At 40.6% G+C, this 57,671-nt stretch carries 59 protein-coding genes (1 of these 59 running past the window's edge); 38 read left to right on the top strand and 21 right to left on the bottom strand.

All coding sequences use genetic code 11. The annotated features are described in order from the left end of the window. A protein-coding gene (locus JWG41_RS00325) for a sulfurtransferase (protein ID WP_205267981.1) crosses the window boundary here: on the bottom strand, window positions 1–502 show its start. It extends 1,055 nt beyond the left edge of the window; the window shows 502 of its 1,557 coding nt (coding positions 1–502); its start codon is at window positions 500–502; the stop codon falls past the left edge of the window. Window positions 503–879: 377 nt separating this feature from the next. Here JWG41_RS00325 and acpP point away from each other — a divergent pair, with 377 nt between their 5' ends. From acpP to JWG41_RS00295, 6 genes are read left to right on the top strand one after another with little or no spacing between them, the layout of a single operon-like run. Next, entirely contained in the window at window positions 880–1,113 is a 234-nt protein-coding gene (gene acpP, locus JWG41_RS00320) for an acyl carrier protein (protein WP_002974954.1), read from the top strand. 52 nt (window positions 1,114–1,165) lie between these two features. Further along, a complete protein-coding gene (gene rnc, locus JWG41_RS00315; RefSeq protein ID WP_205267980.1) occupies window positions 1,166–1,894 on the top strand; it encodes a ribonuclease III in 729 nt (242 codons plus the stop codon). Further along, complete coding sequence (locus JWG41_RS00310; protein WP_205267979.1) at window positions 1,891–2,355, top strand: NUDIX domain-containing protein; 465 nt, start codon at window positions 1,891–1,893, stop codon at window positions 2,353–2,355. Before rnc ends, JWG41_RS00310 begins: the two co-directional genes overlap by 4 nt. Then, window positions 2,352–3,443, top strand: coding sequence for a 3-dehydroquinate synthase (aroB, locus tag JWG41_RS00305; protein ID WP_205267978.1), 1,092 nt, complete (start codon window positions 2,352–2,354; stop codon window positions 3,441–3,443). The genes JWG41_RS00310 and aroB overlap by 4 nt, the downstream gene beginning before the upstream one ends. Window position 3,444: 1 nt before the next feature. Next, window positions 3,445–4,341, top strand: coding sequence for a mechanosensitive ion channel family protein (locus JWG41_RS00300; protein WP_205267977.1), 897 nt, complete (start codon window positions 3,445–3,447; stop codon window positions 4,339–4,341). Continuing rightward, a complete protein-coding gene (locus JWG41_RS00295; RefSeq protein ID WP_205267976.1) occupies window positions 4,316–5,056 on the top strand; it encodes a toxin-antitoxin system YwqK family antitoxin in 741 nt (246 codons plus the stop codon). Before JWG41_RS00300 ends, JWG41_RS00295 begins: the two co-directional genes overlap by 26 nt. Before the next feature lie 27 nt (window positions 5,057–5,083). Here JWG41_RS00295 and JWG41_RS00290 read toward each other — a convergent pair whose 3' ends face one another. After that, entirely contained in the window at window positions 5,084–6,103 is a 1,020-nt protein-coding gene (locus JWG41_RS00290) for an LIC_10230 family protein (protein ID WP_205267989.1), read from the bottom strand. 5 nt (window positions 6,104–6,108) lie between these two features. Then, window positions 6,109–7,095 (bottom strand): hypothetical protein, encoded by a 987-nt coding sequence (locus JWG41_RS00285; protein WP_205267975.1) that lies wholly within the window; start codon window positions 7,093–7,095, stop codon window positions 6,109–6,111. A 60-nt stretch (window positions 7,096–7,155) separates the two neighbouring features. Between JWG41_RS00285 and JWG41_RS00280 the strand changes: the two genes are divergently transcribed. From JWG41_RS00280 to JWG41_RS00230, 11 genes are all read left to right on the top strand, one after another. Next, complete coding sequence (locus tag JWG41_RS00280) at window positions 7,156–8,508, top strand: ABC transporter permease (protein ID WP_205267974.1); 1,353 nt, start codon at window positions 7,156–7,158, stop codon at window positions 8,506–8,508. Further along, window positions 8,501–9,196 (top strand): ABC transporter ATP-binding protein, encoded by a 696-nt coding sequence (locus tag JWG41_RS00275; protein WP_205267973.1) that lies wholly within the window; start codon window positions 8,501–8,503, stop codon window positions 9,194–9,196. The genes JWG41_RS00280 and JWG41_RS00275 overlap by 8 nt, the downstream gene beginning before the upstream one ends. Before the next feature lies 1 nt (window position 9,197). Continuing rightward, the gene (locus JWG41_RS00270) at window positions 9,198–9,977 is read left to right on the top strand and encodes an ATP--guanido phosphotransferase (protein ID WP_205267972.1); all 780 of its coding nucleotides are present in this window, start codon (window positions 9,198–9,200) and stop codon (window positions 9,975–9,977) included. Window positions 9,978–10,037: 60 nt separating this feature from the next. Beyond that, the gene (locus JWG41_RS00265; protein ID WP_205267971.1) at window positions 10,038–12,590 is read left to right on the top strand and encodes an ATP-dependent Clp protease ATP-binding subunit; all 2,553 of its coding nucleotides are present in this window, start codon (window positions 10,038–10,040) and stop codon (window positions 12,588–12,590) included. Window positions 12,591–12,616: 26 nt separating this feature from the next. After that, the gene (locus tag JWG41_RS00260) at window positions 12,617–13,051 is read left to right on the top strand and encodes a hypothetical protein (RefSeq protein ID WP_205267970.1); all 435 of its coding nucleotides are present in this window, start codon (window positions 12,617–12,619) and stop codon (window positions 13,049–13,051) included. Continuing rightward, on the top strand, window positions 13,048–13,827 hold the full coding sequence (locus JWG41_RS00255; protein ID WP_205267969.1) for a tetratricopeptide repeat protein: 780 nt from the start codon (window positions 13,048–13,050) through the stop codon (window positions 13,825–13,827). Before JWG41_RS00260 ends, JWG41_RS00255 begins: the two co-directional genes overlap by 4 nt. Next, on the top strand, window positions 13,824–15,113 hold the full coding sequence (gene mtaB, locus JWG41_RS00250) for a tRNA (N(6)-L-threonylcarbamoyladenosine(37)-C(2))-methylthiotransferase MtaB (RefSeq protein ID WP_205267968.1): 1,290 nt from the start codon (window positions 13,824–13,826) through the stop codon (window positions 15,111–15,113). The genes JWG41_RS00255 and mtaB overlap by 4 nt, the downstream gene beginning before the upstream one ends. Window positions 15,114–15,168: 55 nt before the next feature. Next, window positions 15,169–15,939: an efflux RND transporter periplasmic adaptor subunit gene (locus JWG41_RS00245; RefSeq protein WP_205267967.1), complete on the top strand. Its 771-nt coding sequence runs from the start codon at window positions 15,169–15,171 to the stop codon at window positions 15,937–15,939. 1 nt (window position 15,940) lies between these two features. After that, window positions 15,941–17,194: an ABC transporter permease gene (locus JWG41_RS00240; protein WP_205267966.1), complete on the top strand. Its 1,254-nt coding sequence runs from the start codon at window positions 15,941–15,943 to the stop codon at window positions 17,192–17,194. Beyond that, window positions 17,195–17,863 (top strand): ABC transporter ATP-binding protein, encoded by a 669-nt coding sequence (locus JWG41_RS00235; RefSeq protein ID WP_205267965.1) that lies wholly within the window; start codon window positions 17,195–17,197, stop codon window positions 17,861–17,863. A 95-nt stretch (window positions 17,864–17,958) separates the two neighbouring features. Continuing rightward, window positions 17,959–19,131 carry a trans-sulfuration enzyme family protein gene (locus JWG41_RS00230; RefSeq protein ID WP_205267964.1) on the top strand — a complete coding sequence of 391 codons (1,173 nt, stop codon included), beginning with the start codon at window positions 17,959–17,961 and terminating at the stop codon, window positions 19,129–19,131. Here the strand turns inward: JWG41_RS00230 and JWG41_RS00225 are convergent. The 8 genes from JWG41_RS00225 to JWG41_RS00190 all read right to left on the bottom strand — a co-directional run bounded on the left by JWG41_RS00225 (window position 19,091) and on the right by JWG41_RS00190 (window position 27,178). Next, window positions 19,091–20,305 (bottom strand): multiheme c-type cytochrome, encoded by a 1,215-nt coding sequence (locus JWG41_RS00225; protein ID WP_232373586.1) that lies wholly within the window; start codon window positions 20,303–20,305, stop codon window positions 19,091–19,093. The two genes, JWG41_RS00230 and JWG41_RS00225, sit on opposite strands and share 41 nt — an antisense overlap. A 27-nt stretch (window positions 20,306–20,332) precedes the next feature. Then, complete coding sequence (locus JWG41_RS00220; protein ID WP_205267963.1) at window positions 20,333–21,781, bottom strand: rhodanese-like domain-containing protein; 1,449 nt, start codon at window positions 21,779–21,781, stop codon at window positions 20,333–20,335. Between the two features lie 10 nt (window positions 21,782–21,791). Continuing rightward, entirely contained in the window at window positions 21,792–22,748 is a 957-nt protein-coding gene (locus tag JWG41_RS00215) for a hypothetical protein (protein WP_205267962.1), read from the bottom strand. A 3-nt stretch (window positions 22,749–22,751) separates the two neighbouring features. After that, complete coding sequence (locus JWG41_RS00210; protein ID WP_205267961.1) at window positions 22,752–23,111, bottom strand: hypothetical protein; 360 nt, start codon at window positions 23,109–23,111, stop codon at window positions 22,752–22,754. Between the two features lie 86 nt (window positions 23,112–23,197). Then, window positions 23,198–24,550: a rhodanese gene (locus JWG41_RS00205; protein WP_205267960.1), complete on the bottom strand. Its 1,353-nt coding sequence runs from the start codon at window positions 24,548–24,550 to the stop codon at window positions 23,198–23,200. A gap of 225 nt (window positions 24,551–24,775) precedes the next feature. Beyond that, window positions 24,776–25,387: a helix-turn-helix domain-containing protein gene (locus JWG41_RS00200; protein ID WP_205267959.1), complete on the bottom strand. Its 612-nt coding sequence runs from the start codon at window positions 25,385–25,387 to the stop codon at window positions 24,776–24,778. After that, window positions 25,371–26,687: a hypothetical protein gene (locus tag JWG41_RS00195; RefSeq protein WP_205267958.1), complete on the bottom strand. Its 1,317-nt coding sequence runs from the start codon at window positions 26,685–26,687 to the stop codon at window positions 25,371–25,373. Before JWG41_RS00195 ends, JWG41_RS00200 begins: the two co-directional genes overlap by 17 nt. Window positions 26,688–26,701: 14 nt before the next feature. After that, window positions 26,702–27,178, bottom strand: coding sequence for a DUF4395 domain-containing protein (locus tag JWG41_RS00190; RefSeq protein WP_205267957.1), 477 nt, complete (start codon window positions 27,176–27,178; stop codon window positions 26,702–26,704). Window positions 27,179–27,317: 139 nt separating this feature from the next. Between JWG41_RS00190 and JWG41_RS00185 the strand changes: the two genes are divergently transcribed. The 5 genes from JWG41_RS00185 to JWG41_RS00165 all read left to right on the top strand — a co-directional run bounded on the left by JWG41_RS00185 (window position 27,318) and on the right by JWG41_RS00165 (window position 32,080). Further along, window positions 27,318–28,241 (top strand): sulfurtransferase, encoded by a 924-nt coding sequence (locus JWG41_RS00185; protein WP_205267956.1) that lies wholly within the window; start codon window positions 27,318–27,320, stop codon window positions 28,239–28,241. Then, entirely contained in the window at window positions 28,199–29,554 is a 1,356-nt protein-coding gene (locus JWG41_RS00180; protein ID WP_205267955.1) for a multiheme c-type cytochrome, read from the top strand. Before JWG41_RS00185 ends, JWG41_RS00180 begins: the two co-directional genes overlap by 43 nt. Further along, entirely contained in the window at window positions 29,547–30,263 is a 717-nt protein-coding gene (locus JWG41_RS00175) for a glycosyltransferase family 2 protein (RefSeq protein ID WP_205267954.1), read from the top strand. The genes JWG41_RS00180 and JWG41_RS00175 overlap by 8 nt, the downstream gene beginning before the upstream one ends. Window positions 30,264–30,339: 76 nt before the next feature. Then, window positions 30,340–31,530 (top strand): MptA/MptB family glycosyltransferase, encoded by a 1,191-nt coding sequence (locus tag JWG41_RS00170; protein WP_232373584.1) that lies wholly within the window; start codon window positions 30,340–30,342, stop codon window positions 31,528–31,530. Continuing rightward, window positions 31,490–32,080 carry a TIGR04282 family arsenosugar biosynthesis glycosyltransferase gene (locus JWG41_RS00165; RefSeq protein WP_205267952.1) on the top strand — a complete coding sequence of 197 codons (591 nt, stop codon included), beginning with the start codon at window positions 31,490–31,492 and terminating at the stop codon, window positions 32,078–32,080. The genes JWG41_RS00170 and JWG41_RS00165 overlap by 41 nt, the downstream gene beginning before the upstream one ends. 1 nt (window position 32,081) lies before the next feature. Here the strand turns inward: JWG41_RS00165 and JWG41_RS00160 are convergent, their stop codons facing one another. Next, window positions 32,082–32,558 (bottom strand): OmpA family protein, encoded by a 477-nt coding sequence (locus JWG41_RS00160; RefSeq protein ID WP_205267951.1) that lies wholly within the window; start codon window positions 32,556–32,558, stop codon window positions 32,082–32,084. A 102-nt stretch (window positions 32,559–32,660) separates the two neighbouring features. Between JWG41_RS00160 and lpxD the strand changes: the two genes are divergently transcribed. After that, window positions 32,661–33,680 carry a UDP-3-O-(3-hydroxymyristoyl)glucosamine N-acyltransferase gene (lpxD, locus tag JWG41_RS00155; RefSeq protein WP_205267950.1) on the top strand — a complete coding sequence of 340 codons (1,020 nt, stop codon included), beginning with the start codon at window positions 32,661–32,663 and terminating at the stop codon, window positions 33,678–33,680. Here the strand turns inward: lpxD and JWG41_RS00150 are convergent. Genes JWG41_RS00150 through JWG41_RS00135 form a run of 4 tightly spaced genes read right to left on the bottom strand, consistent with a single transcriptional unit; the run spans window position 33,677 to window position 35,544 of the window. Then, on the bottom strand, window positions 33,677–34,096 hold the full coding sequence (locus JWG41_RS00150) for an SRPBCC family protein (RefSeq protein ID WP_205267949.1): 420 nt from the start codon (window positions 34,094–34,096) through the stop codon (window positions 33,677–33,679). The two genes, lpxD and JWG41_RS00150, sit on opposite strands and share 4 nt — an antisense overlap. Beyond that, window positions 34,097–34,444 carry an arsenate reductase family protein gene (locus JWG41_RS00145; RefSeq protein ID WP_205267948.1) on the bottom strand — a complete coding sequence of 116 codons (348 nt, stop codon included), beginning with the start codon at window positions 34,442–34,444 and terminating at the stop codon, window positions 34,097–34,099. Next, a complete protein-coding gene (locus JWG41_RS00140) occupies window positions 34,441–34,680 on the bottom strand; it encodes a hypothetical protein (protein WP_205267947.1) in 240 nt (79 codons plus the stop codon). Before JWG41_RS00140 ends, JWG41_RS00145 begins: the two co-directional genes overlap by 4 nt. A 39-nt stretch (window positions 34,681–34,719) precedes the next feature. After that, complete coding sequence (locus tag JWG41_RS00135; RefSeq protein WP_205267946.1) at window positions 34,720–35,544, bottom strand: LIC_11366 family protein; 825 nt, start codon at window positions 35,542–35,544, stop codon at window positions 34,720–34,722. Window positions 35,545–35,579: 35 nt separating this feature from the next. Here JWG41_RS00135 and asd point away from each other — a divergent pair, with 35 nt between their 5' ends. The 14 genes from asd to JWG41_RS00065 all read left to right on the top strand — a co-directional run bounded on the left by asd (window position 35,580) and on the right by JWG41_RS00065 (window position 51,527). Continuing rightward, window positions 35,580–37,826 (top strand): archaetidylserine decarboxylase, encoded by a 2,247-nt coding sequence (gene asd / locus JWG41_RS00130; protein WP_205267945.1) that lies wholly within the window; start codon window positions 35,580–35,582, stop codon window positions 37,824–37,826. Window positions 37,827–37,828: 2 nt separating this feature from the next. After that, window positions 37,829–38,152, top strand: a complete 324-nt coding sequence (locus JWG41_RS00125) for a DUF971 domain-containing protein (RefSeq protein WP_205267944.1) — start codon at window positions 37,829–37,831, stop codon at window positions 38,150–38,152. A gap of 95 nt (window positions 38,153–38,247) precedes the next feature. Continuing rightward, window positions 38,248–39,318 carry a flagellar motor switch protein FliN gene (gene fliN / locus JWG41_RS00120; RefSeq protein WP_205267943.1) on the top strand — a complete coding sequence of 357 codons (1,071 nt, stop codon included), beginning with the start codon at window positions 38,248–38,250 and terminating at the stop codon, window positions 39,316–39,318. 41 nt (window positions 39,319–39,359) lie between these two features. Beyond that, window positions 39,360–40,112 (top strand): FliO/MopB family protein, encoded by a 753-nt coding sequence (locus JWG41_RS00115; RefSeq protein WP_205267942.1) that lies wholly within the window; start codon window positions 39,360–39,362, stop codon window positions 40,110–40,112. Then, window positions 40,109–40,918: a flagellar type III secretion system pore protein FliP gene (gene fliP / locus JWG41_RS00110; RefSeq protein WP_205267941.1), complete on the top strand. Its 810-nt coding sequence runs from the start codon at window positions 40,109–40,111 to the stop codon at window positions 40,916–40,918. Before JWG41_RS00115 ends, fliP begins: the two co-directional genes overlap by 4 nt. Further along, window positions 40,915–41,178 (top strand): flagellar biosynthesis protein FliQ, encoded by a 264-nt coding sequence (fliQ, locus tag JWG41_RS00105; protein WP_002974890.1) that lies wholly within the window; start codon window positions 40,915–40,917, stop codon window positions 41,176–41,178. The genes fliP and fliQ overlap by 4 nt, the downstream gene beginning before the upstream one ends. Before the next feature lies 1 nt (window position 41,179). After that, window positions 41,180–41,962 carry a flagellar biosynthetic protein FliR gene (gene fliR / locus JWG41_RS00100; protein ID WP_205267940.1) on the top strand — a complete coding sequence of 261 codons (783 nt, stop codon included), beginning with the start codon at window positions 41,180–41,182 and terminating at the stop codon, window positions 41,960–41,962. Next, window positions 41,959–43,260, top strand: coding sequence for an EscU/YscU/HrcU family type III secretion system export apparatus switch protein (locus tag JWG41_RS00095; protein WP_205267939.1), 1,302 nt, complete (start codon window positions 41,959–41,961; stop codon window positions 43,258–43,260). The genes fliR and JWG41_RS00095 overlap by 4 nt, the downstream gene beginning before the upstream one ends. Before the next feature lie 4 nt (window positions 43,261–43,264). Then, a complete protein-coding gene (locus JWG41_RS00090) occupies window positions 43,265–45,379 on the top strand; it encodes a flagellar biosynthesis protein FlhA (RefSeq protein ID WP_205267938.1) in 2,115 nt (704 codons plus the stop codon). Window positions 45,380–45,389: 10 nt separating this feature from the next. Next, window positions 45,390–46,364 (top strand): tRNA dihydrouridine(20/20a) synthase DusA, encoded by a 975-nt coding sequence (gene dusA, locus JWG41_RS00085; protein WP_205267937.1) that lies wholly within the window; start codon window positions 45,390–45,392, stop codon window positions 46,362–46,364. A 331-nt stretch (window positions 46,365–46,695) separates the two neighbouring features. After that, a complete protein-coding gene (locus tag JWG41_RS00080; RefSeq protein WP_205267936.1) occupies window positions 46,696–48,393 on the top strand; it encodes a DNA repair helicase XPB in 1,698 nt (565 codons plus the stop codon). A gap of 8 nt (window positions 48,394–48,401) precedes the next feature. Continuing rightward, entirely contained in the window at window positions 48,402–49,619 is a 1,218-nt protein-coding gene (locus JWG41_RS00075) for a pyridoxal phosphate-dependent aminotransferase (protein WP_205267935.1), read from the top strand. A gap of 1 nt (window position 49,620) precedes the next feature. Further along, window positions 49,621–50,721 (top strand): SH3 domain-containing protein, encoded by a 1,101-nt coding sequence (locus tag JWG41_RS00070; protein WP_205267934.1) that lies wholly within the window; start codon window positions 49,621–49,623, stop codon window positions 50,719–50,721. Window positions 50,722–50,732: 11 nt separating this feature from the next. Further along, window positions 50,733–51,527 (top strand): alpha/beta fold hydrolase, encoded by a 795-nt coding sequence (locus JWG41_RS00065; protein ID WP_205267933.1) that lies wholly within the window; start codon window positions 50,733–50,735, stop codon window positions 51,525–51,527. 95 nt (window positions 51,528–51,622) lie between these two features. On the opposite strand, the gene JWG41_RS00060 is transcribed toward JWG41_RS00065, so the two are convergent. Together JWG41_RS00060 and JWG41_RS00055 are read right to left on the bottom strand one after the other, a co-directional pair. Next, the gene (locus tag JWG41_RS00060) at window positions 51,623–52,096 is read right to left on the bottom strand and encodes a Dps family protein (protein ID WP_269571000.1); all 474 of its coding nucleotides are present in this window, start codon (window positions 52,094–52,096) and stop codon (window positions 51,623–51,625) included. A gap of 22 nt (window positions 52,097–52,118) precedes the next feature. Then, window positions 52,119–52,736, bottom strand: a complete 618-nt coding sequence (locus tag JWG41_RS00055) for a CsgG/HfaB family protein (protein WP_232373583.1) — start codon at window positions 52,734–52,736, stop codon at window positions 52,119–52,121. 129 nt (window positions 52,737–52,865) lie between these two features. Here JWG41_RS00055 and JWG41_RS00050 point away from each other — a divergent pair, with 129 nt between their 5' ends. Further along, the gene (locus tag JWG41_RS00050) at window positions 52,866–53,780 is read left to right on the top strand and encodes an alpha/beta hydrolase (RefSeq protein ID WP_205267932.1); all 915 of its coding nucleotides are present in this window, start codon (window positions 52,866–52,868) and stop codon (window positions 53,778–53,780) included. Between the two features lie 26 nt (window positions 53,781–53,806). On the opposite strand, the gene JWG41_RS00045 is transcribed toward JWG41_RS00050, so the two are convergent. From JWG41_RS00045 to JWG41_RS00035, 3 genes are read right to left on the bottom strand one after another with little or no spacing between them, the layout of a single operon-like run. Further along, window positions 53,807–54,508, bottom strand: coding sequence for a HipA family kinase (locus JWG41_RS00045; protein ID WP_205267931.1), 702 nt, complete (start codon window positions 54,506–54,508; stop codon window positions 53,807–53,809). A 55-nt stretch (window positions 54,509–54,563) separates the two neighbouring features. After that, entirely contained in the window at window positions 54,564–56,294 is a 1,731-nt protein-coding gene (locus JWG41_RS00040; RefSeq protein ID WP_205267930.1) for a hypothetical protein, read from the bottom strand. A 10-nt stretch (window positions 56,295–56,304) separates the two neighbouring features. Beyond that, complete coding sequence (locus tag JWG41_RS00035) at window positions 56,305–57,333, bottom strand: LA_0442/LA_0875 N-terminal domain-containing protein (RefSeq protein ID WP_205267929.1); 1,029 nt, start codon at window positions 57,331–57,333, stop codon at window positions 56,305–56,307. Between the last annotated feature and the right edge of the window lie 338 nt (window positions 57,334–57,671).

Raw genomic sequence — 57,671 nt, 5'->3', positions numbered from 1 at the left:
TATTCAGCCAATCATCCACATATGCACCGTTTGCTTGGTAACGAACGGAATTGGCGAAGAGTCCAGAATCTCTAGTTTGATTGAATCGAAAGAGACCATCTGGCAAACCATCTGGTCTGTAGTCATTGAGGAGATAAACATAAACACCTTTGGAAGGATCTGATTTTACATAAGGATTCCAGCCTTCCGCTCCACCATTGGCTTTGTTCGCACGATCTGTTTGTAAGATAATCAAATTTCCTGTGATATGGCTTGGTTTGTTTGCTTGCCAATCAGATACAAATCGATTCAGAGTTTGGCCCGTGATGAGTCCCCAATTGTTTTGGTTGTAATCATCTGCCGATTCGTTTACCAAATCGGTGGCCGTATTGACCTTAACTTGGTTGGCAGCAAAAAGAAGTAGGCCTGCTAGTAGAGTGTTGTCTTCTTTCTTTTCTGCACAAGATACCGAGAAGGAAAGCAGGAGGAAAGTTGTGAGTGATCGGATCCATTTTTGAATCATGGAGTTCTCCTTAAATTTTTTATTCTTAAACTCGATTTCGTAAGAAGGGGGTAATAGGGGAAGAGTATTCTGCTATAGCAGAAGTTAAATCTGTTAAAATAGAGCAAACGATTGGAAATCCGCCTAGGATTTTGGAATTAGATGTGAGTTCGTTCAGTTCTCGTCGTTTTTTGACCAAAACCATCCTAATCGGATCAATTTAATTTATGTTAGGTGATGTTAGAACGATGTCAAAGGTTTCAAGAGGAAAATAATCTATTTAGACTTGCCAAAAATTCCGACAATTTCATTTTAAAAAAACGCTAGGCGTACATATATACCTAGCGGAAAACGATTACACTTGCCCCACTGATTAACAGTGGCCTGGAGGATATAAAATGGCAGATTTCGAAAAAATTAAGTCAATCATCGTAGAACAACTTGGTGTTGATGAATCAGAAGTTACACCTGAGGCTCATTTCATCAATGATCTTGGTGCTGACTCTCTTGATACAGTTGAACTAGTTATGGCTCTTGAAGAAGAGTTTGGTGTGGAGATTTCTGATGAAGACGCAGAAAAAATCCAAACCGTAGGCGATGTAATTAAATTCATCGATAAACTTAAGGGGTAATTCCCAATCCAAAAACCGGGTTCCTTTCATAGAGGAACCCGGATCTTTTACCTTGTCCGACTCGATTCGTATCAAACTTCCCCCCGAAAGAATTTCCTCTCTCAAAGAACTTCAATCTCTTACAAAAACTCAATTTAAGGATATTTCCCTTCTCCACCTAGCATTTGTTCATAGGTCATTCGCAAACGAAGACTCGGATCGTTATCTTTCTGATAATGAACGTTTAGAGTTTTTAGGAGACTCGGTTCTAGGAATCCTCGCTGCTGAATTTTTATACAGATCCCTCCCCAAAGGAAAAGAAGGAAAACTGGCCAAACTGAAAAGTAAAATGGTTTCGGCCCCAGCGATTGCAAAACTCGCCAGATCCTACAGATTCCCTGAATTTTTACTTCTAGGCAGAGGTGAGAGAGAAAAGGGAGAATCGAATACCAATCTCCAAGCAGACAGCTTTGAGGCCTTTCTAGGGGCCTTGTATCTCGATCAAGGTCTTGAGAGTTGTCGTAAATTCCTCACTCCTCATTTTCAGGTAATGGAAAAGGATGTGGATGATGCAGAAGAAACAAAAGATTATAAAACCATTTTGCAGGAATTTTGCCAAAAGAAATGGAAAAAATTACCTGAATATTCCGTTATGAAAGAAGAAGGCCCTGACCATGACAAAGAGTTCCTTGTTTCTGTGGCTTGTGAAAGTCACTTCCAGACTACTGGGGAAGGAAAGAACAAACGTCGGGCAGAACAGATGGCAGCCAAGGCAGCCCTCCGCTTTCTAAAAATACTATGATCGAGTTTTTATTAAAATCAAAATCGATGCGGGTTCGTGTGGCAGCCCTCATCCAAGATCCTAAAGGTAAAATTTTGCTCGTACAACAGCAAAAAAAACAATCGGGGTATTGGTTACTTCCCGGTGGGGGAATTGAATTTGGGGAGTCAGGAGAAGAGGCACTCAAACGAGAACTGAAAGAAGAATTGTCTCTGGACGTAAGCCAAATCGAATTTTTATTTTTAAATGAATCCATCGATCCCGATAAAAAACGCCACCTGATCCAAATTGTTTTTTTAACCAAGGTAAAGGATTTGTTACCAGTTCTCAATCCGAAGGAAAAAGCCATTTCCGGATTTGGATATTTTACAACGAAAGAAATTTTGTCTATGGACATCCGCCCGGATATAAAACATTACTTCCGAGCCAAAAGTACAAATAAACCTAGATATATTTCCAGCCCATGGGTGAATGAACCATGAAGTTGTCGGAACGTGAAATTATAGGACAGGGTTTCCGTTACCCCATTGAATTACACGAAGACTTCCAAGGCCTAACCGAAAAATTAAACGCACTTCCCAAAGTTTCCAAAGTCTATGTCCTCACAAGTCGCGAAATTGCAGGGATTTACGAAAAATATCTAACCAAAGAACTAAAATCCCTAAAGGTTCCTTTTTCCTTTATTTATTTAAAACCCGGTGAAAAGAACAAACACATCGACCGGGTAAAAAAAGTCTACAACCAACTCATTGAAACAGATGCCGATAGAAAGGCCGTGGTCATTGCATTTGGTGGCGGAGTTGTTGGAGACTTCGCTGGATTTATTGCCGCTACCTACCAAAGGGGCGTACGATTTGTCCAAGTTCCCACAACAGTCCTTGCTTGTGTGGATTCGTCTGTTGGCGGAAAGGTCGCCGTCAATGTAGATTCGGGAAAAAACATGGTAGGTGCTTTTTACCAACCAGAGTTTGTATTTGCTCCTCTTTTTACTCTTTCCACTTTACCAGAAAAAGAATGGAGTTGTGGTCTTGCAGAAATCGCAAAACACGCATTTCTTGATGGTGGTAATTTTTTAGATACAATTTCCAAATCAAAACGTTCTGATTTTTCTGCCAATTCACAAACTCTTCGTTATGCGATTGAAGAATCTGTGCGAGTGAAATCAGGCATTGTGGCACAAGACGAAAAAGAGTCTGGATTACGTGCTGTTTTGAATTTGGGCCATACTACAGGTCATGCCATTGAATCTTTAACCCAGTATAAGAAGTATTCTCATGGAGAAGCTGTAGCAGTTGGCCTAGTTACCGCCTTACTATTGTCACGCGAACTTGTCGGGTTTTCTGAATCCAATTTTCAAAAAGCAATCACACTCATGAAACAATTGGAATTACCCACTGCCTTGGAAGAAAAACCGGACTTGGTTCTAAAACATATGGAACATGATAAAAAAAAGGAAGGATCTTCCTTGAAGTTTGTTCTATTAGAAGATTTTGGAAAACCAAAGTTTGGTGTTTCTGTCGAACGAAAGACGATCCTTGAAATTCTAAAACGCCAAAAAGGAAAGTTATAGAATGGGTGGGGGAAGCCTAAAAGAATTCTATTTGGATTTGAATCCGGTCACACTACTGCGTAGTTCGGGCCGTGACTTTGCAGAAACTATGATCCTATTTGGATACATGGTTGTCTTTGCTATCTTCTCTTATAAAATTACCATGATTCTTGTTGAGAGGATCAAACCAGCTCCGGATGCCGTTCACGAATATAACCGTCGGAAAGTGGCTCGTATGGGTTTCCTTATGGTTTTTGGAATTGCCTACCTACCGATTATTTTTTCTAGTTTGTCATTACTTCCCACTGTCCTTGGTCTTGCGGGCGCGGGGATTGTGATTTCACTCAAAGAAGTATGGCTCAATATGGTTGGTTGGTTTATGATCATGGGAGCCAATGGATTTAAAGTAGGAGACCGCATTGAACTCGATAACATCAAAGGTGATGTTGTGAATATCGGTTTTTTTAAATTTACCTTACTAGAGATTGCATCGGATCCAAGGTTTGAACAATCCACCAACCGACTCATTCATTTTCCCAACTATAATATTGTATTACACCGTTTCTTTATTGTTTCCGAAACCATGGACTTTGTCTGGGATGAGTTTCGGGTGTATTTGGAATTAAATTCCAATTGGGAAAAAGCAGAAAAAATTTGTGCTCAAATTCTACATGAAGAATTGGTTTTAGCACCGGAGCTCGTGGAATCGAAAATTCGCGAGATGTCAAAAAATTATCTCGTGAGACTTGGCAAAACCACTCCCATTGTGTATACTTCCTTAGAACCAGAAGGAACCATTCTTATGTGTTTACGTTACCTAACACCAATCAGGTCAAAACGTCTCAACCGAATCCTCATCTCCAAAGAAATCCTAACTAAGTTCAAGAATGAAAATGACATCCACATCCACACCCATTAAAGACAATTCAATTTGGATCTTTGTATCCTTATTAGCTTTTATATTGTTAGTTGGCATAGGTTTTGGCCCTTGTAAAGCTACGATCGGAAGACCAAGTTCTGTTCCCAAAGAAGCAGGGTTTGAAAAGAAAACCAACTACTACCAATGGACTGGAGAAGGATTGTATCGGGAATGGTATGAAAATGGAAACTTAGTGGCAGAGGTTCCCGTGAATGGTTTGGCACAACCTAATGGATACGGAAGAAAACTCAATTACCTAACAGGGACTACGATCATGGAAGGGAATATGGTCAATGGAGAAAGGGACGGGCTTTGGAAGTTCTATTTCTCTGATGGAAAACCTTATATAGAACAAAATTACAAACCGGGAAACAGAAAAAAACAACTCTGGATCCAAACCTCCGAAATGGGAAATGAAACGGGTTCTTATCATAGATACTTTCGCAGTGGTCGTTTGAACGAAAAAGGTTTTTTCGATGGTGGTTTTCGCACAGGAGACTGGGTGCGTTATTACCCAGATACGAAAGTGGAAGAAAAAGGAAGTTATGAGAACGATAAAAAAGTAGGGGAGTGGTTGTATTATTATCCTACGGGAACCAAGGAAGCTTCGGAATTGTATTCTAATGAGGGAGAACTGTTAACACGTTCTACTTACTATCCGAACGGCAATTTATGGTGTTTGGTGCGTAAAGGAAAGGAACCAGAGTGCCACTAGGCACTCTTTGTTTGTTGATACAAAAGATTAGAATTCGGTAGCTTTACCGAATAGACCCAAATTGTTTTGGATAACGTCGATATTGAAAAGTAACAAACTAAACAAGAATGTTACAAAAAGTACAATCAAAATGGTGCTAAACACAGCCCAGAAACTATTTCTTAAAAATCGAAATTGTAAATAAGCAAAACTAACGGCCAAGTTTTTCCAATTGTTTAGGTTTGGTTCCCCACCCACTTTTTTGTAATTGAAGATATAAAACAAAGACAAAATCCCCAGTAAAAAGAAGATAAAGTAACTGAATTCACTGACATAGTGTTTTTGTAAAAGAAAGAGGGGAATGTAAATTAAGTTCCCAATCAAAATTCCAATGATGATGATAATGATCACATGAAAGATGGGAGAAAAGATAGATCCTGTTTTTGTATTACTGGGAGATCTGCCTTCTTCTTCAAGTGAGGAAGAAAATTGTAAGGATTGGAATCCTTCTGCCAATTCTTTGTTTTTTAGAATCGAACGGTAGGAAATCACACTCGCTACATAAGTAAAAACCAAAAAGGCAAAATAGAAATAAGACAATACTTCTTGTTGTATGATTAGATTGATTTGGTAAAATATTTTGGGCAAAAGCACAACAAGAGAAACCGGATAAAAAACATTTGCTAACGACTTATGAAACCAAACACGGAATGCATAAGAGACGGCCGTAGAGAAGGTTAACAATAGATAGAATAAAGAAAGTCCGAGGAGGAGTCTTTGTCCGACTAAAACTCGTTTGATATTGTCTCTTGTTTCTTCTTGTTCTGTATCCACGGGCAGTTCTCGGGATTCCAATTCCACCAAAAAGGATTCTAAGTAAGAAATTCGGTTCAAAACCCCGTTTTCTGCAATGACTTTGGGTTTCATGGATTCCGTTACTGATTCGGAATTTTCTGATGCGATATAGTCAGGAAACTGTACCGAATAATCAACAAACAAGGAATGTAGGATGACTAAGGCAATGAATAGAGGTGTAAAAATAGGAAGTTGTTTTTTGAATTTTTCCATAGAGATTAAAGGATCACAAAAATAGTCATCATACCGATGGCAAGGACTACTAACATGATGATGTAAGGCCATAAATGAAAACTTTCATCCGCAGAAAGTGCCGGATTTTGTTTTGCTTTTGAAACTGCTACAGTTGGGGATGCAACGGAACCCATGATAGTGGCGGCACCGTGTTGTGCATCTGTTGTTTTTATTTTTACAGAGTTTTCTTCTTCAATGATTTTACCGTAAACTTGTTCATTGATTTTGATGACCACTTCCGAAAAATTCTTGTTATTCGAGATGTTCACAATTTTCGCTGGGATTTGTTTGATGGCTCCCGACTCTTCTTTGAGCTCCAGCGAATTAATAATGGAATCTGTGATTGCATCGCCTGGCACCAAACGAATGTATACGTTATCACCTGCCTTTAGTTCTACGAGGGGAACTCCATTGACTGGGGAAAGTTGGAATTTGAATTGAACAATTTGTTTGTCCGCTGGAACTAAAAATCCAGAGGCTTGGGGAACAGGAGTTACAGGAGGTGCTTCTTTTTTTGCAATTTCCTCCTCATCAACCGTAGTTTTGGAGATATCGTTTGGATCAATGAGTTCAAAATGGATTTCTACCTTGGGTTCCGAGTTTCCCGATGTCCTTTTGTGCATTTCGCTAAAAACAAAATCCAAACGGTCTGTTAGGTTGTGGTCCATATAGTGCAGGATCTCTTCCAAGAAACTTTCCGACCCAAATTTGGTCTTAATTAGCTCTTGTAAGGACTTGGTGATGTTTTTTTGCTGTTCCCCTTTGTAGATGACCCGCTGCATTCGGTTGTAAAAGTCCTGAAAAGTGGAACGGATGGGCAAAAGGGACAGCGGGCTTGTACACGAGACTCCCTCATACTTCACCGATTTGGTTTCAACCGGGTCAATGACAGCCGCAATCATGGTATAAACCATATTGGCTTCGTCTCGCAGGTTTACTTTGACAGAATAATAGTTTGGTGTCTCAGGCATAAGGTTCTTTTTTGACAGTATCCATCTTTAGAAGAAAGCTGTCAAAAAGATTAGGTCATCATGGGAATCGTCTCTTTAATCACAATCCGTTACATCCGAGGATCCAGAGTGCTGGGTTTCCTCTCCATCAAATCCAGGCTGTCGTTCATTGTTATGGCAGTCGGAGTGGGGCTCCTAGTAGTAGTCCTCTCCATTTTCAACGGATTCCAAAAACAAGTAAAGGAATCACTTTGGCAAGGGGGGCCTCATATCACCATTGAGAACTCTTATGGCTCCGGTGCCATTTATGATTATGAAAAGGTCATCGCCCACCTTCAGTCTGACCCAAAACTTGCGGAGTCCTTTGTTTCCGTAGAAGGAAATATCACAAGCCACGGTCTCATTCAAAGTAATAATAACTTCAACCCCATTATGATCCGCGCAGTCCCCGTAGACTCCGTAGAAAAATTGGTGGAAAATGGTCTACCCAACTTCCCTCGTATCTTACAATACGATCGGGATGAAATCCAAGCCATCAATTCCAAAAAATTGGTAGTTGTGGGAAAGGAGATGAGTGCCATTTACGGGTATAACCTTGGCCGTGAGATCACAATGGCAGTTCCTGGAGGAAGGTTTACTGTGGAGCGAGGGGTACAGGTAAATGTACAAACCTTTCGTTTGGTAGGACTTTTCAAAACGGGTTATTATAATTATGATTCTAAATTTGTGTTTTTGTCTCTAGCGCAGGCCCAAGAGTTTTTTAAAATGGAAGGGGCAGTCAATCAAGTGGCGATCAAGGTTCGTTCCTTGGATGATTTGAAACTGACCAAACATAGAATCTTAGCTCGGTTAAACGAAGACAATTGGAATCAGAAAATTCAAGATGATACTTCTTGGTCTGTGAGAACCATAGCAGAAGAACAAGAAAACTTTTTAGCAGCACTGAGACTTGAAAAAACAATCATCTCTATCATTGTTTTCCTTTTTATCGTTCTTGCTGCTCTGGGAATGGTGGCTACTGTCCACTCTCTCATTCGTGCAAAACGTAGATCCATTGGAACTTTGAAAGCACTTGGTCTTGCCTCCAATGATATCCTTCTCATCTTCACTTTGAATGCAATGATTGTGGGAATTTTGTCTTCTCTTGTCGGAGGGATGACAGGGATCTTTATTGCCACCCAACTAGAAGTCATCATCAATGCGATCTCGGAGATCATCAATGGTGTAGGTGGGTTACTGAATCCTGGAGATTGGGATCCAGTGGAACTAGTTCCAAAGGATATCTATTATTTTGATCATATCCCTGTGGATATTGATATTTCCTTTATCTTTATGGTGACAACGGCCGCAACCATCCTCTCAGGCCTTGCAGGTTATTTCCCTGCACGTATGGCTGCTAATCTAAACCCTGTGGATACAATACGAAATGATTGATACAAATCTAAAACCAACTGTTTCTGTTCGCAAATTAGAAAAATACTACCAAGTTGTAGACAAACGTTACCATATCATTTCCGGTCTCGACTTTGAAGTGTTACCCGGTGAAATAGTATCCGTAGAAGGGGCTTCTGGTGTTGGGAAGTCCACTCTTCTTAATATCCTGGGTGCTATGGATTCGTTTGACGACGGTGAGGTGGAAGTTTGTGGAGTGAGTTTAAAAAACCTAAACGAAAAACAAAGAGAAACCTTTCGTGCGGAAAAGATTTCTTTTATCTTCCAACAACATCTTTTGTTACCAGACTTCACTGCCTTAGAAAATGTGATGATGCCACTTCTCATTGCGAGAATGAATCCGAGTGTTGCTAAAGCGCAAGCCACAGAGATTTTAAAAAAAGTAGGGCTTGGAGAAAGGACGGGAAGTTTCCCTTCCCAACTTTCCGGCGGAGAAAGTGCGAGAGTCGGTGTGGCTCGTGCCCTTGTGGGCCGAAGGCAATTGATTTTGGCAGATGAACCTACAGGAAACTTGGATCGGGACAACTCTAGGCATCTCATGGATCTCATCAAAGAACTCCAAAACGAATTTAAGTTTTCTTTGATTCTTGTGACTCATGACTTGGAACTTGCCTCCATGGCACACAAACGAAACCGAATTGTTTCCGGACAACTAACCCCAGTTACATAAAATGATTTTTTGTCGTTTTTGCGGAACCAAAGAAATTCAGTTTCGTAAAAGCGGCAAGTTTGGTTGTACCCACTGCGCTCAAATTTTTGATTTTCCCAAACCAAACCAGAAAACAAAAATCCCAGAAAACCTAATCCAAACTTTAGAAAGTTTTGTGAAAGAAAATTCAGAGACACTGACTCTTTTGTCACTGCGAACCCGGATCACAAGAAATCTAAAATCGAGTTTGTTTCCTTTTTATGATCCATTGATGGAGAAGTCAAAACAGCTGTTAGTGGAAAATCGTATGGATGGATCCATTTACCCAAAAGAATCTGAAAAAGATTTGGATTCTATAGAACACGGAGAACGTAAGTCCGGTTTTTATTTAGGCTCCGAAGACCATATTCGGTGGGAAAGCATTTCTGCCGGATGGGGGCGGGATCCTTTGGATGCGCGGCAAATTCCGAAGGAGAAATTGACACTCTTTCGGTTTTTCTTCCAAAAGAACCACTGGGCTACCTTGCCTGGGCTCGGCTTTATTTCCTCCTGTCCTACCAATTTGGGTCGGGGAAGGCGAGATTCGATCCTGCTTGGACTCCCCCCAGGGATCTTTCTCGAGTTTTTTTCAATTTTACAAACTCTTGTCAAATTTGGTATAGAATTTGCTCCTTCCACCGATCATAGATTTAGGAACATCGGAAAAGACCGAGTTCTTGTCGTAAAAATCTCGTGGAAGAACAGTATACTAGTTCAAAAACGTCAGTTTTACAAAATTCTTAGTTTACTAGGCTCCTATTAAACCGGTACGGTCATGATGGGAACAAGGACGTTCGTCTAATTAACAAAGGCAGGGTGCGGCATGTTGGAATTCACAAAAAGAGCAAAAAGAGTCATCAACGAAATCGCCCAAGATGAGGCTAAACGTTTAGGTTCCGATTTTATCGGTCCAGAACACATTCTACTTGGGCTTCTCCGGGAGGAGGACTCTGTCGCGATTAAGATTCTTACGAATCTAAATATCAATTTAAACGAACTCCGTAAAGAAGTCGAAAAGAGAACTCGTGAGGGTTCTGGTGCCTTGTTACTTGATGTAAGCCAAGGACAAGATAAATACCAAAAAATGATCGAAGTTTCTAAAGAGGAAGCAAAACGCCTCAAACATAACTATGTAGGAACCGAACACATTCTTTTGGCACTACTTCGCGATAACAATAATATCGCCGGCGGATCGTTATCATCTTTCAGCGTAAATTATAACGTCATTAAGTCAGAGATTTTGCGCCTTCTTGGGGCTCCTCCTTCGGGAGCTGTGGGTGGAACTACGGGAACACAATCGGGTCCCCAAAGCCAAACCCAACAGCAAGCAGCTCCGAGACAAGAAAAGAGTAAAACTCCTATTTTAGATGAGTTTGCACGGGATTTAACACAACTCGCTCGTGAGAAAAAGTTGGATCCGGTCATTGGCCGTTCCAAAGAAATCGAACGTGTGATCCAAATCCTTTCTCGTAAAACAAAAAACAACCCTGTTCTCGTGGGAGAATCAGGTGTGGGAAAAACAGCGATTGTAGAAGGCCTTGCGCAAGCTGTGATCGAAAAGTTGGTTCCTGATCTACTTTTCGACAAACGAGTGTTATCTCTGGATTTAGCAAGCCTAATCGCTGGTACCAAATACCGTGGTGAGTTTGAAGAACGATTGAAAAAAATCATGAAAGAAATCGTTACTTCTCAAAACATCATCATCTTCATTGATGAGTTGCACACTCTGATTGGAGCTGGTGCGGCGGAAGGGGCGGTGGATGCAGCAAACATCTTAAAACCAGCCCTTGCTCGTGGAGAGCTGCAATGTATTGGTGCGACTACCAATAACGAATATCGTAAATACATCGAAAAAGATTCGGCTTTGGAAAGAAGATTCCAAATGGTGAAGGTTTTGGAACCTTCTGTGGATGATGCGATTCTAATCTTAGATGGTTTGAAAAAAGCATACGAAGCACACCATAAGGTTCGTTATTCGGAAAAAGCGATCGAACAAGCGGTGAAATTATCTCATCGTTATATCAATGATCGTTTTTTACCAGACAAAGCCATTGATATCATTGATGAAGCAGGAGCCAAAGCTCGTCTTGCGAACTGCCAACGTCCGAATGAAATCAAGGAAATTGAAGAAGAGATCAAAGGTCTTTCTGTTAAAAAAGAAGACTTAGTTCGTAGCCAAGAGTATGAAAAAGCGGCTGCGGTTCGCGATGAAGTGAATCGTAAAAAAGGCCAGTTGGAAGAGAAAACCAAACAGTGGCAAGAACGTATGGAAGGGTATGCAGTTTCGATTGAAGAAGAAGATATCCTTTCTGTTGTTAGCCTCTGGACGGGAATTCCATTGAAAAAGATGGAACAATCCGAAAATGCAAAACTTCTCCATTTAGAAGAAGACATCAAAGGAAGGATTGTCGGCCAAACCGAAGCCATCGAAAAAGTGGCTCGTGCCGTCAGACGTTCTCGCACCGGACTCAAAAGCGAAAAGCGACCTACGGGATCGTTTATCTTTCTTGGACCAACAGGTGTGGGAAAAACAGAACTCGCGAAAGCACTCGCAGAACAACTGTTTGGATCTGAAGACAATATGCTTCGTATCGATATGTCGGAATACATGGAACCCCATGCGGTATCTCGCCTCATCGGAGCTCCTCCAGGATATGTCGGATATGATGATGGTGGCCAACTCACAGAGTTCGTAAGAAGAAAACCATATAGTTTGGTATTACTCGACGAAATCGAAAAGGCTCACCATGATCTTTTCAATATCCTACTCCAAATTATGGAAGAAGGAAACTTGACGGATACCAAAGGAAGAAAAGTAAACTTCCGCGATACCATCATCATCATGACTTCGAACATCGCTGCGAAAGAAATTTCGAAAGGTGGACGATTGGGTTTTGAGGATTTTGCTGAAGAAAGGGAAACTTATAAAGCAGAACAAGCTAGGGAACAATTGAAGAAACACTTCAATCCAGAATTCCTAAACCGTGTGGATGAAGTGGTTTACTTTGCTCCTCTCAAAAAAGAAGAGATCGTGAGTATTGTGGATATCATGTTGAAAGATTTTAACAAACGTCTGACGGAAAAGAAAGTCATTGTTGAACTTACACACGGAGCTAAAGAACATTTTGCAACCATTGGTTACGACCAAAACTATGGAGCACGACCACTACGACGTGTGTTCCAAAGAGAATTGGAAGACTATATGGCGGTGCAGTCTTTGAAAGGTGTTTATGATAACCCAACTAAGATCCTCGTGGATTTAGCGGAAGGAAAACTTGTGTATACAGAAACTCCTTGGACCGACTTCAAAGAGATTCCGAAAAAAGATGACGGCTCTTCTCCAAGTGCCGAGGAAAAAGATTTGGCTCTCGTGTAGAGAGCCTTTCGGAAAGGCGAACGGTAATGGCTATCCTCATTCCCCTCGTCTTTCTGTTTTCCTATTTTTTCATTCGTAAGGTTTGGTTCCAACTTCGGAAAATCCGCACAGTGGGAACCATCGAACGAATCGAGCTCGGTTACATTCGCCCCAATCTCATCCTCCCCGAAGTCAAAGTTTTTTATAAATACTACTTCCAATCCGGTCTTTATTTTGGGTCAGGATACCTAAACCTTTCCGATTTCTTATCCGCCCAAGAATTTCATGTCCATTTGGGCCCGGGCGAAAACCCCATTTTATATACGGCTGACACGGAAATCATCACGGAAGAACATATCGAACATTACTTGCTTTCTAAAGGGGGAAGCGTTTTCCTATACCTGGACCCCATCGAACCCTATCATTCCAGGATTGATTCGGTCAATTTAAACTCCATTACCGTTCCATCGGATCTTTTATGAAACATTTTATCCATATTGCTGCTGTTACTTGTCTACTCGTAACTTCACTTCATTCTCAAGAAAAAGAACAAGTTGGTTCTGCTTATTTCCAGGCCGTTGACGAATACAAAGTCAAAAATTATAACAAATCCATTGAACTTGTGAAAAGTCTTTTGACCGATGGTAAGTCTTCTTATGAATTTTATGCATTACTCGCATATAACTATGATAAGTTGAATGATTTTGAAAATTCTTATAAGAATATTTCGGAAGCAAGAAAACGTAAACCCGATGATGAGGATCTTTTGCAAGGTAGCCTTGCCATTTTAACTCGTCATAAAAAATGGAAACCTGCAATTGAGTTGGCTGAAAAAACCATTCCTTTGTATCCACAAAATCCAGAAGTTCGCTATTTTTATGCATTGGCTCTTTCGGAAAAAGGAGCTTCTAAAACGGCCCTGTCTCAAATTGAAAAAGCGAAAGCAGGAAGTCCTAGCGACTTTCGTATGTTGGAGTTGGAAGGTAAAATTTATTATAACCTAAAGAATTATGACAAAGCGGATGTAAGTTTGCGTTGGGCTTCTTCTTTAAAACAAAACTCTCCTGAAATTTGGAATAACTTGGCTCTTGTCCAAGAGTCCTTATACAAATCGAATAAAAAATTGGGCAAAAAATCCCAAGCAAACACCTATTTGACAGAAGCTAAAGAATGTATCCAGAAAGCTGCTGATTTGAATGGGGAAAGCACTACCATTAAAGAAAATTCTAAACGGATCGCAGCACTCAGCGACTTGTGAAGATTAAGTTTCATACACTCGGTTGTCGGTTGAATTTTTTTGAGACCGATGGTATGTACTCTGTTCTGAAGGACAAAGGTTTTTCTCTAGCAGAAGCTGAAGAGAAGGCAGAATACATTGTTGTCAATACATGTACTGTTACCAACAAAGCCGACGTAAAAAATAGAAATATCATTCGTAATGCCATTCGTACCAATCCCGGTGCGAAAGTCTATGTAACCGGCTGTTATGCGGAAACAGACAAAGAAATTTTACAAAACATTCCTGGTGTTTTTGGTGTATTTGGAAACACAGAAAAAAGTTCTCTTCCTTATAAGATTCTTGCGGATTGGGAAGGAAAAGAATCGGATCCGACCCAGGTTCTGGATCGATTTTCTTATTCTGATGTATTGCCAGAAGGCCACACTCGTGCTTATTTAAAAATCCAAGATGGTTGTAATAGGAAATGTTCCTATTGTAAGATCCCTGCCGCTAGAGGCCTTGGTGTCAGTAGAAATTATAATGATGTTTTAGACCAAGTTAGGTATTTACAAGACAACGGTGTGGGTGAGATCCAGCTAACAGGTGTTAATCTTGGTTGGTACAGGTTAGAAAATGGGGAAAAAGGTTTTCTCAATCTCCTTGAAGGGATTTTGAAAATTTTAGAATACTCTCGGATTCGCCTCTCCTCGATTGAACCACCCGATGTTGGATCTGGGTTACTGGACCTCATGAAACATCCCCGTTTCTGTAAATTTTTACATGTTCCCATCCAAAGTGGAAGTCGCAAAATTTTAAAGGATATGAAACGGACTTACCATCCAGATGCGTTTCGTACTAGGATCGAACTGGCAAAAGAAAAACTCCCCAACCTATTTCTCGGAACGGATGTGATTGTTGGATTTCCTTCCGAAACGGAGCTTGAGTTTCAGGAAACAAAACAATTATTGCGTGAGCTCGGTTTTGCCAAACTCCATGTATTTCCTTATTCTGTCCGTAAGGGAACCAGTGCCGAATCCTTTGGAGATCCCATCCCCGGGGATGAGAAAAAACGTAGAGTTTTGGATTTGATGTCCCTCAGTTCCGAACTCCATACAAAATATGCAGAGACTGTAATCGGTAAATCCTATGAGGCCATTTTAGAAAATGACGGTCGGTTTGTTACCGACAATTACCTCAAAGGCCGCCTTGCCGATTCTTTCCGATTTGATACCTTACAAAACGGCCAATTCGTTGATGTTAGGTGTTTGGAATACAAACCAGCCAAAGATAGAGAAGGTGAGTTTGTTTTCGGATTGTCCCTTTAGTTTTCACTAGAAAAAGAATTTCCAAATACTTTTGACTCGTTACGATCTGGTTATCATGGATCGTAAAAAACAATATATCGTTGGTTCTATTTTTATAATCATTCTAATCCTTACATCCTACTTTTTCATTCGTAGTAATCAATCCGATCGCTTGAGTATCGTAAGAGGTTCGTTAGTGGAAGCGGTTTATGCTTTAGGGACTGTCAAACCTGTGGAAAGTTTTAGTTTGAAGTTTGGAATTGCTGCCTCTATTCGTGAGATATTTGTGGAAGAGGGACAATCGGTCACAAAAGGCCAAGCTCTTCTTACGAATGATTCAGGGATAACCTTTCGTTCACCTTTCAATGGAACATTAACCAAACTCAATGTTTCTAAAAATGAAACGGCGATGCCTGGTCTTCCCCTCTTAGAAATCCAAAACTTAAAAGAAGTATATATCTCCGTATCTTTGGACCAAGAATCTGCTTTACGTGTTAAACCTGGACAAGTCGCCCAACTGAGTTTTGAATCCATCAGGGGGAATGTATACAAAGGAAGTGTGGAAAGGATTTATCCTTCGAATGGGCAATTTTTAGTGCGAATCGATGCCAATGAACTTCCCCATGGAATTTTACCTGATATGACAACGGATGTCGCGATTGAAGTTTCTTCAAAAGACAATGTCATCTTGGTTCCGTTAGTTGCTGTGGATAGAGGAAAAATCATTCGGTTTCGGGATGGGAAACGGGAAAAATTAGAAATTCGAATTGGAGCCATCAATTCGGAATTTGGGGAACTCCTCCAAGGAGATTTGAAAGAAGGCGACGAAGTATTGGTTAAAAACTAGTATGTTGTTTCTTGCCATTAGACAAATCCTTTCTAGACCCCAACAATCCATTTTGACACTCATTGGGATCATACTCGGTACTGCTGGTTATATTATTTTTTCGGGAATTATGTTAGGTTTTCAAGCTGTCATTACTGATCAATTGGTGAACTCCGATGGACAAATCAAAATTTCTCCGAAAGACGAATTGGTTACAGAACGAACTTTCGATGATGTTTTTTTTCAAGGAAAAGAAGTTCGTTGGTTGTCCCCTCCATCGGGAAGGACTGATAATTCTCGATTAACAAATGTTCTTGGGTGGATGGATAAGTTATCCAATGACCATCGGGTGATTTCTTTTGCACCGCAACTCGCAAAAGAAGTAATTTTTGTAAATGGAAAGACAACGGCACCTGCGAGGTTTGTGGGTGTTGATCCTCAAATCCAACCCAAAGTTACCAATCTGAGTGATTATATCATCGAAGGGAAATTGGCGGATTTGTCTCGAGGTACCTCTCTTGTCATCATGGGAGAAGGGGTCATGGGTAAATTGGGAGCAAAAATCGGTGACACCATCTTCGTATACATTCCCGGAACGGATTTGATTCCCGTGAAAGTGGTTGGGATTTTAAATACGGGAAACCGTCTTGTGGATGAAGTTACAGCCTATTCTTCCTTATCCACGGTGCAGAGTATTACCAAATCCAGCGGTGAGATTTCGCAAATTATTGTGAAAATAAAAGACATTCGTGGTGCAGCTAGTATTGCCGCAGACTTACGATACTTTAGCAAAGATAAGGTGGAAAGTTGGGACGAAGTGAATGCGAGTATTTTACAAGTTTTTAGAACACAGGATATTGTTCGTAACTCCACTACCTTTACGATAATCCTAGTTGTTGCCTTTGGAATTTATAATATATTAAATATGGTTGTGAATCAAAAGAAAAAGGAAGTCGCCATCCTTCGTTCCATTGGTTTCGACGAAAAGGATACAATCCAACTATTTATATTTCAAGGATTGTTTTTGGGAACGTTTGGGGCTGTGATTGGAATTTTTGTAGGTATCATCGGTTGTTATTATATTGATGGAATTCCCATCGGGGATCCAAAACAAAACTCTAAAGCTCTAATGAAAACCATGATGATTTCCTGGGACTGGATGATTTATCTCAAAGGTTTTTCTATTGCGGTCTTTAGTGCTTCTATCGCGAGTTATATTCCAGCGCGTATGGCAAGCCGCCTCTCTCCTGTAGATATCATTCGAGGAGCAACATAAATGTCCGGGATTGAGGCCAAACATATATTTAAGTCCTTTGGTGATCCACCACAAGAAGTGTTGAAAGATGTTTCTTTAGAAATCGATCTCGGAGATTTTGTTGCCTTAACAGGAAAATCTGGATCCGGTAAGTCCACACTTCTATACATTGTTAGCGGACTCGACAATCCAACGAGTGGCGATGTCAAACTGGGTGGAAGTTCCCTCGTCGGAATGGGAAGTGCAGAGATCCATAACTTAAGAAATAAATCAATTGGATTTGTCTTTCAGTTTCATTATCTATTGCCGGAGCTTACGGGACTTGAAAATATCACCATGCCAGCAAGAAAAACGGGCACTCATAGGGATATGGAAGAGTATGCCCTACATTTGATGGACAGTTTTTCTGTGTTACATTGTAAGGATAAGTTTCCAAGTCAAATGTCTGGTGGGGAAGGACAAAGGGTAGCCATCGCAAGGGCACTAATACAAAAACCCAAATTCCTCTTTGCCGACGAACCGACAGGAAATTTAGATACGACTAACGGCGACAAGGTGATGGAGATATTCAAACGGATCAACCAAGTAGATGGCACCACTATCCTTTTTGTTACGCATGACCCTGATTATGCGGGACTTGCTGGACGACGTGTTCATATGATTGACGGAAAAATCGCAGAAATTTCTTGAAAATTCTGCTATATTAGTTTAATTTCGATTCTATAGCAGATATTTTCTAAAAAAAATGATGAATTCGAAGGTTCATCACCAACCTTGGTAGAAGTATGTTTGAACACTTCGAAACTGACGCCATCCGCATCCAAACCAAACGAACCGGGGAAAAGGAACATTCCACCCCTCTATTTTTAACTTCCAGTTTTGTTTTTGATGATGCGGAACATGCTCGGGCACTCTTTGCCGAAGAAGTCACTGGGAACCAGTACACAAGGTTCTCCAACCCCAATACCACTGAACTCATCGATAAACTCTGTTCTTTGGAACATACAGAAGATGGAATTGCGACTGCCTCAGGAATGTCTGCTGTGTTTACTTCTGTGTTTGGCCTTGTCAAGTCAGGTGATCATATTGTATCGGCTCGTGCCATCTTTGGATCCACTCATCAAATATTTGCTAATATCCTACCTCGATTTGGGGTCACTACTACTTATGTTGATATCAACAAACCAGAGTTATGGGAAGCTGCATTTCAGGAAAACACCAAGATTGTGTATATAGAAACACCTTCGAATCCTGGTTTAGATATTGTGGATTTGGCTTGGGTATCAGCACTTTGTAAAAAGAAAAAAGCCATTCTCATTGTAGACAATTGTTTTTGTTCTCCTTATATTCAAAAACCTGCGGACTTTGGTGCTGATATTGTCATTCACTCTGCCACTAAGTATTTGGATGGGCAAGGTCGAGTGATTGCTGGTATTATTTTGGGCAAAAAAGAATACATCCAACCGATTCGTTATATGGCTCGTAATACCGGACCTTCTCTTTCTCCTATGAATGCATGGGTCATTTCGAAAAGTTTGGAAACCCTCGCTGTTCGTATGGATCGACATTCAGAAAATGCAATTAAATTGGCTGAATTTTTTGAAGGATCACCTGATGTGGAACTGGTTCGGTATCCGTTTTTGCCGAAAGATCCAGGTTATGCGATCGCCAAAAAACAAATGAAAGCTGGCGGTGGTATTGTTTCCTTTGTGATTAAAGGTGGAGTGGAGAGAGCCCGAAAGTTTTTAGATTCTTTAAAATGGTTTTCTCTTACGGCCAATTTAGGGGACACAAGGACGACTGTAACTCATCCTACATCAACCACTCATTCTAAATTAACGGAAGCGGAAAGAGTGGCTGTCGGAATTTTACCAGGTCTCATTCGTGTGTCTGTTGGATTGGAACATATCGATGATATCATTGCGGAAGTGAAACAGGCACTGGCGAACTCAAAGTAAAGAGTATATAACGAGAGTTCTTTTTCTCCAACAGGGACTCTTCTAATAACTTTCTAGATTGGTTGGAAAGTTGTTTTCCTTGATTCTTTAGTTGTGCTTCAAAACTCCGGACGTACTGTTCGTCCGGATCCACTTCAATCTCCCAAAGAAATTTCTGAATTTTATTTTCTTTTGGTTCGAAATCAAAACGAACTAAATGTGATTTCTGCGGCTGGATCCGTGTATCCAAATATTCTTCGGTAAGATCTGTATTCACAATCCTTCCCACGACTGATTCTTCCAACAGGATGGGAGTTGGATTTTCTTTTAATACAACATAAAAACGTAAGTAGATTTTTGGAACTACGTAAGTAGGGAAGTTATGACCAATGCCTATGGATTTAAGTTCTGCTTGGATTCTGTATTTTCCTTTGTTCTCTGTAATGCTCCAAGTTGGTAAAAGTGAGTTTTGGACAAAGGTTTTATCATGGATTCCCTTCCAGGAATGTTCTCGGCCTGGCATATGGCAGTTTTGGCACTGGATACCTTGTTTCGCAAAGGGGCTTTTTTCCCACTCGGAATATACCTCCATCAGTCGTTTCCCATTCAGTTGGACTCCCATCTCCTTACTTTCATGACAAGACTTACAAAATTCAGAGGATTCAAATTCCTGCTTCGCAACATATCCGTTATGTGGTAGTCTGTTTGCCGAAACTTCATGGATTTGATTGGTTCTTCCTGGTGGACCAAATCGAATTTGGTTTCGGATATGACAAGAAGCACAGATGATGGATGGATTCGATATCCCGTCTGGGAAGTTATGAGATTTTGAGTTTAGAATTTCTTTTGTTTGATAACTAGTGGAAAGTTCTGATTTGGTTTCCGCTAAGGGTGAGTGGCACTGGAGACAAGAATTATACTCCTCAGAAGATAAAATTTCCTTTTGCCATAATAAACCTTTGCTGATTGCTTTTGCATGAAAACTTTTTTCCCAATTTTGGAACTGGTCATTGTGACATGTTTTACAAGCATTGGGGTTTAAGTTTTTTTCTAAAGAGGAAAAAGTTTCAGGAGGTTGCCCCTGGGCCGGGATGGGATGGTCCCAATGTGATTCAAAAAAGGAAGTTTCCTTGCAACTTCCGAACATCAGAATCCAAATCATAATGTTCGAAAGTCGTTTGCTTGAAACTAACATAGTGTAAGTATCAAGTTAAGTTCGGGATTATCCTCCGCAAGCATTTCCTCCACCACCAGAAGGAGCGCCACCACCACCGCTGGAAGCTCCAGCAGCAGCAGTTCCTCTCAGGAAAGCTTTGTCTTCTGTTCTCAGTTTGTTAGCATTTTTAACATACTGTCTAGAGACATCCAGTTGGTAGTTGGGAACATTCGCATCTGCATTGGCAGTATTAACTTCGGATAAAGTTGCGATATCCGTTCTCCAATAGGAAGCAGGTTGTGTGATGGCACTGGGACTAGAGCCGGAAGAGGGGGATCTAAGTCCAAGAGCTCCATATTGTCTCCATCCACCTTCATACAACCGCGTTGGTTTTCCTAAAATTTGGTGTAGGACAAACCAAACCAGTGATCCTTTTGTGGCATCTTCCCCATAAACATAAATTTGTTTCTCTCCAGGGTATCCTGTAGTATTCAAATATGTTTGTAATTGGTTAAAGGACTTAAACTGGAATGTAGTTCCATCATACAAATCGGTAGGAACCAAGTTAGTAGCAGATTTAATCCTTCCTTCATAAGTTGTCACACAGGTGTTTGTAACAAATGTTGAATTAGTTTTAGTTGTACAATTTCCGTATTTTGAACCCGAAGCAGTCGAATTTGTCGTTCCCGTAAAGGATGCGTTAGGTCTTCCATCAATGATATAAAAACCTTCTGCCGGGATTGGATCTACTTCTTCTAAAATAGTCTTTCCATTTCTAATCGCATGGATTAAATCTCCAATGGTTAACTGTAGAACCGTATGATCCCTAAACAATGTTTTTGTACTCCCTGATCGGTTACTATTGGTGTAAGTATAGGAAGGAGTTGTAAACAGAGTGTTTGCTGTTGTTAAATCAGAAATGGAACCATTGAGAACCGCTAACCTTTCTTTTGGAAATCCCCAATAGAGTAGGGAATAATAGGCGAAAGTCACTGACGAAAGATTGGCAAGCGAGGGATTATCCTGGGCAAATACAACGTAATCGACTGCCGGATCAATTCCGTAAGCCGCAAGTAAGTCAGAGATTTTTTTCCCCTTGGGAACAAGGCCGTCAATGGCCAAAACTCCATCATCCCTTGTATCAGTAAGGACTTCTGGTAGATTTGCAATTGGATAAGCAAATGAGTTTTTTCCATCAAAGAACACATAACGTCCGCTAGATCCACTGGTTTGAATTTGGAAAACTATTAAATTTCCCGTAACTCCTGTGGGACGATTGGTTGCCCAATTCGATAAATAACGAGACAACTTGGTTCCAGTGATGATACCACTCTCGTTTAAGTTAAAATCAGAATTGGATACGGTTGAAAGTTCTGCCGGTGAGTAAACCCGAAATAAAAATGGAGTAAAATCCACTTTCAAACTCTGAGGTAGAAATAGATACTCCGGTAGGCCTTTACAACCTATCATCTGAATGAATATAAGACTAAGTGTGATTAAGTATTTTAGTTTCATTGGTATAACCTCAAAGATTGTATGGAAGCGTTGCAGCAAATCCCACGGTTCTTAACCTTGCGGTGTTATATCCTGCGATTGTTTCCGAATAGAACAGTGTATAAAAGTTTCCGAAACTATCTTGATAGCTTAAGCCAACTTCAGCATTATGAAAACTCTCTTTCCTTCCCCATGCAGGCCGTTCATTCTGCACGTAAACATCGTAAGGATTGACCCCATAAATCGATGGCTGTGGGTATCGAAGCATATTCAAAGGTGGTTGTTGTCTTGGATCGGCATAAGCATAACCGCCTTGGCCTACTTGTCCGCGAATACCAACAGTGAAAAAGATCGACTCAAAGAAACGTTTATAAATCGCTGAGTAGTAGAGGATATCATCTGGTACAGGATTTTCCCTTTTTCGATAGGAAAATTCACCCAAGGTCCCAAGACCCCAAATTCCAAAGTCTTTTGCTAAGTAGAGATTGACTTCACCACCACTAGCTCCATCACCGAGGGATTGCGGATTGCGATCATAGTCTCCACGTTTGATTCCCCCAACACGAAGAGAGATAGTTGGCATCCAACGGTATTTAGAATCAAACTCGTCCACTAATTTATAACGGAGTCCAAACCTGGTGTCCATAAAACCGTATTTATCAGGGACATCTGGTGTTTGTTGTAAACCTAAGTATCTGTTGAACACTCTATGGCGACCTAACTTTCCAAATCCAATTGTTAGATCGGCAGTGAGTCTGTCTGTAATTCCATATTCTAACGCGAGGTTTGCGACTGTTAAACGAACGTTATCGTCATACTTTGCTTTTTGTCCTGCAAGGAAGGCACTATCGTATTCGGAATTAATGAATACTGGTCTCACCCAGAGTTGTCTTTCATAAGGCGCCCATGCCTGTTGAGCATAGATACTGGGAGCAAAAATAACGGAAAAAAATAATAATAATTTTATAGTATTAAAGAAAGATTTCATCGATTACTCCTTCTTTTTTTCTGGAAGTTTTACGTTGAATCTAACTTGAACAAAATATTCTAGAGCTTGTAATTGTTCTTCGGTAAGTTTCCCAGCAAAATCAGGAAGGTTAACCCTTCTTTTTTCGGTATTTGGTAAACTTCCTTGTAAGTATTCCAACCGTTCTTCTTGGTCAGATAACTTTACATTAGCTTGTTTCTCTAGGCTTATGTCTTGGTTGAAGACTGCTTTTCCTAAGTGGTATTTTTCTCTATCTTGACCTTGCGGAATGTTGGCAATCCCACCACCACCGATTCCTCCAGATGCAAAAACACCTGTGATCAAAATGATATTAATGATCAGAAATTTGATTAAGTTCCTCATATTACTTTCCCTGTTTCATCGATTTATTTATTTGTTAAGAGAGGAATGTCGAAACATTCCTCTCTCTTTTATTTTCAATTTTTGTTTTAGCGTTTGTAAGCTTTGTCTTCTTCAACAATCTTTCTTGTAGTTGTTGCGAAGGTATTTAAGTTCGTAGGTAAAGTTACATCAACATCACCAGCTACATTGTAAGTGATAACTTCTGATAATTCTGGTACGTCTGTACGGAATGGAGAATCAGATGGTAGTTTTGCAGCAGGTCCACCTCCAGTCAAACTACCCCATTCAATCCAACTTCCATCATAGTATGTAGATGGGTATCCAAGGATTGCAATGTAGGAAAATCCAGTCACCTGTGATCTGTTATTGGTTCGGCAAAGTTGGATAGCAGTTTGACCTGCTTGGTAACCTTTTCCATCATAGTATGCTTTTAAGTCTGCTTTGGATTTGAATCTAAATTCTGTATCTAGTAAATCTGTCCAACGAACTTCTTTTGCACCTTTGATTCGACCTTCAAAACCGACATATTTGCCAGCAACTTCAGTCGCAGTACTTTTGATCACACCATTATATTCGTTACTGGTTCCCGAAGAAGATCTTGCATCAGAGATGAAAACACTAGATGTAAGCCCGGCAAGGGTAACATTATTTGGTGCTTTTACTGCTGTAATTACATCTTCCAATGGTAACATTAGGATCGTGTTATCCACTCGTACCGATTTGATCGTGTAACGATTGGTGTAACTTGGCGGAGTGTTTGTTGTCGAACTGAATGGAACAAAGTTTCCGTCAGTCACAGCAAGTCTTGGAAGTGTTCCGTTGAGGAAGGCAAGGTTTTTGTGGTCAAAACCCCAATAACGGAAAGAATAGAATCCACGTAAGGTCGCTTGCACATGGCTATTAGCATTGGCAGAAGATACAAATACAACTAAGTCGTTGTTCGGATCAATTCCATATCGATTGAGGATGGTATCAATTTTTGTTCCGTTTGCAATGATCGCAATCGTATCGCTGAGCCCACTATTTCGTTTTTGGCTAAACCCATCTCCACCATCAAGAACACTTGCTCCATCAGCAAAGGTAAAGGAATAGACCAATACGTCCGTTCCGTTACCGGCAATGTATTCTTTTCCAGCGGTTGCACTGGCACCGTTTTGTAAGATAACTAATTTACCATTGATACCTGCAGGTTTAGTTCCTGCCCAGTTGTTCACCCATTTTCCTAGAGTTGATGGAGTGATCAAACCGAATTGATTCAGGTTGTAATCGTCGTTAGATTCCTTTGCTAACTCAGTTGCAGTGTTGACCTTAATTCCTGAAGAAAGGGCAAGAGCTGCGAGAAGCAGGTTCTGTGTGTCATTATTTTTTGCTCCACCGCAGGCTCCGATGAACCCCGCGGTAATAAGAGCAATCGACTTGTAAAGTAGATTGGTTTTCATTTGTAAATCCTTAGATTAAATTCCTGTTTCCCATCTGTAGGGGTTGCACCAGAGCTAAGAAACATGGTAAGGACAGTCTCAAAACAGGGGCGAAATTCAAAAACTGTAAATCTTATATATTGAACATAAATTCCTATATAACGCACAATATATTCTCTGGATGCATACTCATTTGGCCGTAGTTTTGTTCTGGTGACGGGATTCATAGGAGGTATCTAGAATTTCCTACCGTGCTTTTTTGGAAGCGATCCAAAGAAATTTGGATTCTTCTGCAGATTCATTTTCAATGAATTCTAACTCTGCAATAGGAAAGAATGCGCTGTCCGCTGCTCCGAGAATGAGTTCTTTGGTTTTTAATTTGATTCTGGATTTTCCAGAAACTTGATAGATTTTGATATCGAAAGCCGCAGGTAAATGGCTAAATTGTGTGACCTTTCCTGTTGCCAGTTTCCATTCCACAATGCTCAACCTGTCTCTTTCTTCTTGGTAAAAAACGCGTGATTCTGCTGTATTTTTTGGGGAAATCCAGCGTTTCCCCTCATTGGAGCCGATAAAACGGGGGGATTGAGCGAAAAGATCGGGAATCATTTCTCCAATGGGGATGCGGAGAGACTTAGACAATTTCCATAAAATTCCGATACTTGGAGTCGTTTTCCCTGACTCAATGAGTCCGAGCATTCCACGACTAACAGTTGATAACTGTGATAGTTTTTCCATAGATAACCCAAGCTCCAGCCTTCGCCGTTTCAAGGTTTCTCCGAGGACAACCGTTAGCACTTCATCTACATTTCTTTCGTTTTCTGTTGTGGCCGAAAAACTTTCAATTTCTGTTTCCATACCCAATACTTCCCTTAGGGGCTATGTTTGATATATTGGATATTTTGTAAAGTAAAATGAATATTTGCCTGAAATACCAAGCAAGACAGATTAGAGAACTGATCGCCTCTAAGAGGAGGACGGGATCCGGAATTTCATAGAAATAGGTGAAATCTAGACCTAAGCGAGCAGAGGTTAGGTAGGACAATTGGGGGATGGAAACCAAAATCCAGGGGATTGTACGATTCGATTTAGAAGTTACAATCAAGGGAAGTAGAACCAAAAAATACCAGGGATTGTAAACAGGAAGTAAGGTAAGGAAAAGATACCCAAATAAAAAGTACAAATCTAGTTTTATAAAGATAGATTCGAACTTTTGGAACCGGTCTTTTTTTTCAGTGGAGAGGAATCGATAGACAGTTAGCAAAATGAAAAGAATTAAAAAAGGAAATGTTTTGAGATCTACCATTCCAAATAAATTCCAGAAAGGTTCGTAAAACTGGTTAAACTTAAAACCAAGACCAAACTTAAATAAATTGGTGATTCCGAAGTCTGTTGTGTCCGGAAACAATATATAGTAGATAAAATAAAAAATAAAAAACCCAAAGAAAAAAGATAAACCTATAAAAGTCCAGCGCCTCCAATCTTTTTTCCAGTTTTCATATTCTAATGTTTTTATCAGATACAGAGAATAGAGAAGAGAAAATATTTTAATATGTACAACCAGTCCTAAAATGAAACTAGCAAGGATTTGTTTTTTGTTTTGGATTGCAGTGAGAAAAACCCAAGAAAGGGATAGGATCAAAATTTCAAAATGAAAATTTACATATACTTCCTTGATAAGAAGAGGGAATATCCAGTAGAGCAAATGCGATTTGTGAAATTGTTTTCGTGAAAAGTAAAAAAAACTGAGACTCTCAAAAACTAAATAACTGAATTTTAAAAACAATCCTGAAAAACCTGCGGAAAATAAGGTAAAAAACAACAAAACAAAGGGACTGTATATCGTTGTCCAATCCGGATGATTGATTTGCGATAAAACCTCAACTTCAGTTTCACTTAAATTAGATTTTTGAAAGGAATCGAAAGGTGAGACTTGGTAGGGTGATTCCCCGTTTCGAATCAAATTCCCTTCCCATAAATATCTCGACCAATCATCTTCCCAAAGAGGGGGAAGGAAAATACAGAGAAGTCGAAGTCCAAGGCCTAGGATCAGGAGGGGTGTTTTGTATTTTTTAAAAAATGGTTTCGGTAGGGTTACCATCCAAAGAAAAAGAATGGTAACCAAAGAAAATAGTAAAAATAAAACCCACTGGAACAAATTTGTAATGCAAACTATTTATTGAAATTAAGATTATTGCATCGTTCGCAAATTTCTTTTGGGATCACTCCTAGTTTCATGAGTAGTCCAAAAGCAAAACAACCAGCACACCAACCCAAAAAAGATTCGAGAGATGCAAAAAAAACAAGCGTAGCTAAAGTGATTTGGTAAGCGAGTGTATGACCTAACAAGAAAAATACGATTGCTCCAAGGCTAAATATAAATCCAATCAACTGAGCAAATCGTTTTGGAGGTCCTGCTGTCGCAACAAAGGAAACCCCGAGCCATGGTACTAAGTATCTAGAAGTAAAAAAAGCAAAAGGTTCGAACTTTGGTCCGTAACTGAGTCGTAAGGTAAATCCAAGAAGAAGGAAACCGAGCACAAAAAGGTTTGGAAATAAAATGGCAAAGACGCCAAGGAATACGACAGTCGAGGCGACAATCCTTGTGACATTTTCATTGACCACGTCCGGATAATAACCAATTTTCATATTGCCCTCCATTTCCTTCCAAAATACGAAAGAGGTCTCTCCGAGCAAGAAAAATTCGCTTTCTTGGATGAAATGTTTATTTTATTGACGGAAATTCGTCTTAAAAGAGAAAGACTTAAGAATTTGGGAGGGTATCTTCGTGAAAGTACTGCGTGGTTATGGGATTTATTTATTTTCTCTTTCTTTGTTATGGGCTTTTTGGCTCCAACTCAGTGCAGGTCCTAGTCATCCGGCAAATTCTATACAGAAAGAGAGACCTTGGTTTCTATCGGCCGAGTCGGCATTGCATCTCCCGAAATATACAATTCTTGATACTCGTGCTTCTGGCAATCGATGGAAAAACAAGGTTCCCGGTTCCAAAACCATTTCCTGGGAAGAACTTTCTCGCACGGATGCCCCAAGGAAAGGAGATCTACTCGAAGTCAAACTAGTGCGTAAAAAAATCAATGATTTGGGAATCCAAGAGAGTGACAATATACTTGTGTTAGGTGACGGAAATTCTGGTTGGGGAGAAGAGGGTCGTATTGTTTGGAGTTTGCGTGAAGCGGGATTCAAACAATCGTATTGGGTGGACGGCGGCTATCCTGCTTACGAAAAACAAATCCAAAAGAAATCAGATTCCAAAAAAGGAAACAAAGACCCAGGTTTTACGATTGATCCCAAACAAATCAATCCTTCTTCCGCGATTCTAAAGGAAGATATTTTAAAGGGACTACCTTCGAAACAATACCAAATCTTAGATACAAGAGAACCGAGAGAGTTTTCTGGTGCTACACCGTATGGTGAATCTAGGGGAGGTCATATACCCAGTGCTAAATCTTTTTTCTACCAAGAACTTTTCGATGCGAAAGGTAATATCAAATCAAAGGCAGAAGTGGAAGTTTATTTGAAACAAATCGGAATCCAAAAAGAAAAACCGATTGTTGCTTACTGCACAGGTGGGGTTCGTTCTGCTTTTGTCGTTGGAATTCTCCGAACTTACGGATATAATGCTTATAATTATGCTGGATCCATGTGGGAATGGTCTCACGATCCGAAACTTCCGTTGGAAACTGGAAATTGAAAAGAAAAATATATATATCCTTTTTTACACTCATCGTTTTGGGCATCGGGACTTATCTCTATATCAATCAAAGAGAAGTCCCCATTGAACAAGTGTTCCCTGGTAAAATCTGGGCAAAACCTATTGAAAACCTACCTGATTTGAAGGGGGTCGGGGCACCTACTGCTAAAAATTGTGGGAACTGTCATACCGAAATTTATGAAGAATGGAAACGTTCCACCCATGCGAATGCTCTTTCTGATATTCAGTTCCAATCAGAGTTAGCAAAACCGAGTTCTCCGAAATGGATTTGTTTGAATTGCCATATCCCCGTTCAAAACCAAAGAGAAACCATCATCACGGGCTTGAAAAACGGAAATTACTTCCGACCAGTCGAAGTTCCCAATCCTCATTTTAATCCAGATATGAAGCAAGAAGGAGTCACTTGTGCCACTTGCCATGTTCGTGTGGATTCAGAATCTAAAGAAAGTTATGTGATTGGATCAGTTGGAGGAACCACTCCTCCTCACCCAGTAAAAATTGATCGTAAACGATTATTCGATCGTTGTTATGATTGCCATAATGAAACTTACACTTTGAATGAATCACTGGTTTGTTCCTTCCAAACTGGATCGGAATTAAATGCGACTCAGTCCAAAGAGTCTTGTTCTTCTTGCCACCAACCGGAAGTTCGTCGGTCTTTTGTGAAATCTTCTTTAAACAAACCGGTTCGGACATCTCATAAACATGGATTTATTGGAGGCGGTGTACCTAAAACCTTCGATTTGTATCATGACCAAATCCGATTGGGTTATAAACCAGGGATTGTTCTTTCTAATATCAAAGTTCAAAACGGTTCTATCGAAATTACACTGACGAATGCGAATGCCAGCCACCATGTCACAACGGGGGATCCTGAACGTTTCTATCGATTGGATCTGGTGGGACTCGACTCCAAAGGAAATCAGGTTTTTCATGCAGAAAAGAAAATTGGCCAAGAATGGGCCTGGTCTCCCGTGGCAAAAAAAGTCAGTGACGAAAGGATTCCTTTTCAAAAATCTTTTGTTTGGAAACTAAAAGAATCTGATTCGCCGGTTGTCTCTTATGTATTCCAGGCGGTTCATGTTCGGTTAAAAAATAAGACCTCAGATTATATGATTTTATCTTCGGGATATGTTTCTTCTCCTTACAAAGAGCAGGTGGAAAAAATGAAAGATTTATATCCACATAGTTCCATAATCATTGAGTCCTCGTATCAATTAAAAACAAAATTCAGAAAGGACACTGCGCTGGAAGATCTATTCCAAAGGAATGCACTTAGGAAAGGTGAGTAAAGTCATTTGTATCATTCCGGCTCGAGATGAAGAAGGTGGCATTGAACGTGCGTTAACTGGTCTTCTTTCGGGATCGGGCCTTTCCCAGTCTGATTTTATTGTCGTGAACAATGCATCTAAAGACAAAACTCCGGAGATTGTCAAAAAAATGGGAATTTTGTCTTTGGATTGTCCAGAGATAGGATATGGGAACGCCTGTTTGGTGGCTATCCGTTGGATCGAAACGTCTCAACGAAATCCGAAATACATTTTATTTTGTGATGCCGATGGTTCTGATGATCCGGCAGACATTCAAAAACTGGTCCGAGTGATTGAGGAGACGGGAGCTGACATGATACTTGGATCTCGTACCCTTGGAATTGTGGAAGAGGGAGCCCTTTCCCCCATCCAAATTTTTGGGAACGCCCTTACTTGTTTTTTGATTCTTTTTTTCTTTTGGCGTAAGTTTACTGATATGGGACCACTAAGGATCATTCGTTATTCCTCTCTCCATCGACTAAAGATGGAGGATCCTACTTGGGGGTGGAATATTGAAATGCATGTAAAAGCTTTGCAGTTAAAAATGGATATCAGGGAAATTTCTGTAAACTACCGCAAACGTTTTGCCGGTGTTTCTAAAATATCCGGAACCCTTTCTATGTCTATACGTGTTGGTATCAAAATTTTATATACTTTCTTTCGGTTGTTAGTTTTCCGTGTTCATTCCTAACCTAACAAAACTTCTATTAGCGATTGTTTACCCCGCTCTATTATTTGTTTCTGCCCATTTTGGCGATAGGAACAATTTGAGTGTAATTCTTGTTGTATCCATCATTCTCCCCTTATACTTTTATTTTTTATTCGATCTAACTTCCTTATTTGAAAATCGGTTTTATCTCCTCTTTCTTTATGGAATTCTATTACGTTTGGTTGTGGTTGGCTCTCCTGCTTTATGGAGTGATGATATCTATCGTTATCTTTTTGATGCGAAGATCTGTTTGCAAGGAATCTCTCCCTATCATTACACCCCTGAAGGATTTGCTAAACTGAGTGGGCTTTCTCATTTAGGGTTGGAATCCTACCTATCCAAGATGAATAGTCCCAATTATTATTCCGTTTATCCTCTTTTGCTACAATGGTTTTTTTCACTTGGAACTATTCTCGGAACTTTTTTTGGTTCTGTTTTTTTTGGAATTCAGGCTTTATTTTTTGTATTAGATATTTTGAATTTATTTCTCATTCGAAAACTATATCCAAAAAGTTCCAATGCATCTTATTGGATTTATTTTGGAAATCCCATTGTGATTTTAGAAGGGATTTCGCAAATGCATCCGGAACTTCTTTTGGTAACGGGAGCCTTGCTTTTCTTTTTATCTCAGTCGAATGGTTTGCGGATTTTTTCTTTTTTTCTTTTGACTCAATTAAAGTTCAACGCCTTCCTTTTTATTTTGGGATTCCGGCGCGATCGTTTCACATGGATGATCCTATTTTTCGTCAGCATTCTTTCTTTGGTTTTGTGGAAGGTGACTGTGTTTTCTGATTTAGTGTCACAGGGAAGTGCGGGGATAGGACTTTTTTTTCATTCCTTTCGGTTTGCAGGGATCCTTGAACCTTTTTTCTATTTTCTTTTATATCCATTCCAGGGGGAATATCTTTCTGGAATTTTATCTTTTCTGGCACTCGGTAGCATTTATATTTTCTGTTTGAAAAAGAATTTCCTAACTGGGTTTGGCTTTCCTGATCAGTTTTTTATCCTATATACTTTGTTTCTTTTATTTTCTCCCGTCATCCATCCTTGGTATTGGATTCTTTGGGTTCTCTTTACGATCGGAAAAGAAAAAATCGAAACATTCGTTGCCTCTGTATCTTTTTTAGCCTTTTTATCCTATGGAATGTATGTTTATAATGGTTTTGTCTACATCCATTGGGTGGTTTCAATTTTGGTTTTAGGATATTATGGAAACAAACAGATTAATTATCTTCGCAAGACAACCTAAATTAGGAAAAGTCAAAACCCGATTGTCAGTGAGCATCGGAAAAGAAGAAACCTTAAAAATCTATTACGAGTTACTAACGATCACAAGGTCAGTGACTTCAACTCTTGATGTAGAGAAATTTGTTTATTGGGATCACCTAACAAAGGATGAACCCGAAGATTTTGCATTTGGGTATCCAAATAAAATTCAAAGTAATGGAGACCTTGGACTAAAAATGGAAGTTGCTTTTCAAAAGGAATTCCAATTGGGTGCAGACAAAGTCGTTATCATTGGAACCGATTGTCCATTTTTAACCCAAGAGATTTTGTTAAAAGCGTTTGATGCTTTAGATTATTCTGATTTTGTATTAGGGCCTGCTCGCGACGGTGGATATTATCTACTGGGAATGAAAGAGTTTTCCTCTTTTGTCTTTCGATCCATTCCGTGGAGTACGAAGGATGTTTTGTCTCTGACAGTTGACTCCATTCAAAAAAACAACAAAACCCTAACTCTACTTGATGAGTTGTGTGATATTGATGATATCGATGATTTGCAATTTTGGAAAGGGTAATTTAAGGGAGTGGTTGGATCTGAATTTCCACGCGCCTATTGAGTGCTTGGTGTTCTTTCGTTTTGTTTGGTGATTTGGAATTTCCGTAGAAGAGTCGTCGGATTTGGTTTGGTTCTACAAAATGAATGAGTAAAAATCGTTCCACTTCCAGAGACCTTTTTTCGCTAATGATCACATCCTCTTTAGCATTTTTGCCTTCGTTTGCATGCGCTTGAATGTAGATTTCATAATTTCTATTTTGATTCAAAAAATCAGCAGTGGATTGCAGACGAACTAAGTCAGCCTTGGATATTTTAGAAGAATGTTTTGAAAAATATACAGTAAAGGATTTCTGGTCAGAAGGGTTCTCTGTCTTTTTATATGGGTTTTCGAAAACCACCCCTTCTTGTGCTATAAGCCCACTCGCGGATAAACAATATTGAACAGTGTAAGTTAACAAAAGCAAACGAAGGCCTTTGTTCAGAATGGGATAGAACATATTCTAATTATCGGATATTTTGAAAAGTTTCCGCAGAATAGATTTTAAAATTATGATTGAAATATGTCCCTTCGAATTATTTTTCAAGTCTAAGGTGTATCAATGAAACTAAAGGCTTTGGCTGAACAATTAGGTGCAAGTTTCACCGGCTCCGGTGATTTAGAGATCAATGGAATTAAAGATTTGGAGCACCATACTCCTGTCGATTCGAATAGCATTTATTATGTGGCTTCTAAAAAGTATTTAGCGAAACATAAAAAAGCTTCCGAGGTAAAAATCGCTCTTACGATTGAATCATTAGCTTCTCAATTTCACAATGCCATCATCATTCCAGAAGAAGGCTCGAAAGTAAAATTCATCCAAGTAGTGGCATTATTTGAAAAGAAACCAAAATATACGGCTTCTATTTCTGCAAAAGCAAGCATCCATCCTAGTGCCAAAATCGGTAAAGATGTTACCATTATGGATTTCGTAGTCATCCAAGAAAATGTGGTGATCGGTGACCGCGCCGTTATTTATCCCAATGTTGTTTTGGAACCAGATGTGGAAATTGGAGAGGGGACGGTTCTAAAATCAGGAGTGATTGTCTATTACAACTGTAAGTTGGGAAAACGAAACTTAATCCATTCGAACACAGTCATTGGTGCCGATGGTTTCGGGTTTTATGACTACGCAGGTATCCGTTATAAGGTTCCACAAATTGGAAACGTAATCATCGGCAATGAAGTGGAAATGGGAGCTCACTGCACGGTAGACCGAGCGGCCCTTGAATCTACTACCATTGGAAATTTTACAAAATTTGATGACCATGTACATGTTGGTCACAACTGTCGTGTGGGCAATTATGTATACATTGCGGGAGCGACGGTTCTAGCAGGATCTGTCACTATCGAAGATGGATGTTTTCTTGCGGGTCAATCTGCAGTCGCAGAACACCTAACGATGAAAAAAGGATCCATTCTTCTCGGACTATCCGGACTCACCGAGGACTCGAAAGAAAAAACAGTGTATTTTGGAATTCCAGCAAGACCTGCATTGGAGATGCATCGAATTCACAGTTCTCTTCCTATGTTGCCAGAGATCTCTAAAGAATTTTCCAAACGAAAGAAAGAGGAATCTTAAGATTCTAGAATTTTCTTTAGTGAATCTAGGTTAGCTGTCATTTGTGACTTCAGGTTTAATTTTACAAGGCCTTCACTCAGTTTGAATAGGCCTTGTAATTCCATTTTGTCTATGATTGTCAGTTCGCAGTTCCCATCTGAATTTTTGAACTCGTAACGATCTGTAAATTTCATTACCTTTGAGTGGCAACTAGCAACAATCAGCTGGTTGTGGATCGTTTTGTCGATTTTGTAAATTTCTTTTAGATTGAGAATTCCCAAGTCGATTTCAATTCCAAATTCATTGGGTTTCCCTGCTACAACTTCAGAAGAGGATATACTGGAATTATAAGCAGTTTGGTTTTGCATATTACAAACATAGGCAAATACTTCTGAGACTGGTTTTTTGATCACCGTACTTACGGTAGTTTCGATCATCTATTTTTTAGATTCTAAGATCCATTGTTTCCAGACTTCGGGAACAAATCCAATGGTGGCTCGTTTGCCGTCTCTGACAATCGGTGTTTTGAATAGAAGGGGATTGGTGAGTAGGGCCTCTTCTTTATCGTATAACATGTATTTTAGATTTTTGTCTTCGTAGACTTTCGATTCTGTATCAATCAAATCATCCAATTTAACACTTCCGAGAATTGAGCGAAGTTCTCCTTTACTCATTTCTTTTTCTTGGAGGTTGATGAACTGGAAGTTGACTCGTCGCTCTTGGAAGAAGAGCTGCGCCTTCTTAGAGTCTTTGCATTTTTTGGTTCCGAAGATTTGGAGGTTCATCCAAAAATAGATTTTTTGAAATCTTCTAAAAGAGGTTCTGTTCCAGACAACATCAATTCAATTTGATCTTTGTCTAAATCATACATTACGTGTGCTTGAAGGTATTGGGTGAATTCCTCTGTAGAAACTTTTTTTGCATCAAAGTTTTCTTTTAGGAAGTTATACCAAGCAGCAAGGATGACTTTTTGGTGAGCCAATTCTTTGATACCGATGGTAATGATTTTAGAGGGTTTCATGTAATTTTCTTAAAGAATGATACTCTTCCCAAGAGATCGTCAATCCAAAAACCGTTGGAAGACTGAAAAATAAAGAACCCATGATCCAGAATTCATATCTAACCTTCGAAAAGTTTGTGCAGTGCTCACAGTCGCATCAATGATCCTTGTATCATCGATGACTCCCACCTTCCCATCGGCTCGGATATAGAAACTCGAGGTTTCTCCATTATAATTCCCGCTAAATTTGTCGATGGCGACATGGTGGTATCCAAGACCGATCTGCAAAAAGGTATCTTCGTATAACCGGCGATTGATGGCCGTTTCAAAGCGATAAGCAAGTCCACTTCCCCGGAGGCGTCCTTTTTGGTTAAAGTATTGGGTGTTGGGAGATAATTCCCCAATGGAATACCCTCGGATGTTCCAATCTGCAGAAGTAAATCCTATCCCAAGTCCATTTTCCCATTCCCAGTTTTTGTAGATTGGCATGGTAAAATAGTACATTCCGAGGACATGATAGGAATAAATTTCAGAACGGAGTTTTGTATAGTAATAATCACTTGTAACTTCCGTTAAACGAAGCATTTGCCAATCATTTCTGCCGACAACAAATCCAACTCTTGATCTTGAATCTAGAAGGAAACGAACAAATCCCTCGTACAAATTGGTCGATCTCCCTCCACTCAAACTCACATCAGAAAAAACCAAAGGGTTGAAGGTGGAGGAAAACTGTTTTAGATTGCCATCAAATCGGCCGGGAACTCTTTCGCCAGCACCATACCGCATCCCCACTTCCATTCCCGAGGGTTCTGCGCTTAAGCTCCCAAAGACTAAGGTAGAAATCATAAAAACCAGAAACGGAAGGATCACAATACATCTTGACATAACAATTTCATCCAATTTCGTGAGGAAGAACCAATATGGAAACACTCTTTCAAAACGGATCTAAGTTTAATCTGATTTTAGGATCGGACATCCTGAGCCCTTACTTCTATCTCATCCTTATCGCCTCAGTTTATTTGAGCTTTCGGTTGGGATTTCCACAAATTCGTTTTCTCTTTCTTGCTCTCAAGATCCTAACGGGCAATATGGACTTCAAAGGTTCCAAAGGCCAACTGGTGCATTCGCAAGCCTTCTTTGCTGGGATTGGATCTTCCCTTCTTGCGGGTTCTGTCATTGGAACGGCCCTTGCCATCGCCTACGGCGGAATTGGCGTTCTTTTTTGGATTTGGGTGATGAGTTTGTTTGTCATGCCGATCCGTTTTGTGTCTTCCACTTTGGCGGTGAAGTTTCGAAACCAACTTCCTAGCGGACGTTATCTATCGGGCCCTATGTATTTTATTGAAAAAGCCTTACGAGCTAAGTGGCTTGCTGTGGCATTTTCCCTCGCGAGTATGGTTACGGTTCTTTTGTTCGGGGGAATTTTTCCTTTTGTCGGACTTACATACATCACCCAAGAGGGTTTGAATTTATCCGGACTATCTGGCCCCATTTCCATTTCTGTGATTTTACTTTTTATCGTGATTGGTGGTGTTAGGCGAGTGGGGCGTGCTTCGTCTATCCTTGCTCCTATTGGAATCATCCTTTTCATTTTTGGGTATATATCTCTTTTTTCTAATGGAATGATTTCCTTTTTTGGATTTTTATCGGATGTCACAAAAGAAGCATTCTCTATTAAAGCCTTGCAAGGTGGCGGTGCTTTCGGCGTTTTACGTGCGCTTTCTGTTTCTTTGAGTACTTTCTTTTTGTCTACAGAAACGGCTGTGGGTAAATCTTCTGGAATTGCTGGTGTCGTGCGAACTGACTATGCCGCAAAACAAGGATTAGTGAGTATGCTTGCTTCCTTCTTTGAAGGTTTCATTATGGCAACTCTCGTTGGGTTTGTTTTGTATTCTTATGGTGCGGTCAATTTAGAAACCATCCTTGCTTTCCCGGCAAGAATTTTAGAACAAAAAGAATCTTTATCTGTTATTTTGTTTTGTATTTCTTTTCTCTGTTTTGGAATCCTCAGTCTTGCTGGTTGGTTCTATAGCGGGGAACAAAATGCATTCTATGTATTTGGAGAAAAGTTCTCCAATTTCTTTAGAATGTTATTCATAGGCTCTACCTTAGGATTTGCTTATCTTTATGTGAAGTATGGAATTGATGTCCTCAGTTTTGTAATGCATTGGGGTTATATTGCGGCCGTGATTACCAGCGTACCTCTGCTAGTTTCTCTTATGTTACTTGGGAAAACAGCCAATTTTGAACTCAAAAAATACTTATCCGAGTCGGGAGCCCGGTATGAAATTTTTAAAGATTTCTATTTGTTGTTTTTGACACTACTTCCGAAAAACCTGATTTCTAAAATTTTTGGATACTTCTCTACTTTGCGTTTGCCACGGTTTATGATGATCCCAATTTTAAAGGCTTTTGCAAAGGTTTATAAAATCAATTTGAGTGAAGCCGAACTTGAGATCAAAGAATATGCATCCTTAAATCAATTCTTTACTCGCGCCCTTCGTGCCGAAGCAAGGATCATCGACTCTGCTGTGAATGCTGTAGTGTCTCCTACAGATTCCAAAATTACAAGTTTTGGAAATATCAATCAGTCCACCATCATCCAAGCCAAAGGGATTGACTATTCCGTAAAAGAATTGTTAGGTTCTGAAAAATATTATCCTTTTTTCACAAATGGAAAATACATTACCTTCTATTTGTCCCCACAAGACTACCATCGCATCCATAGTCCGTTTGCGGGCCAAATTTTAGGTTACTATTATGAGCCGGGAAAACTTTTCCCAGTGAATGATTTAGCAGTTCTCAATATCCGAGGACTTTTTCCTAAAAACGAAAGGCTCATCACCTTCTTACAAACAGAATACGGGAAAGTGGCCGTGATCAAAGTAGGGGCCTCAAACGTTGGAAAAATCCGAGTGACTTACGACAATAAAATTGTCACAAACAATTGGATCCGTTTTGCGAAAGAACATCATTACAAAGACGTATCCATTATGATCGACAAAGGGTCCGAACTCGGTCGTTTCGAAATGGGTTCGACAGTCATCCTTGTGTTTGAAAATGACACCATCGACTTGACAAACATAGCCCTCGGTGACAAAATTCAATACGGAACCACCGTCGGAAACTTTCGTTCCAAAACGACCAAACTGCCGGTGAAAGCATAAAAATGCCAAACTCGCAACTTGCCACCTTCCCCAAAGAAATTTCTTTCGATGATGATTCTCTCTATATCGAATGGAAGGATGGCCATGGTTCCAAGTATTCCCTCCTCGACCTTCGTAAAAAATGCCCTTGTGCAACTTGTCGCGGGGGACATGGGGGGAAAGTGGGGGACGCAACGGGCCATATTGAGTCTATCAAACTCCTTTCTTGGACGAAAGTGGGCCGTTATGCGATTTCCATCGTCTGGAGCGACTATCATAACACGGGAATTTACTCGTATGACAATCTCCGTGCCTATTCGGACGGACTTTCGAGCGCTTTCGACTAGTCCCTCTTACTTTTTGTCAATTCGGAAAAAAACTGAGTGACAAAAAGATTCATATTATGTCTCATTATCCTAAGTTTTTCCGGAGATAAAAGGGTATGGGTGAAGGTTCACTCTCACAAGACGAGATAGACGCATTACTACAAGGCGCGGATGATACATTCGACCTCTCATCTTTAAGTGGCGCCGCAAGTTCGTCATCGGACAACCTATCTCCTATTGACCGCGACATTATTTCCGATGTGATCGGCTCTGCATTCCAGGTGGCGGGGAACACACTTGGCACGATCTTGGCAAAAAACACTCGTTTTATGAACCCTGCCACCGAATCGAGCTCCTCTACCGATATCCAAAAAGAACTCGGAACCAAAACAGTCAGTTTATTCTCTACGATTAGCGGAAGTTTGGCGGGACGTGTTTGCCTCATCATGGCCCAAGAAAACGCAGCGAAAATTGCTGGTGTGATGATGGGAGGAATGACTCCTCCAGGCCAACTCGACAATGCACAACTCCAAACTTTAAAAGATTCCCTGGCTCCGATCCTTGGAACGGTAACGGCTCAGATTGGAATGAAACTGGGCGGAACCATGTCTGGTAGCCCACCAGAAATTGCTCTTGTGAATTCTGGTCGCGATTTACAACTGCCAGATGACAGTAGTTTGGTGAAGACTTCTCTCAGTTTGAATATTGATGGAGTCGGTTCTTTTAAAGTATATTATGTAATTTCTCTTTCTATGGCTAACTCTGTTTTGGATATCCAAAAAGGGGGAGGCCAAAAACAACAACAACAGTCCGGTGGAATGAACGTCAACATGCAGCCCAATATGGGAATGGGTGGTGGCCAAGGTTCTGTGGGAATCAAAGGTGTTAATTTTCCTTCTCTTGCCACAGCAGGTGGTGGACCAGGACAAACCAATCTCAATCTTCTTATGGATGTGCAGATGGCTCTGACTGTGGAACTGGGAAGAACCAAAATGTACATCAAAGACATTTTGGGGCTTGGAGAAGGTTCCATCATCGAACTAGATAAGTTAGCTGGTGAGCCAGTGGATTTACTTGTTAACGGCAAACTCATTGCAAAGGGTGAGGTTGTGGTCATCGATGAAAACTTTGGTGTTCGTGTTACCGATATCGTAAGTCCTACCGACCGACTCAAAGGCGAAAAATGATTAGTTTCAAACAGAGAATGTCAAAACAAAAGGGGCAAGTTATGTACTTTTGCCTAATCCTTGTTTTGGCGACTTCTCCTCTGTTTTCGCAAGGCGTCGAAACAAAAGAACTGGATCAAATCCTTCGCCAAGAGTTGGGAGACCCCAAATCCAAACCAGCGGATTCAAACAATCCCAACTCGGCTCCAAAATTCGAAGGTTCTCCTAACACTAACAAAACGAATGCGAGTGAGGAGGCTGGTAAGGGATCGGAAGAAACCAATCTCATCCAAGAAAGATATGCAGAAAACCAAGATGATTCTCCTTCTGCGACTTGGATTTTACTCAAGATTTTATTTGTTTTGGCCATCCTTGTGGGTGCAGGTTATTACCTCATCTTACAAATGCAAAAAACAAAATCAGCAAAATATCCCGTGAAAGGATTTATGAAGGTTTTGTCTAGCCTCTCCCTTTCTGCAACCCAATCGGTACAAATTGTGGAAGTGGGGGGACGTACACTTGTGTTAGGTGTCGCTGATGGATCTGTGAGTTTACTGACAGAAGTAACTGCTCCTGATGAAAAATCACAAATCCAAAAGATGAAAGAGGAAGCTGATCCTTATGTTCCGAATTTTCTAGAGACAGTTCTTGAAAGTTTGCAATCCAAGGCGAAGGCGCAAAGGAAGATCCGCATCAATCCATCCAAAATGGAAAGTTTGGAATTTGATGGAGCAGCAGAGATCCAAAGAAAGGCCAAAGAAGGCCTGGAGCGGTTACGCAAACACCGGGAATTGTTAGAGGGAGGGGAATCATGAGAGCGCGTTTTTTTTCCTTCTGTAAGAGGCATAAATCGATTATTTTTCTCATTAGTATTTTATTTCTCATCACTGCGGGTGGGTTTACTGGGCTTATGGCTCAGGACAAGGGAACAAGGATTCCTATTCCTAACCTGTCATTTAACGTAAATGAGGCGAGAGGGCCAAAAGACACTAGCCTTTCTTTGATGATCCTTTTTCTAGTGACCATCCTATCTTTGGCTCCGGCCATTGTGATGAGTGTCACTTCGTTTACTAAAGTTGTGATTGTGTTTGATTTTGTGAGAAGAGCATTATCACTCCAAAACTTACCACCAAACCAGGTGATGATGGGCCTTGCTCTTTTTGTTACTTTTTTCATTATGGCGCCTACTATCGGTAAGGTGAATGACGAAGCCCTGCAACCTTTCTTAAATGGAAAAATTGACCAATCCGCTTTTATGGAAGGGTCGATGAAACATTTACGTCAGTTTATGATCCGCCAACTAGGCCGGGATGGAACTAAAGACGTTGCATTGTTTTTGAAAATTGGGAAAGTTCAGAATGTGAAGTCCTTCGAGGATGTTCCTTCTTATGTTTTGGTTCCCGCTTTTATGTTAAGTGAAATCAAAAAAGCATTTATCATCGGTATTTATATCTTCATTCCTTTTATTGTTATCGATTTGATTGTGGCATCCGCTCTCCTTGCTATGGGTTTTATGATGTTACCTCCGGTGATGATTTCCCTTCCCCTTAAACTTATTCTTTTCATTTTAATTGATGGATGGAACTTACTGGTACTCGAGCTCGTAAGGAGTTATAAATGACAGAAGTCGATGTTGTCAACTTACTCCGAGAAGCGTTTATCGTTACACTTAAGATCTCAAGCCCAATCCTCATTACGGCTCTGGTAGTGGGACTCATTGTTGGTATTTTGCAAACAACCACTTCCATCCAAGAACCAACCATTGCCTTTGTTCCAAAACTTGTTTCTATTTTTGCTGTGATTGTATTTTTTTCAGCTTGGATGGTGAGAGTTATGACGGATTACACTCGTGAAATTTTTTTTATGATAGAAAAGATATGATATGGAACCATTTGTTTTACACTTTCAATCTTTTCTCTTGGTCTTAGTCCGCCTCCTCGGACTCTTCCTTGTTGCCCCTTTCTTTTCTTCGGAATCGATCAATTTTTCTTTGCGTATGATCTTCTCCTTTATGGTATCACTTATCGTTTACCCAGTTGTCGCGACTTATATGCCACCGGTTCCAGGCCATATGATTAACTATGGAATCCTCATTATTTCAGAGATGTTGATCGGAGTGTTTATTGGATTTCTCGTCTCACTTGTGTTTGCTGCCTTCCAAATGGCGGGTGAATTTTTTAACAACCAAATTGGTTTTGGGTATACGGAAATTTTAGACCCTGTGACTCAAAACTCACTCCCGGCCATTGGAACGATGAAAAACCTAATGGCAACAGCGCTTTTTCTTGTGATTGGGGCTCACCGGTTTCTCATTGAAACGCTGGCTTATTCTTTTGAAAAAATTCGAATCATTTCTTTTACGGGTAAGGTGAACCAAGGATTGTATCGGCTGATGGAAGATGCCATCGGTGCAATGTTTGTGGTTTCTTTTAAGATTGCCCTCCCTGTGATGGGGATTTTATTTTTGGTCTCTCTTGCCGAGGGCCTTATGGGAAAAGCCGCACAACAAATGAATGTGATGTCGATGTCTTTCCCACTGAAAGTATTTATTGGAACACTCACACTCATTGCGACACTTACTTTTATTGCCACGCAAATGGTACAAGGAATCCAGATTTCTATGGATAAGGCAAGTTTACTCATCCGGGAGTGGCCAAGTCTATGAAAGGAAAGGGATTCATTCATTTTGTATTGAATCAAGGCTCCATTTTTATTCGGAGTCGAGAGACGATTCTTACTTGGGTTCAATCACTACTTGGTGGTTTCAATTCGTTTTGTTTTGAGACCCTTTCCAGTTTCTTTGGTGTTGATTTTACAAAACCAAAAGAATTCGCACCGGTTCTTTCTGTTCCAGGTTTTTCCTCTGGATATTATGAGATCGACCTCCAACTTTTTGCTGCGGCCGATGAAGGCCGAACCGAACCTCCGAGTGAACGTCGCAGGCGAGAAGAAAAAGAGAAGGGGAATGTTCCTAAATCCAATGAGGTAGCATCCACTTTGGTTTTGTTAGGTGGAACGGGTGTTCTCTATATCTTGGGTGATACTTTCATTCGTAATACTGCCATTTTTATTAAAAAATACCTGCCGATGGGAATGAAGATGGACCGGTTCGGAGCCGAAGAGTTCCGAGTGATCCTTGCGGGAGTTTCAAAGGATTTTTTCAATCTCCTTTGGCCGGTGCTTGCAATTACTCTCGTTTTTGCCGTTGTGGGGAATGTTGTCCAAGTCGGGTTTATGTTTTCCCCAAGGGCTCTATCCTTTCGGTTTGATCGAATTTCTCCCAATTTCAAACGAGTGTTGCCTAACCGCCAAACATTGTTTAACTTAGTGAAGTCACTGGCGAAGGTGATCATCATTGGCATCATCAGTTATATTTTGATCTCTGGTGATTTTTTGAAAGTCCTACTCACGGGAAATATGGGGATGATGCAGGCAATCTCACTCATCACTTATTCTGGATTTAAGATTATGATGGCCGCAGGGCTATTGTTACTTGGGATTGCTGTGGCTGACTTCTTTTTCCAAAAGTCGGAATTTGAAGAATCTCTCAAACAAACTCCTTCGGAAGCCAAACGAGAGATGAAGGAAGATTCTGGGGATCCGGTGATGAAAAACCGCCGGATGCAACTGGCTCGTGACATGATGCAAGGAAATATGCTTCGTGAGGTTCCGAAAGCTGATGTTGTGATTACGAACCCTACGCATTATTCTGTAGCATTATCTTATGAAATGGGAAGGGACTCCGCACCCCGAGTGATTGCAAAGGGTGAGAATCGCCTAGCACTCGAAATACGAAGGATCGCTCGGGAAAATGATGTTCCGATCGTTGAAAGTCCACAGCAAGCACGTCTTTTATACGCACAAGTTGAAGTAGGTAAGGAAATTCCGCAAGAGTTCTTCAATGCGGTGGTTCAAATCCTCATCACTCTTGAGAAGTTTAGAAAAAAAGTAGGAATGGGATAAGCGAATGAATTTTAGAGACTTACTCAAACAATCCGATTTAATTTTAGGAGTGGGAACACTCATGATCCTGGCAATGTTGATTGTCCCTTTGCCAGGTTTTGTTTTAGATGTTCTCATTGTTGTGAGCATTGGGCTTGGGTTACTGATACTCATGACGGCTCTCTCTGTCACAGAGCCCAGTGAGTTTTCGATTTTTCCGAGTATACTTCTTATCACCACCTTGTTTCGGTTAGCTCTTAACGTTTCCACAACCAGACAAATTTTGTCTAAGGGACCGGCGATGAATTCCAGTGTGATCGAAGCCTTCGGAACCTTTGTGGTGGGTGGGGAATCGGGGCTTGGTAAGTATGTTGTGGGACTCATTATCTTTATCATCTTAACGATTGTTCAGGTACTCGTTATCACCAAAGGTGCGACTCGTATCTCGGAAGTAGCTGCCAGATTTACTTTGGATGGATTGCCACAAAAACAAATGTCCATTGATATGGAATTGAATAGTGGTTCTATCACTGAAGCCGAAGCCAAGGTAAAACGTAAAAAAGTCCAACGAGAAGTAGATTTTTACGGGGCCATGGATGGAGCTTCCAAATTCGTACAAGGGGACGTAAGAGCAGGGCTAATCATTACTGCCATCAACTTACTCGGTGGGATTTTGATTGGATCCACAATTCGTGGGGAATCCTTCCTCGCATCCATTGAAACTTATGGAAAGTTTACGATTGGGGATGGACTTGTTTCCCAAATTCCAGGACTACTTTCTACAACGGCAACTGGTATCATCGTCACTCGTTCGAGTTCCGAAAAGAAACTGACTGTGGAGATCAAAGACCAACTCTTTGGGAATGCCAAAACCTTGTATGTGGTTTCTGGTGCTCTCGGACTTTCTAGTTTGATTCCAGGCCTTCCCTTCTTTTCTCTTTTGTTTTTAGCAGGAGCGATTGGGTATTTAGGTTATTCCATTGAAAAAGTAGCCAAAGAAGAAATCAAAAAAATCGAAACTGTGGCTCAGGAAAAAGTCCAAGAGAAAAAACCAGAAAACTATATCAAAGAAATTTCTGTGGAAGCCATCCAGGTGGAACTTGGTCGCGACTTACTCCCGTTAGTGGATTCCTCTTCGGGTGGGCATTTACTCGAACAGATTGCCAATACTCGTAAAAAATTTGCGATCGATTTTGGACTTGTGATTCCGGCCATTCGGATCATAGACAATTTAGAAATTCCTCATGATAACTATAGCATCCGTATCAATGGGGTTGTTGTGGGTCAATCGGCAGTAAGAGCAGACCGTTTGATGGCCATGAATAATACCGCGCGTAATTTGGACGCCATCATTGGAGAACCTTTTACAGAACCTGCCTTTGGACTCAAAGCCACTTGGATTGATCCGAATGATAAAATTGAAGTGGAGAACAAAGGGTATTCGGTGGTAGATCCGTCTACAGTCATCATCACCCATTTGAAAGAACTGATTTCCAATTATGCATCGCAGCTTCTCGGAAGAGAAGAAGTGAAAGCCCTTCTCGAACATTTGCGACAAACTCATCCGACTCTTGTGGGTGAACTCGATTACGACAAACAAGGAAGACTGGGAATCATCCAACAGACCTTACAAAATCTTTTGGCAGAAGGTCTTTCGATTAAGAACCTTCCAAAGATTATGGATGCGATCGCAAACCACCTCCCTCGGACAAACAATCCATTTGATTTGGCGGAACATGTAAGGCAAGCCCTCTCCAGACAAATCATCAATGATTTCCTTTCTCCTGATGGAAAGTTACACGTGGTTACCATTGATCCGAGGATCATTGATCGTATGAACAAAAGTATCACTCTGGATGAAACGGATGGAAGTAAGATCATCATCCTTCCTCATGATGTGCGAGTCCGCATTTTGGAATCGGTGTACAATGAACTCCAAAAGGCTCTCGATGAAAATAGATTCCTGATCTTTGTGGTTTCTCGTTACCTAAGACAAGCCTTCGCATTCTTTTTGACAAAGGAACTACCCCCCAGGAACTTTGCAGTAATTGCTTCGGAAGAGATCCATAGAGGAGTTCCTACGGAAATTGCCTCGGTTCTCAGCCTTCCTGCCAGAGAGGAACACCCACAAGAAGCATAGGAGAAAGTCTTTGAAGCCACAGGTCCCTTTCAGTCGAATTTCCGTCGCTCCGATGATGGACTGGACTGATCGGCACTTCCGCTTCTTTATGAGGCTCATCTCCAAACACACATTACTTTATACAGAGATGGTCACAACAGGTGCCATCCTCCGTGGAAAAGACAATCATAGATACTTAGATTTTTCCAAAGAAGAACATCCCATCGCTCTCCAGTTAGGTGGGGATTCTCCGACGGCTCTTGCTGAATGTGCTAAAATCGGTGAAGATTACGGGTATGATGAAATCAATTTGAACGTGGGTTGCCCATCGGATCGGGTGCAAAGTGGAAGTTTTGGGGCATGTCTCATGAAAGAACCAGACCTTGTCGCCGAGATGGTGGCTTCCTGCAAATCCCAAGTGAAAGTTCCTGTGACCGTAAAACACCGCATCGGTGTGAATGGAAAAGAAAGTTACGAAGACTTATATCATTTTGTTTCCAAAATTAAGGAAGCGGGTGTGGACCAAATCATTGTCCATGCAAGGATCGCGATTTTAGAGGGACTTTCTCCTAAAGAAAATCGAACCATTCCACCCCTTCGGTATGAAGATGTGTACAGGCTCAAAAAAGATTTTCCCGAATTGTCGATTGTGATCAACGGGGGAATCAAAATTCACGCTGAAATAGAAGACCATCTAACAAAGATAGATGGGGTGATGATTGGACGAGCGGCCTATGACAATCCCTTTCTTTTCCAAGATGTAGATGTATTGTATTACGGATCGGAATCACCGGCTCGCCTTCGTGAAGAGGTTCTTTCGGAACTAGTTCCTTACGTTCATTCTGTATTAGAGAAAGAGGGAAAAATACATTATATCCTTCGGCATATTTTAGGACTCTATCACGGGGAAAGAGGGGCCAGGGAATACAGAAAGTTTCTTACCGATAGAATGCATAATGACGGTGTCACGGAATCCATTTTAAAAGACTATTTACTTTTGCGTTAAGGATACGTAGGGCGAAGGTCACCTGCCATCGTTAGATGGTGGGGGACGGTAGCGTTAGCGCACCCCGGAGTAGCCTGACCCTTTGATAAAAACAAGTTTGGTAGTGCGAAAGATTGGGAACGCCATTAAAAAAAGGGAAAAGTCAAATCAATTATTTTGATCCTGTGAGTATAGGATAACTAAGATTAGACGGCCGCACTTGGCAATTCGTTCGAAAAATTCTCCATTTGCCTGAAAAAGGACGCGAAAAGGCATCCAAAATCTATTAAAATCAAATGGGTTGACAGGGCGGTTTCCGTTCCCAGCCTGGTTAAATTGAGAGGGAACTACCATGACCAAGCCACTCACCGTACAAAGTGACAAAACGATGCTTCTTGAGGTGGATAACCCAGAATTCGAAGCCTGTCGGGACCTCATTGCCAAGTTTGCCGAGCTCGAAAAAAGCCCGGAATATATGCACACCTATCGTATTTCTCCACTCTCTTTGTGGAATGCAGCATCGATCAAAATGTCTGCAGAAGAGATCATTGAAGGTTTAACAAAATTTGCTCGTTATTCCGTTCCAAAGAATGTAATGAATGAAGTGAGAGAACAAATCTCTCGTTACGGAAAAGTGAAGTTGGTGAAAGAAGAATCAGGGGAATTGTATATCATTTCCAATGAAAAAGGATTCATTACTGAGATTGCCAACAACCGTGCCGTTCAACCCTTTGTGGATGGAATGGAAGGTGATAAAATTCGTATTAAAAAAGAATACCGTGGTCACATCAAACAAGCGTTAATCAAAATTGGTTTTCCTGTGGAAGACCTTGCGGGTTACGATGAAGGAAATAAATATCCATTTAATTTACGTCCTACGACCAAAGGTGGGATTAAGTTTGGAATGCGTGATTACCAAAGAGCGTCTGTCGAAGCTTTCCATGCGGGTGGACGTAACGAAGGTGGATCCGGTGTAGTGGTTCTTCCTTGCGGTGCTGGAAAAACCATCGTGGGTATGGGAGTGATGCAAATTGTTGGAGCAGAGACACTCATTCTTGTGACGAACACTTTGTCCATTCGTCAGTGGAGAAATGAAATTTTAGACAAAACGGATATTCCAGAGTCGGACATTGGTGAGTATTCCGGTGAGATGAAAGAAATCAAACCGATCACCATTGCGACATACAATATCTTAACTCATAGAAAGAAAAAAGGTGGGGACTTCACTCACTTCCATATCTTTAGTGCGAACAATTGGGGACTCATCGTTTATGATGAGGTTCACTTATTACCAGCACCAGTGTTTCGTATGACATCAGAACTTCAAGCCAAACGTAGGTTAGGTCTTACGGCGACTCTCGTTCGGGAAGATGGACTCGAAGAAGATGTGTTCTCACTCATCGGTCCGAAAAAATACGATGTACCTTGGAAAGAACTAGAAGCGAAGTCTTGGATTGCCGAAGCCAATTGTGTGGAGATCCGAGTTCCTATGGAAGATGACCTTCGTATGAAGTATTCTGTGGCGGATGATCGTGAGAAGTTCCGTTTGGCTTCAGAAAATCCTGAGAAACTACGTGCGATTAGTTATATTTTGAAGAAACATTCGACTAACAACATTTTGATTATTGGACAATACATCAATCAGTTGGAAGAGATTTCCCAAACTTTCAAAATCCCTTTGATTACAGGAAAAACTCCTCTTCCAGAAAGACAGGAACTTTACCAAGCGTTTCGTTCTGGCCAAATCAAACAGCTGGTTGTATCGAAGGTGGCAAACTTTTCTATCGACTTACCAGATGCGAACATTGCCATCCAGGTATCGGGAACTTTTGGTTCGAGACAAGAAGAGGCGCAGCGTTTAGGTCGGATCCTTCGTCCGAAATCCCAAGACAATACGGCTATTTTTTACTCACTGATTTCGCGTGATACAAACGAAGAGAGATTCGGACAGAACCGACAACTTTTCCTCACCGAACAAGGGTATGAATATGAAATTTATACTTTGGATCAGTTTAAAGAAACTGTATCGGAAGAATTACTCACTAAATAGAGGATAGAATGAAACTTGTAGCAAGACGACTGGATGTCGTAGAACCTTCTCCCACTCTCGCGATCACTGCGAAAGCAAATCAGTTGAAAGCGAGTGGACTAGACGTTGTTGGATTTGGCGCAGGGGAACCTGACTTTGATACGCCTACGCATATCAAAGAAGCTGCCAAAAAAGCAATGGATCAGGGGAAAACCAAATACACTCCCGTGAGTGGAACTGTTTCTTTGAAAGAGGCAATCATTCGTAAATTCGAAACCGAAAACGGTTTGAAATACGAAAAGAACCAAATCATTGTCGGAACAGGTGGGAAACAGGTTCTCTACAACTTTTTTATGGCAACTCTCAATCCCGGCGACGAAGTCATCATTCCTGCACCGTATTGGGTGAGTTATGCGGATATCGTTCGGCTTGCGGAAGGAACTCCAGTGATTGTGGCAACCGATATCTCCAGTGGATTTAAAATCACTGCCGAACAATTGGAAAAAGCAATCACTCCTAAAACAAAAGTTTTTATCTTTAACTCTCCATCGAACCCTACGGGAGCTGCTTACACTCGTTCGGATGTAGAAGCGTTAGTAAAGGTATTAGAACCCAAAGACATCATTACAGTTTCTGATGATATCTACGAAAAGATCATTTATGATGGATTGGAATTTGTAAATCCAGCGATGATCTCACCTAAGATGAAGGAAAAAACCTTTGTTGTGAATGGGGTGTCCAAAGCCTATTCCATGACGGGTTGGAGGATTGGATACGGAGCAGGGAATGCAGAGATTGTGAAAAACATGGACACCATGCAAGGACAATCCACAAGCAATGCTTCTTCCATCTCTCAAGCCGCAGCAGAAGCCGCTCTCACTGGGGACCAAACTCCTGTTGCGGATATGTTAAAGGCTTTTGACAAACGTAGAAAACTCATCGTTGGGCTTTTACGTGAGATTCCAGGGTTCGAATGCCGGATGCCAGAAGGTGCGTTTTATGCTTTCCCTTATATCTCTGGTGTTTATGAAACTCCTGGATTTAAGAAGTTAGTGGCTGAGAAAAAAGAAAGTTCTTATTCCAAACTTTTCTGTGATGTTTTGTTAGATAAATACAATGTAGCAGCCGTTCCCGGAATTGCTTTCGGGGATGACAAAGCCATCCGATTGTCTTATGCGTTAGGTGAGAAGGACATTGAAAAAGGTGTCTCTCGCATCAAACAAATGGTTGAGGATTTACAAAAGTAAAATGAACTCACGCCCTTTACTGAAATCATTTCGTAGAGGGCTTGTATCTTCTCGTTTTTTATTTTCTTTTTTCGCTAAATCGAAACTAGTTATTGCTTTCGGACAAATTGTATTTCTTTTTTTGTTTGTGGCCTCTCTTGCCGCAGAACCTACCATCCAAGAAAAAACCAAACAAACAAAACCTTCAGAACTTCTCAAACGCGATTCTCAATCCTTGATTGTGATCCCTGTGATCGGTCTTAATTTGCATTTGTTTGCGGATCAGAAAAGTGATGTTTTGCGTAAACTTAAGTTTGGAGAACCAGTTTCTTTTGATAAGAATTCCCTAGAAAGTCCCAAGGAAGATTGGATTCCCGTAAAGTTGGAAGATGGTCTTTCTGGATTTATCAAACGTTCTGTGGTACGTTCTGTCCCTTCCAAACAATATCTATCTACTTTGTTATTTGAAGCAGAACGAATGATTCTCTCGAAAAACATTGATTTTCTGGCAAAACAGGAAATCACAGATACCATCTTTCAAATTTCCAGTTCTGGAAAATTTACCGGCGATGATTTTATTTTTCTACGGGCTAAGGCCGGGTTTTTTCTAAAGAAAACTGTGGATTTGATGAACGAAAAAGGGATCAAACCAGATAACGATCCAACCACTCTTGAATTTTTAAAACGCCACCAAACTAAGTTATTATATGATTATGCTTCTGGAAAATACTATGTGGATTCCAATTATTTTTGGAAACTTTTAGAATCTTATCCTAAAACAAAACATTCGGATTACGCTGGGTTTCTCGCAACAGAGAGTATGCCCAGTGTCGATTGCGGTGCTGATTTGAAATGCCGATTGGAAGACATGCGTAAAGGAAAACTTCGTTATATTTATCTTTTTCCTAATGGCAATTATGTGAATTTATATACGAAAGATTTAGTATCGAATTTGCATTCGATGACAAAGGATCCGGATTCCATTCCTTGTTTTTCTCCTGTGGGAGAAGGGATTAAGTCGGAGATCAATCAAATGATTCGGTATGCATCGGAAGTGGGTCCTCGTGAGAAAAAACAAATCCTTCCCCATTTACAAATTCTAAAGAAGGAATGTTTTCGGTAAGAAGGCTTTTCTTGAAACTTAGTTTTAAACTTTATCCCTTCCAACCAATATCAGAAAATCAAAAATCCATCGGTGATATTATCATCTTACATGGGTTATTTGGCTCCTCTAAAAACTGGGTCACTGTGGCCAAGGCCCTCTCTGGGTTTGGATCTGTTTATACCCTGGATCAAAGAAACCATGGGGACTCTCCTCACGCAAATGAACACTCCATCAAATTGATGTCGGAAGACTTAGAAGAGTTTTTATCGGATCATCAAATTCAAAATCCCATTCTACTCGGACATTCGATGGGTGGGCTTGTGGCTATGTATTTTGATTTTACCCATCCTGGTGTTTTAAAGGAACTCATCATCCAAGACATTGCACCCAGATCTTATCCTTTCGTGTATGAAAAAGAAATTGCCTCTATGTCTTTCCCCCTCGTTGGGTTTTCTTCACGAACTGATATTGATCAAGAGATGGAAAAATACCTACCCGATACTTTCATCCGCCAATTTTTACAGATGAGTTTGGAGCGAATGGATTCTAGTGAGTATCGTTGGAAACTGAATGTGGTGGGCCTAAACCAGGCTCGGCGGGTGTTTGATCACCCTTTTCCTGAAAAGATTTCCTCAGAGACTAAGGTTTTATTTATCGTGGGCGGGTCTTCCGAATACATTACAGATGCAGATAAGTCAATGGTCGAAGAAACATTTTCTCATCTAACGATAGTCAGTATTCCGGGAGGTGGGCATTACATTCATTATACCCACCAGAAAGAGTATTTGGAAATTTTAATGCATTGGTTTCAAAACAAAAACTAAAAAGAAAACTCTTGAATTCAATGAAAGAATCCAAGAGTTCCTTTGTAAGTTTACATCAATTGAAACTAAAATGATGTTTTTTTAATTTATCTTTTCTAATCTTCGAGTAACGAACGTAACATCCAAGCGGTTTTTTCATGAATGTCGAGTCTTTGTGTGAGTAAATCCAAAGTGGCTTGATCATTTCCTTTTTCGGCTGGTTCGTAAGCGGCACGTGCGGTGCGAATGACAGCTTCATTTCCTTCCACCAAATGTTTGATCATTTCTTTTGCTTTTGGAACTTCTTTATCTTCTGCAATGCTAGAATACTTTGCAAACTCCCATCCACCCATTGGAGCATAGTATCCAAGAGATCTAATTCTTTCTGCGATGGGATCGATGGCATTCCAAAGTTCTGTATACTGAGTCATAAACAAAATATGTAGAGTTTGGAACATAGGGCCTGTTACGTTCCAGTGGTAACTATGTGTTTTTTGATACAGAGTGTACGTATCAGCCAATAATTTCTTTAGAGACTCGGAGATAGCACTTCTTTCTTCTTCTGGGATTCCAATGTTAATTTTCATCAATTGTCCTTATTGTATGTATATTTTATTTACGAAGTTCCGAAACGATTCGTTCCACTAAACTTTCTGCTACAAAGTCATATTGACTAGTAGAAATGAGAATGTCTTCACGACTCCAAATGAGTCCGAGCCCCAAGCTGTATTGGAGGAGGCGGCCAATCGTCCAATCGGCTCCCGGTTTTTTTCGAGCATTGACTATCACATGTCCTGACTCAATATGAACAATTTTTAAAGAAACTGTATCTACAAGATTGGGAATGAGTTTTCCTTTTTCATCGTATTTTTTCAGCGCAGACCCTCTACCGAAGATAAGGGCATCCACCCCTAATACTTTTCCTAGGCGAACAGCTGTTTGTGTGTCTATGATTCCCGTTTTAGAGAAACTTTGTTCGTTGACTACTTTAGAAAGTTGTTCCCTTTCTATGACTTTGATGGGAAGTAGTTTGGCAATTTGTAATGAAACGGCGTCGGTGAACTCGTCTCCCCATTTTGCTTCCTCGATGTCAAAAAGCAAAACCGCTACTTTACTGATTCCCAAATCCGTTTTTCCCGATTCGGGATATTGGATGGCAGCATCCATCGTACGGCAATTGACAAACGAAAGGCTTAGGAGGAGGGATAGGCACGCTAAATATAGTTTCATAGATTTCCTTAAGAAATGAAGGGATGTTTCCTTGTAGGCAATTCTTTTTCGCACCAAAACCGGACATTTTGGAAAATTCGCTTTTCCTATTGTGGTCTTTCCTAGATTTTTCCAACTAGGCTTCCTTTAATGAAAAAGATTCTCAGTATTTCCATAATTTTTCTCACCTGTTTTATGCTAGGTGCAGGTTATTATTTTTCATCATCCATTCTTTCCTTTCCTATTACGAGTTTAGACGAAGATAAGGCAAAATTAAAAATTACTTCTATTTCCGAATTTGGCCTCCCCGAACCGGAATCTGTTAGATTTCAAAATGGAAGTTTGCGGCTACGCGGCTGGTATTTTAAAAATCCCAAAAAGAAAAAATGCGGGGTGGTTTTGCTTCATGGGCATACAAGAACTCGTTACGGGATTCTTAAATACGCACCCATATTTTGGAAACGGGGCTGCAGTTTGTTTGCCTATGATGCGCGTCATCATGGAGAGAGCGCCGGTGAATACGGAACGTACGGATTTTATGAAAAACATGATTTGGAACGAGCCATCGAATTTTTTTCCGAAATTAGTTCTGTTCCAGAAGAACAAATTGGCCTTTTCGGTGCCTCCTTTGGAGCAGCCACTGCCTTACAATATGCAGAAGGACGAAGTGATTATGCTTTTGTCATAGCAGACTCTCCTTTTATGGATATGCGTTCGATTGTGGAAAAACGAGCTGTGGATTTGTATAGCCCAGTTGTTTTGTTTCTTTCCCCCATTGCCCTTTCGATCGCAGAGGTGCGGGCAGACTTTCTTGTGGATGAAGTATCCCCTAAAAAGGCAGCCAAATACATTTCACAGCCTGTCCTTCTCATCCATTCCAAGACGGATGAGATCACTCCCGTTTCTCATTCGGAAGAGATCTTCCAAAATCTAAAAACAAACCGCAAACAATTGTTTGTTACAGACTGGGGAGCCGCTCATTGTAAGTCGATTGATGTAAGGTATGACGAATACGAGTCGATGGTGAATTCTTTTTTAAAGGAAAATACCACCTTTCCTAAATGAATTTTGTGATTATATCTAAAGTTGTATTAGTTTTGATAAAAAGCAGATTGAATCCATCGGATTCGGTCGTTTAAAATCGAGATTAGGTCTTTTTCGTTCATTTCCAACTCCGCTAACCATGGTTTGGGGACATCTTGTATCACAGGTTGGTAGTCGAACTGGAGTAATCTAGTTAAATGGGCGTTGTTCTGAATGGGAAGAGAAACAAAAACATGATTTGACGGCAGAGTTACTGATTCTTTCATGAGTGACTCATTTAGAAATTCGCAGCTTCCATGGTCGATGATCCAAATCTTTCCCCTTTGACCTTTTAAAAAGTTATTACTTTGAATGGTTCTATCATAATTCTTAAAAAAGAAATCCATCGCGATCATTTGATTTCTTATCTCTTCATCCATAGAGTGAGGATCAATTCCTGATTCGTTTGTTTGGCTTTCGATAAAATCTAAAGCTAAATTCATTCCAAAACTCTTTTTTACCAAATCATCAAACTCATCCGTTCCAAATGTCCAGGGAAATTGGTCAGGGATCAAGATGGACTGTGCGTTCGGAACATGGCATCCCATGAGATGGCCCACGCGGTTCACCAAAAATTCTTGGAGAAGGCTTCGAACTCCGTTACCCGCTCCTTTCATTTTTAGGATATAAGTATTTCCATCACTGGCTTGGATTCTTGCGGGAAAAGAACTTCCTTTATATAACTCGAGAATTCTAGAAACGGTTAACATTAAATAAAGGAAGTTGTTTGTATCAATTCACCTATTGTTCGATAGGTGATAGATGTTATTTGATTTTGATTAACCTCGGAAGGCCTTCCCAGGTTCCATCGTCGTTTGTGAAGTAGGTTAAATAGACTGGAAAAGAACCAACTCCCGTACCTGCTGAAATGTTGTAGCTGTAATTTAATTTTCCATTTGCTGATTGGAATTGTTCTGGGTTGGTAACGATGGAGCTGTTGTGGGCGGTTGGCACAGTAGATAGGAGGCTAGCACTAGCTAATCCATCGTTGCTCCGGAAGATATTGATTGTAGGTGATACAGAAAAGTCAGGTACGTTTGATAGCAAAAAGTAATGGATTGAGTTTGATCTTTTAATCGTCCTTAAATGATGATAACTTCCTGCAATTGTGCTTGTGAATCCTGAGATTGAGGTAGCGTTTCTTGTGATTGTAGGGTTGGGAAAACTGTAGGAACCATTGGGAAAAGTATAACCATAATAGGTATCAGGTGATGCTGAAAATAAAAGTGCGATTAACCGGTCTTGTACTGGAAATATAGGTGAGTTAAAGGTTAATGGTGAGACTGCATCGAACGTTACTTGGTTACTGATTAAATCGGAAATTCTAATGCTTTTTGATACGAATGTTGATCCTGATGGGTTTGTTGGGCATTGTAGGTAATCGACCCCGGAATGAGTAATCACTTGGTAGGCAACTAAATGATAATCGGAGGTTCCTGTTACGCAGCTAAATCCACTGATTAAATCTGTAGTATTATCTGAGTCGAGTTGCACTAATAAAGGACGAGGTGTTCCCGATAACAGAGGAGTGATCATATATCTACCGCTACCCAAATAAAGAGCAGGATAATACCAAGAAGGAGAAGGTGTAGCACTATCAGAGAATAAACGATAGTTTGTTGGTAAAGCTTTTGGTTGGGCAGTCACTGAAGATGGAGGAAAGACTGAAGGAATTTGGATAAATAGGTTTTTGTTATCCTGAAAAACTAGGCCAGGATAAGTTCTTCTCTCTTGTGAAAGGAAAAACACATATTCTGATCCATTAAACGTAGGTGTGGATATCTTTAAGAGGTATTCTTCCGTTGCTGTAAACTGAATCGTCACTCCATCAATCTTTGTTACTTGGTCATAATTTTCGCCATCCGCGCTGGATGCTATGTAGCCAGCAGAAGAGCTGTTTGGTGGAGAACTTGCGGTTTGGACCTGGAAATAGATAAATTGTCTACCGTTGGCAGAACCAAGGGGAGTGAAGGTTAAATTGGTCGCCATCCGATTTCTGTAATTGGCAAGATCTTCTAGAATAAACTGTGTGGCACCAAATTGACTTAAAAGAGAAAACGATTGTTTGGTGATTCCGTTATAAATTCGAAAACTGGCAGAACCTACAACAGTGCCGCCAGAATTTTTAACCGTAAGCGTTGCTATGCCTCGTTCACTAAAGGAAAGAAATCCTCTTCCATTTGCATCTAATGTGAGTGTATAGGTTTGTATATTTCCGGATTCTCCAAATGGAGAAGTAGGAACTCCATTTTCATCCGCTTCATTGAAAACAGAATATTCAACAGTACCAGCACTATAAGGAACTCCATTGGAATCAGTAAACTTCATAAAGGCGACAGTTTGGCTGTAAGTATTGAATGCATCCGCTAACGCCAGAAATCGAAGTAGGCTTTGTAGAGTTCCTAGATCTTGCGAAGGGTCTAGGTCAGAAGGTTTGAATATTTTACATTGAAAAGAAAATAAAAGAAGTAAGATGGCTGTGATTAGATTTTTCATAAATAACTCCTTAGAATAGAATGGAATACCGAACTTCGGCATAAACTGAATTGGTTTGTGGACGAATCCCTGTGACTGAGTAAGGTCTATCCCATCCAGTATCGAAGTCCAAACCTTCTCTGATTTGTTTGCCCCCTGTGCTGACACTGGGTCGGTCTGGATAACGATCGCGTCCAATCATAAATGCATGGACTAGATTTGTGATGTAGATGATTCCAGCAGTGCCGAGTCCGGCTAGGTATTTAGCATTCGCTTCTTTGGCATTATTTTTGCTTTTAACTATGAAATCTTCCACTATCGAAGTTTCCATAAATCCAAAAACAAATTCGGAAGGCAAACTGATGTTTTGCGCATTGAACCTGGTGCCTGGTCCTCCGATTTGGTTGAGTAATACCATGGTATCATAGTGCGCTTGTGCGTTTTTTTCTTCTGTGCGAAGGGGGCCGAGGGAATAGACTAGAGTTCCGAAAAATAGCGTACTAAATGTTCCTGCCGATACATTGTATCCACCGCAAAGCTGTCCCCATCCGGGAATTAATGCTGACCGCCAAAGGATTGCTAAGCGACCTCCGCATTGAGTTACTGCGGGGGATGGACCTAACTTCCTTGTGGCAAGCCATTCTGCCTCGGCCCTTGCTTCTCTTTCAGCCTGTGTCTCTTTGTTTTTTTCTTCGGCAAGTCTTGTTTGTTCTGCCAGCTTGGCTTCTTCTTCCAGGCGTTTTTGTTCTTTTGCTTCGGCAATCAAACGTTCTTTTTCCAGTTTTGCTTTTTCCTTCTCTTCTTTTTCTTTTAGTTTTTTCTCTTCTGCGATTCGAATTTTTTCGGCTTCCTTCTCGCTGACATCTTTATAGATAACTTTTAAAATTTGAGATTTGGAAAGGGTTTGTGGCCCTTCTGCAGTTTGGACAGTCAAACCACGTTCGTTTTGATCCGTTACCGTCCCCTTTAGGGTCTTACCATTTTTTAGAATGATCGTGTTGACTGCGAGTAGCGGGAAAGAAAGCAGGATGAGTAAAGAGAATAATAGTGTTTTTTTCATATATAGGAATCCATTCCTGGATCCTAAAATTTTCGCATTCACTCACGAAATTGCAAGAGAATTTTATACGGAGGGATTGGTGGAATGCAGGCTGAAATGATGCGATTTTCCCATCCTCTGTCAGCTACGGCCAGAGTTCTCGTGAAGGGTATGGGTATATGCAGTTTAACGTGCGTTACTAAAGAATATAATCACCCCGCCCTGATGTAGGGTGGGGAACTAGACCCGCCACCCAATGGTTTCCTTCTATCACAGATCTCACCATCCATCAAATCCAAAGCCCATTCCTTAAAATTATTCTTCCCATAAGTTCACATTTCTGTCGTTACCAAACATTC

The organism is Leptospira chreensis, assembly GCF_016919165.1.
In the GTDB taxonomy this organism is placed as follows: Bacteria; Spirochaetota; Leptospiria; order Leptospirales; family Leptospiraceae; genus Leptospira_A; species Leptospira_A chreensis.
Note: the sequence above shows the minus strand (reverse complement) of the source record. Positions and strands in the feature narration are given on the sequence as shown.

Excerpts from the sequence above, each read along its gene's own strand:
- acpP (WP_002974954.1), top strand. The coding sequence starts at position 880 with ATGGCAGATTTCGAAAAAATTAAGTCAATCATCGTAGAACAACTTGGT.
- JWG41_RS00310 (WP_205267979.1), top strand. The coding sequence starts at position 1,891 with ATGATCGAGTTTTTATTAAAATCAAAATCGATGCGGGTTCGTGTGGCA.
- aroB (WP_205267978.1), top strand. The coding sequence starts at position 2,352 with ATGAAGTTGTCGGAACGTGAAATTATAGGACAGGGTTTCCGTTACCCC.
- JWG41_RS00300 (WP_205267977.1), top strand. The coding sequence starts at position 3,445 with ATGGGTGGGGGAAGCCTAAAAGAATTCTATTTGGATTTGAATCCGGTC.
- JWG41_RS00295 (WP_205267976.1), top strand. The coding sequence starts at position 4,316 with ATGACATCCACATCCACACCCATTAAAGACAATTCAATTTGGATCTTT.
- JWG41_RS00290 (WP_205267989.1), bottom strand. The coding sequence starts at position 6,103 with ATGGAAAAATTCAAAAAACAACTTCCTATTTTTACACCTCTATTCATT.
- JWG41_RS00285 (WP_205267975.1), bottom strand. The coding sequence starts at position 7,095 with ATGCCTGAGACACCAAACTATTATTCTGTCAAAGTAAACCTGCGAGAC.
- JWG41_RS00280 (WP_205267974.1), top strand. The coding sequence starts at position 7,156 with ATGGGAATCGTCTCTTTAATCACAATCCGTTACATCCGAGGATCCAGA.
- JWG41_RS00275 (WP_205267973.1), top strand. The coding sequence starts at position 8,501 with ATGATTGATACAAATCTAAAACCAACTGTTTCTGTTCGCAAATTAGAA.
- JWG41_RS00270 (WP_205267972.1), top strand. The coding sequence starts at position 9,198 with ATGATTTTTTGTCGTTTTTGCGGAACCAAAGAAATTCAGTTTCGTAAA.
- JWG41_RS00265 (WP_205267971.1), top strand. The coding sequence starts at position 10,038 with ATGTTGGAATTCACAAAAAGAGCAAAAAGAGTCATCAACGAAATCGCC.
- JWG41_RS00260 (WP_205267970.1), top strand. The coding sequence starts at position 12,617 with ATGGCTATCCTCATTCCCCTCGTCTTTCTGTTTTCCTATTTTTTCATT.
- JWG41_RS00255 (WP_205267969.1), top strand. The coding sequence starts at position 13,048 with ATGAAACATTTTATCCATATTGCTGCTGTTACTTGTCTACTCGTAACT.
- JWG41_RS00245 (WP_205267967.1), top strand. The coding sequence starts at position 15,169 with ATGGATCGTAAAAAACAATATATCGTTGGTTCTATTTTTATAATCATT.
- JWG41_RS00240 (WP_205267966.1), top strand. The coding sequence starts at position 15,941 with ATGTTGTTTCTTGCCATTAGACAAATCCTTTCTAGACCCCAACAATCC.
- JWG41_RS00235 (WP_205267965.1), top strand. The coding sequence starts at position 17,195 with ATGTCCGGGATTGAGGCCAAACATATATTTAAGTCCTTTGGTGATCCA.
- JWG41_RS00230 (WP_205267964.1), top strand. The coding sequence starts at position 17,959 with ATGTTTGAACACTTCGAAACTGACGCCATCCGCATCCAAACCAAACGA.
- JWG41_RS00225 (WP_232373586.1), bottom strand. The coding sequence starts at position 20,305 with ATGTTAGTTTCAAGCAAACGACTTTCGAACATTATGATTTGGATTCTG.
- JWG41_RS00220 (WP_205267963.1), bottom strand. The coding sequence starts at position 21,781 with ATGAAACTAAAATACTTAATCACACTTAGTCTTATATTCATTCAGATG.
- JWG41_RS00215 (WP_205267962.1), bottom strand. The coding sequence starts at position 22,748 with ATGAAATCTTTCTTTAATACTATAAAATTATTATTATTTTTTTCCGTT.
- JWG41_RS00210 (WP_205267961.1), bottom strand. The coding sequence starts at position 23,111 with ATGAGGAACTTAATCAAATTTCTGATCATTAATATCATTTTGATCACA.
- JWG41_RS00205 (WP_205267960.1), bottom strand. The coding sequence starts at position 24,550 with ATGAAAACCAATCTACTTTACAAGTCGATTGCTCTTATTACCGCGGGG.
- JWG41_RS00200 (WP_205267959.1), bottom strand. The coding sequence starts at position 25,387 with ATGGAAACAGAAATTGAAAGTTTTTCGGCCACAACAGAAAACGAAAGA.
- JWG41_RS00190 (WP_205267957.1), bottom strand. The coding sequence starts at position 27,178 with ATGAAAATTGGTTATTATCCGGACGTGGTCAATGAAAATGTCACAAGG.
- JWG41_RS00180 (WP_205267955.1), top strand. The coding sequence starts at position 28,199 with ATGGTCTCACGATCCGAAACTTCCGTTGGAAACTGGAAATTGAAAAGA.
- JWG41_RS00165 (WP_205267952.1), top strand. The coding sequence starts at position 31,490 with ATGGAAACAAACAGATTAATTATCTTCGCAAGACAACCTAAATTAGGA.
- JWG41_RS00160 (WP_205267951.1), bottom strand. The coding sequence starts at position 32,558 with ATGTTCTATCCCATTCTGAACAAAGGCCTTCGTTTGCTTTTGTTAACT.
- lpxD (WP_205267950.1), top strand. The coding sequence starts at position 32,661 with ATGAAACTAAAGGCTTTGGCTGAACAATTAGGTGCAAGTTTCACCGGC.
- JWG41_RS00150 (WP_205267949.1), bottom strand. The coding sequence starts at position 34,096 with ATGATCGAAACTACCGTAAGTACGGTGATCAAAAAACCAGTCTCAGAA.
- JWG41_RS00145 (WP_205267948.1), bottom strand. The coding sequence starts at position 34,444 with ATGAACCTCCAAATCTTCGGAACCAAAAAATGCAAAGACTCTAAGAAG.
- JWG41_RS00140 (WP_205267947.1), bottom strand. The coding sequence starts at position 34,680 with ATGAAACCCTCTAAAATCATTACCATCGGTATCAAAGAATTGGCTCAC.
- JWG41_RS00135 (WP_205267946.1), bottom strand. The coding sequence starts at position 35,544 with ATGTCAAGATGTATTGTGATCCTTCCGTTTCTGGTTTTTATGATTTCT.
- asd (WP_205267945.1), top strand. The coding sequence starts at position 35,580 with ATGGAAACACTCTTTCAAAACGGATCTAAGTTTAATCTGATTTTAGGA.
- JWG41_RS00125 (WP_205267944.1), top strand. The coding sequence starts at position 37,829 with ATGCCAAACTCGCAACTTGCCACCTTCCCCAAAGAAATTTCTTTCGAT.
- fliN (WP_205267943.1), top strand. The coding sequence starts at position 38,248 with ATGGGTGAAGGTTCACTCTCACAAGACGAGATAGACGCATTACTACAA.
- JWG41_RS00115 (WP_205267942.1), top strand. The coding sequence starts at position 39,360 with ATGTACTTTTGCCTAATCCTTGTTTTGGCGACTTCTCCTCTGTTTTCG.
- fliP (WP_205267941.1), top strand. The coding sequence starts at position 40,109 with ATGAGAGCGCGTTTTTTTTCCTTCTGTAAGAGGCATAAATCGATTATT.
- fliQ (WP_002974890.1), top strand. The coding sequence starts at position 40,915 with ATGACAGAAGTCGATGTTGTCAACTTACTCCGAGAAGCGTTTATCGTT.
- fliR (WP_205267940.1), top strand. The coding sequence starts at position 41,180 with ATGGAACCATTTGTTTTACACTTTCAATCTTTTCTCTTGGTCTTAGTC.
- JWG41_RS00095 (WP_205267939.1), top strand. The coding sequence starts at position 41,959 with ATGAAAGGAAAGGGATTCATTCATTTTGTATTGAATCAAGGCTCCATT.
- JWG41_RS00090 (WP_205267938.1), top strand. The coding sequence starts at position 43,265 with ATGAATTTTAGAGACTTACTCAAACAATCCGATTTAATTTTAGGAGTG.
- JWG41_RS00080 (WP_205267936.1), top strand. The coding sequence starts at position 46,696 with ATGACCAAGCCACTCACCGTACAAAGTGACAAAACGATGCTTCTTGAG.
- JWG41_RS00075 (WP_205267935.1), top strand. The coding sequence starts at position 48,402 with ATGAAACTTGTAGCAAGACGACTGGATGTCGTAGAACCTTCTCCCACT.
- JWG41_RS00070 (WP_205267934.1), top strand. The coding sequence starts at position 49,621 with ATGAACTCACGCCCTTTACTGAAATCATTTCGTAGAGGGCTTGTATCT.
- JWG41_RS00055 (WP_232373583.1), bottom strand. The coding sequence starts at position 52,736 with ATGAAACTATATTTAGCGTGCCTATCCCTCCTCCTAAGCCTTTCGTTT.
- JWG41_RS00050 (WP_205267932.1), top strand. The coding sequence starts at position 52,866 with ATGAAAAAGATTCTCAGTATTTCCATAATTTTTCTCACCTGTTTTATG.
- JWG41_RS00045 (WP_205267931.1), bottom strand. The coding sequence starts at position 54,508 with ATGTTAACCGTTTCTAGAATTCTCGAGTTATATAAAGGAAGTTCTTTT.
- JWG41_RS00040 (WP_205267930.1), bottom strand. The coding sequence starts at position 56,294 with ATGAAAAATCTAATCACAGCCATCTTACTTCTTTTATTTTCTTTTCAA.
- JWG41_RS00035 (WP_205267929.1), bottom strand. The coding sequence starts at position 57,333 with ATGAAAAAAACACTATTATTCTCTTTACTCATCCTGCTTTCTTTCCCG.